The following is a 54935-nucleotide window of genomic DNA, read 5'->3' on the forward strand; positions in this document are numbered from 1 at the left end:
CCCCGGGGTTCTGAGCCTTGCGTGTTACAGAAGGATGACAGGCGCGGGCGAATGGCCGACCTTTCCCGCCCAACGAAAAAGGGCCCGGATTCCGGGCCCTTTTCCTGTGGTCCTATCGCGGACGGCGGAGTGGTCTACCGTCCGGCGCCAACGGCTCAGCCGTTGACGGCGTCCTTCAGGCCCTTGCCGGCCGAGAACTTCGGCACGTTGCGTGCCGGGATCTCGATCTCGGCGCCGGTCGACAGGTTGCGGCCCTTCGAGGCCTCGCGGCGCGATACGGAGAAATTGCCGAAACCGACCAGACGAACGTCGCCGCCGCTCTTCAACTCCGACTGGATCGTGTCGAAAACGGCGTCGACCGCAGAGGCCGCATCGGTCTTCGACAGGCCGGACTTCTCGGCGACTGAGGACACGAGTTCATTCTTGTTCATGTTTCCACCCCTTTCTAACGGTTCGAAACGACTCGGATTACAAGTCCGGGGCAGAATACGCATCGGCCCCGCGCTCGCAACTGGATTTCGGCTGTATCCCCTGAGAATCCGGGCTTTCCGCCGCATTATGTACAAAAAAGACCGGCGAAACCGCCGGTCTTCTGGATTTTGTAACATTTCGACGCGGATCGAACGATCCGGCAACCGTCAGTGGGCGACGGCCACGCCGGCATCCTCGCCCGATTCGACCGGCGCGACAGCGGCTGCCGCCGCGGCGGCAGCGCTGTCCCATTCGATCGGCTCGGGCTTGCGCAGAAGCGCGTGCTGGATGACCTCGCCCATGCGCGAGACCGGGATGATCTCCATGTTGTTCTTCACGTTGTCCGGAATGTCCGCCAGGTCCTTGGCATTCTCTTCCGGGATCAGCACCTTCTTGATGCCGCCGCGAAGCGCCGCCAGCAGCTTCTCCTTCAGGCCGCCGATCGGCAGAACCCGGCCGCGCAGCGTCACCTCGCCCGTCATCGCGATGTCCTTCGAAACCGCGATGCCGGTCATGATGGAGACGATGGCGGTCGCCATGGCGATGCCGGCCGACGGGCCGTCCTTCGGCGTCGCGCCCTCGGGCACGTGCACGTGGATGTCCGTCTTGTCGAACCGCGGCGGCTCGATGCCGAAATCGACGGCACGCGAGCGCACATAGGACGCCGCCGCCGAGATCGATTCCTTCATCACGTCCTTCAGGTTGCCGGTCACCGTCATGCGGCCCTTGCCACCCGGCAGGCTCACGCCCTCGATCGTCAGCAACTCGCCGCCGACTTCCGTCCAGGCGAGACCGGTGACGACGCCGACCTGATCCTCGCGCTCGGCTTCGCCGTGGCGGAAGCGCGGAACGCCGAGGAGATCGTGGATGTTCTCCGCCGTGACCTCGACCTTCTGCGACTTGCCCTTGATGATCTCGGTGACCGCCTTGCGGGCGAGCTTCATCAGTTCGCGCTCGAAATTGCGCACGCCCGCCTCGCGGGTGTACTGCTGGATGACCGCCATCAGCGCGCCGTCAGTGACCGAAAACTCCTTCGGCTGCAGCGCATGGTCGCGGATCGCCTTCGGCAGCAGGTGCCGCTTGGCGATTTCCAGCTTTTCCTCTTCCGTATAGCCGGCGATGCGGATCACTTCCATGCGGTCCATCAGGGGCGCGGGAATGTTCAGCGTGTTCGCCGTCGTCACGAACATGACGTTGGACAGGTCATATTCGACTTCCAGGTAGTGGTCCATGAAGGTCGAGTTCTGTTCCGGGTCCAGCACCTCGAGGAGCGCCGACGACGGGTCGCCGCGGAAGTCCATGCCCATCTTGTCGATCTCGTCGAGCAGGAAGAGCGGGTTGGACTTCTTCGCCTTCTTCATCGACTGGATGACCTTGCCGGGCATCGAACCGATATAGGTGCGGCGGTGGCCGCGGATCTCCGCCTCGTCACGCACGCCGCCGAGCGCCATGCGGACATATTCGCGGCCGGTCGCCTTGGCGATCGACTTGGCGAGCGAGGTCTTGCCGACGCCGGGCGGGCCGACGAGGCACAGGATCGGCCCCTTGATCTTGTTCGAGCGGGCCTGCACCGCGAGGTACTCGACGATGCGTTCCTTGACCTTCTCCAGGCCGAAATGATCCACTTCGAGAATCTTCTCGGCATTGTTGAGGTCTGTCTTGATCTTCGACTTCTTGTTCCACGGAATGCCGGTCAGCCAGTCGAGATAATTGCGCACGACGGTGGCTTCGGCCGACATCGGGCTCATCTGCCGGAGCTTCTTCAGCTCGGCATCGGCCTTTTCGCGGGCTTCCTTGGAGAGTTTCGCCTTGGCGATCTTCTCCTCCAGCTCGGCCATCTCGTCGCGGCCGTCCTCGCCGTCGCCGAGCTCCTTCTGGATCGCCTTCATCTGCTCGTTGAGGTAATACTCGCGCTGGGTCTTCTCCATCTGGCGCTTGACGCGCGAGCGGATGCGCTTTTCCACCTGCAGGACGGAGATCTCGCCCTCCATGAAGCCGAGCGCCTTTTCGAGACGCAGCTTGACGCTGGTGGTCTCCAGCATCTCCTGCTTCTCGGTGATCTTGATCGACAGATGCGAGGCGACCGTATCGGCGAGCTTCGAATAGTCCTCGATCTGGCTCGCCGCACCGACGACCTCGGGCGAGATCTTCTTGTTGAGCTTCACGTAATTCTCGAACTCGGAGACGACCGAGCGCGACAGCGCCTCGATCTCGACCGGGTCTTCCTCCGGCTCCGGCAGCACATGCGCAAGCGCCTCGTAGAAGTCGTCACGGTCGGTGTAGTCGGAGATTTCGGCGCGCGCCCTGCCCTCGACCAGCACCTTGACGGTGCCGTCGGGCAGCTTCAGCAACTGCAGCACGTTGGCGACGGTGCCGATCTTGTAGATCGCGTCGGTTTCCGGGTCGTCGTCGCCGGCATTGATCTGGGTCGCCAGCATGATCTGCTTGTCGGTTCCCATGACCTCTTCCAGCGCGCGGATCGACTTCTCGCGACCGACGAAGAGCGGGACGATCATATGGGGGAAGACCACGATGTCGCGCAGGGGCAGGACCGGGAAGGCCATATCCTCGGGTGTCGCGGACGTTTTCTTCGTCATGTCATTTCCTTTCAAACATCCCGTTGCCGGGAAGCGATGCCGAAACGCCATCGGCGTTTATCCGGCTATCCTTTTTCCACCCGTAAGTGGAGTTCTGTTAACCTCTTTTCAAGGCCGGAGAAAAGCCGCCCCGGCGCCTGCCCGCGAAGAGAGATACGTACCACGCCGCGCTGTCGCCGACCTTGCGGCGAACGGACCCACATACAGTACGCATTACAGAATCGTCGCATCATTGCGCCGGGCCGCCGGATTGGCAACCGCGCGGCACCGGCTCGCCACGGAAAACTCGCAGCCATGCAGGGCATGATGATCCTGTTGCGCCGGGCCGCCAATCGCGAACTATCGCTAGGGGATGCGGCCGGCACTCCCCGAAACGAAAAGACCCGCCGCCGGCGGGTCTGATCCTCTTGCGGGGACGGGCTCAGGCCGAGACGTTGGCCTTCTCCTCGCTCCGCTCCGAATAGATGTAGAGCGGGCGGGCCGTGCCCTTGACGACCTCGTCGGAAATCACGACCTCGCGCACGCCCTCGAGCGTCGGCAGCTCGAACATCGTGTCGAGCAGGATCTTCTCCATGATGGAGCGCAGGCCGCGGGCACCGGTCTTGCGGACGATCGCCTTCTTGGCGATCTCGCGCAGCGCGTCCTCGTGGAAGGTCAGTTCCACGTCCTCCATCTCGAACAGCCGCTGGTACTGCTTGACGAGCGCATTCTTCGGTTCGGACAGGATCTGGATCAGCGCATCCTCGTCGAGGTCCTCGAGCGTCGCCAGAACCGGCAGACGGCCGATGAATTCCGGGATCAGGCCGAACTTCACCAGATCCTCGGGCTCCAGCTCGCGCAGCACCTCGCCGACGCGGCGGTCTTCCGGCGAGCGCACCTGGGCGCCGAAGCCGATCGAGGTCTTCTCGCCGCGGGCGGAGATGATCTTGTCGAGGCCGGCGAAGGCGCCGCCGCAGATGAACAGGATGTTCGTCGTATCCACCTGCAGGAACTCCTGCTGCGGATGCTTGCGGCCGCCCTGCGGCGGAACGGAGGCGACCGTGCCCTCCATGATCTTCAGGAGCGCCTGCTGCACGCCTTCGCCCGAGACGTCGCGGGTGATCGACGGATTGTCCGACTTGCGCGAGATCTTGTCGACCTCGTCGATATAGACGATGCCGCGCTGGGCACGCTCGACATTATAGTCGGCCGCCTGCAGGAGCTTCAGGATGATGTTCTCGACGTCCTCGCCGACATAACCCGCCTCCGTGAGCGTCGTCGCGTCGGCCATGGTGAAGGGCACGTCGATGATGCGGGCGAGCGTCTGGGCGAGATAGGTCTTGCCGCAGCCGGTCGGGCCGACCAGCATGATGTTCGACTTCGCGAGCTCCACGTCCGAGCCCTTGGCGGCATGCGCCAGGCGCTTGTAGTGGTTGTGGACCGCGACCGAGAGAATGCGCTTGGCCTGCTGCTGGCCGATGACGTATTCGTCGAGAACCTTGATGATGTCCTGGGGCGTGGGAACGCCGTCGCGGGACTTGACCATCGAGGTCTTGTTCTCCTCGCGGATGATGTCCATGCACAATTCGACGCATTCATCGCAGATGAAAACCGTCGGTCCGGCGATCAGCTTGCGGACCTCGTGCTGGCTTTTGCCGCAGAAGGAGCAGTAAAGGGTATTCTTGGAGTCGCCGCCGTTGCTGCCGCTGACCTTGCTCATATCACTTTCCTTCCAGCACGCCGCACATTTCGACGGGAAATGCCCGGACACTCACACCGCCCGACGCGCCGATCACCAGAATCCGCCCGTCAAGGCTTTCGGGGGTACTGACCGCTCCAGACAATCACGTCTGCCAGCCGGTGGCAACGCTTCCCCCACCGAAACCGAATGCTAGATTGTGACAAATCAATTTAGCATTAACGGCCAATATTAACGGCTTTGCGGTGCGGATAAAGCCCCGGGACCATTACAAATGTGTCACAAAGGCCGCAATCCGCACACAAAACCTTGAGTTCACGCGCCCTGCGGCCCCTCGATCGCCTCGCGGCTCGTGATGACCTTGTCGACCAGGCCCCATGCCTGCGCCTCTTCCGCCGTCATGAAATGGTCGCGGTCAAGCGTCTGTTCCACTTCCTCGTAGCTGCGGCCGCAATGCTTGACGTAGACGTCGTTCAGCCGCCTCTTCATCTTGAGGATGTCGCGCGCGTGGCGCTCGATGTCCGATGCCTGGCCGGAGAAGCCGCCGGAGGGCTGGTGCACCATGATGCGGGCGTTCGGCGTCGCGAAACGCATGTCCTTGTGGCCGGCCGCCAGCAGCAGCGAGCCCATGGAGGCCGCCTGGCCGATGCACAGCGTCGACACGGCCGGCTTGATGAACTGCATCGTATCGTAGATCGCCATGCCGGAGGTCACGACGCCACCCGGCGAATTGATGTAGAGCGCGATCTCCTTCTTCGGGTTTTCCGCCTCGAGGAAGAGAAGCTGCGCGCAGACGAGGGTCGCGATCTGATCTTCCACCGGCCCCGTCAGGAAGATGATGCGTTCCTTGAGCAGGCGCGAATAGATGTCGTAGGACCGCTCGCCGCGGTTGGTCTGCTCGACGACCATCGGCACCAGAGCCATGGCGGTATCTACCGGATTTCTCATGTCAACCCTTCTTCAGTGTGGCCCGGAAACCCATCGCAAGCGCCGGGAATCAAGTCATTTCGTCTTCCCTACATAGAGTGTCCGGGTGTCGGACTTCAAGACAGACGGCGACTTTGGCCCCGTCCAATGGCACAACGCAGTTAATTGGGCACCCGGCGGCGACACTATCCACAAGCGCGGCGGCGCAAAGGGTGAACGAAGTGTCAAGCGGCACGCAGTTCCGGGCGCCGTCGCGCCATTGCCACCCGGCACGCTCGAGCCCATATTGGGCCGACCCGCCACCGGAGGCTCTACGAACATGCGGATCAGCCGGATCATCGCCACCATCCTCCTTCTTCCCGTCCTGGCCGCACTGCCCGCCGCGGCCCAACAGGCCTCCGACACGCTCGCGCCGGAACAGGCGACCGGCACGGCAACCGCCGGCACCGTCTTGGCCAAGGACCACATGGTGGCGGCCGCCAATCCGCTCGCGGCGAAGGCCGGCGCCGCGGTGCTCGCCAGGGGCGGCAGTGCAATCGACGCCATGGTGGCCGTCCAGACCGTGCTCGGCCTCGTCGAACCGCAGTCCTCCGGCCTCGGCGGCGGCGCCTTCCTCGTCTATTACGACGCGGCGGCCGGCCGGCTGACGACCCTCGACGGTCGCGAGACGGCGCCGATGGAGGCCACGCCGACCCTCTTCCTTGATGAGACGGGTCAGCCGCTCAAGTTCTTCGACGCGGTGGTCGGCGGACGCTCGGTCGGCACGCCCGGCACCGTCATGCTGCTCCAGGAGGCGCACAAGCGCTACGGCAAGCTGCCCTGGAAGGACCTTTTCGCGCCGGCGATCGGGCTCGCCGACCGGGGGTTCGAGATCTCGCCGCGTCTCGCCGCGCTGATCGCCGCCGACGCGGAGCGGCTGAAGACCTATGACGGCGCGCGTACCTATTTCTTCGACGCGGCCGGAACGCCGCTTGCGGCGGGAACCGTCCTCAAGAACCCGGCCTATTCAGAAACGCTGAAGGCGATCGCCGAGGGCGGCGCGGCAGCCTTCTATTCCGGTCCCATCGCCGAGGCGATCGTCGATACGGTCCGGCTGGCGGCGAAGAACCCCGGCGTGCTGTCGCTCGCCGATCTCGCGAACTACCGCGTCAGGCAGCGCAAGGCCGTCTGCCAGACCTACCGGGCGCTCGAGGTCTGCGGCATGGGGCCGCCCTCCTCCGGCGCCGTGGCGATCGGCCAGATGCTCGGCATGCTCGAGAACTTCGACCTCAAGGCGCTCGGCAAGGACAATGCCGAGAGCTGGCGGCTGATCGGCGACGCCCAGCGCCTCGCCTTTTCCGACCGCGAGCGCTATCTCGCCGACACCGATTTCGTGCCCGCCCCGATCAAGGGACTGCTGTCGAAGGACTATCTCGAAAAGCGCGCCGCCCTGCTCGACAGCGACAGGGCGCTGGGCGCGGAGGCGGTAACGGCGGGCGAGCCGGAATGGGACCATGCCCTGCTCTTCGGCCGGGACCGGTCGATCGAGCTTCCCTCCACCAGCCATGTGGTGATCGTCGACAGGGACGGCAATGTCGTCTCGCTCACCACGACGATCGAGAACGGTTTTGGCGCGCGGCTGATGACCGGCGGCTTCCTGCTGAACAACGAGCTCACCGACTTCTCCTTCGAGACGCATGACGAAGGCCTGCCGGTCGCCAACCGCGTCGAGCCGGGCAAGCGGCCGCGCTCGTCGATGTCGCCGACCATCGTCCTCAAGGACGGCAAACCGCTCCTCGCCATCGGATCGCCCGGTGGCAGCCAGATCATCGGCTATGTCGCCCAGGCGCTCGTCGCCTATGTCGACTGGGGCATGGATGTCGGCCAGATCGTCGCGATGCCGCATCTCGTCAACCGCTTCGGCCCGTACGAGCTCGAGGCCGGCACCGCCGCGGAGACGATGGCCGGGCCGCTGAAGGCGCTCGGCTACGAGGTGAAGGCCGGCGAAATGAACTCCGGCCTGCATGCGATCGAGATCACCGCCGACAGCCTGAAGGGGGCAGCCGATCCGCGCCGCGAGGGCATCGCGGTCGGGCAATAGCTACGCCTCGCCGCCGCCGTAGACGAGGGCCGTCTTCGTCGTCCCGCGCGGCGCGACCCAGCCGGATCCGTAGAGCGCCGTCATCGCGTCCCAGGCACTCGTCGCCACCGCCGCTTCGACTTCGCCTTTGGCAAGCGCGAAACGAAAGCTGAATTCGGCGGCGATCGGCGATGTCGCCTCGCCCTTTCGCCACCACAGGATGAGCGCGCATTCGGCCTCGACATCGTCCGACAGCGACAGAGCGCCGCCCCCATGCACGTGCTCGACGACCGCGAGGCCGCCGACCGGCGTGACCGGCGCGCCGACCGGCGGCATCGACACGCTTGGAAGGCGCGAAAAGGGTCGCAGGCAGTCGCCGATCGTGGCGATTCGAGCGCGGTCGTCGACGCCCGCATCGACCGAACGGCTGAAGAGCGCCCAGAAACCCGGCCCCTCCCCGCGCGGCACCGCCTTGATGTCCTCCTCCAGCTTGCCCCTGCCGCCCTTCCCGCCACCGCGGCGGCGATAGTCCTTCGCGGCCGACAGCAGACGGTCGCCATGGCGGAACTTCAGCGTCGCCTGCCATTCGCCGTCCGAACCGGTCCGGCGGCGCATCCGGTAGACGAAACCTGCCCGGCGGAAGAGCGCCTTGTCGACCGTATCGAGGAAGAGCAGGTCGCGCTGCTTGTCGGGCTCGGCGCGCTCGGGCGACTGCAGCGCCGCGATACCCGCAGCCGTCAGCCGTCTGCCTGCGTCCGCCCAGAACGCCCGCATGGCCGCGCGGCAGGTCGCGTGATCGCCGGCAAAACGATCGGCATGGAGCGTGAGCTTGTATTCCCGCGACGTGAGTTTCATCGACTTCCTCCCGACCGGCCGGTTGCTTGCGGGACAGGCTGCGCGCAATCTCTAATTGCGTCAATCCTCTTCGCTTTCCTGCTCCGTCGAAATCCGCTACCCATCACGGAATGACGACCTCATTTTCCTTCATGACCATCGACGCCGCCGCCCGCCGCGTCTCGCTCGACGCCCGCGATCCCGCCTTCTACGGCGATCCGAACCCGGTCTATGCCGCCCTCCACGCGCATTGTCCGACCTTCTTCTGGGAAGAGCAGAAGCTCTGGTACGTCAGCGGCTACGACCAGGTGAACGCGCTCCTGCGCGACCGGCGTTTCGGCCGGCAGATCCTGCATGTGGCAAGCCGCGAGGCGCTCGGCATGGCGCCGCCGCTGCCGCATCTCCGGCATTTCGACGCCGCCGAGGCATGGTCGCTGCTGGAGCTCGAGCCGCCGGAGCACACGCGGCTGCGCACGCTGGTCAACCGCGCCTTCGTGTCGCGCCAGATCGAGCGGCTGACGCCGGAGATCACGGCACTCGCCAACCGGCTGATCGACGGCTTCGTGAAGGACGGCCGTGTCGAGCTGCTGTCGGCCTTCGCCGATGTGCTGCCCGTGACCATGATCGCCCGTATGATCGGCATTCCCGACGAGATGGGGCCGCAGCTTCTCAAATGGTCGCATGCCTATGTGCGCATGTACATGTTCGGCCGCACAGAGACCGACGAGCATGCGGCGGACCGGGCGGCGGCCGAGTTCGCCGACTATGTGCGGACGGTCATCGCCGAACGGCGCGCGAGACCCGGGGACGACCTGCTCACCCACATGATCCACACGGAGCACAAGGGCCAGTTCCTTAGCGAGGACGAGCTGATCTCGACCACGATCGTGCTGCTCAATGCCGGCCACGAGGCGACGGTGCACCAGATCGGCAACGCCGTGCGCTCCATTCTCGACAGCGGCCTGCCGGTCGGGCCGATGTTTGCGGACGGCAGGGCGACGGAGCGGACGGTGGAGGAATGCCTGCGCATTTCCGCGCCCGTCCACATCTTCCAGCGCTACGCCCTGGAGGAGGTCGAGCTGGACGGCATCCGGTTCCGGCGCGGCGACAAGGTCGCCCTGATCCTTGCCGCCGCCAATCTCGATCCGAAGAAGTTTTCCGATCCGCTGACCTTCCGGCCGGCGCGCGACGAGGGCCCCAACCTCTCCTTCGGCGCCGGCATTCATTTCTGCATCGGCGCGCCGCTCGCCCGGCTGGAGCTCGCCATCGCGCTGCCCCTGCTCTTCAAGCGACTGCCGAAGATGCGGCTCGCGGCGAAACCGGCCGTGAAGGACGTCTACCATTTTCACGGCCTGGAGCGGCTGGACCTGGCGTGGTAGACCTCAGAGACCGCTTTGAAATGCGTCAGGGCGAGTCGAAAATGGCTTTTTTCGAGCACCGAAGCGGAGCGTATACCAAGTACGAGAGCATCGGAGCGCAGAAAAACGCCATTTGCAGACAGCCGTCACGCAGTTTCAAACGGTCTCTCAGGCCGCCTGCGGCGCGCCCACCCCGTACCGTTCCGCCGGGCGGCTTCTGGACAGGTTCGGCCGCAGCGCCATCCGCGCGCCGTCGAAGGTCTCCCAGTCGGTCTTTTGCGGCAGGGAGGGGATGGTGATCAGTTCGCCCTGGTCGAAGCCGGCGAGCGCCGCGTCGACCATGTCCGTCACCTCCATCACCATGTTCGGGTCCAGCCGGTCGATCGATCCGCCCGCGCGCTCGAAAATCTCCGTGCGGGTGAGGCCGGGCAGCACGGCCTGCAGGCGCACGCCCTTGCCGTCCAGTTCCGGGGCGAGCCCCTGCGTCAGGGCCAGCACGAAGCCCTTGCTCGCGCCGTAGGTGCCGCTGAAGAATTCCGGAACGATGGCGACGACGGAGGCGATGTTGATGATGGCACCCGTGCCCCGCGCCGCAAAGGCCTGCGCGGCAGCGACGGCCAGCCGGTTGACCGCCGTCACGTTGATGTCGATCATCGCATCCAGATAGTCGATGTCCTCGCCAAGCAGCGGGCCGCGCGGGCCGATACCGGCATTGTTGACCAGCAGCGTGATCGCCGCGTCGTCCCGAAGCCGGCGCTCGACCCTCCGCAGATCGTCCCTCGCCGCAAGGTCCGCGGGCAGGATTTCAGCCGAAATGCCCCGCTCCCTCTCAAGACGCTCGGCCAGCGCCGAAAGCCGCGCGGCGTCGCGGGCGACCAGCAGCAGGTCGTAGCCGCGCCCGGCAAGGCGATCCGCATAGGTCGCGCCGATGCCGGACGATGCGCCCGTGACGAGCGCCGTTCCGCGTTTCGAAGTCTTCGTCATCGTTGTCTCCATCTGAAATTAGTGGTATATGCCACTATATTGCTCCAAAGCTGAAAAAGCGCAAGGGTTCCGACAGAAATCTTTCGCCGCGCCGGCCGGGCACAAAGCGCATCGCGATCCTCCGGCTTCGTGCGCCGCGCTTTAGGTCGTTGATTTTGTGCATGCCGTTATCGCAAAACCGCTGCGCACTTTTGCGTGGCATGCTTTAGAAGGGCGCGACGGACGTGCGGCAGTCGGGCACGCGCAGGCAGCGAAGGACGCGGCATGAAGGAGGACAACGGCGTGTGGATGCATTGCACCAACAGCGCGATCCGGCGGGCCGCCCGCCAGCTCGGCCAGCTCTATGACGACGTCATCGAACCGAGCGGCCTGCGCGGCACGCAATTTTCGCTGCTGAGCCAGATCGCCCTTGCCAGTGACGATGGTGCGCCGCTGAAACTCCTCGCGGAAGCGCTCGTCATGGACCTCTCGGCGCTCGGGCACACGCTGAAGCCGCTGGCGCGGGACGGCCTGGTGGAGCTCGTTGCGGATACGCACGACAAGCGGGTCAAGCGGGCGCGCCTGACGGCGGAAGGACGGTCGAGGCTTTCGCAGGCCCGCCTGCTCTGGCAGGATGCCCAGGAACGTTTCGACGCGGCCTTCGGCAAGGCGCGTTCGGCCGAGATGCGGGCGCTCCTCGGCGCGGTTTCCACGCCCGACTTCGCCCGGGCGTTCCGGGCGGCGAAGCCCGCGGCGGGCGGCTGACGGGCCTCAGAGCCGGATCACATAGTCCTTGCGAGTCGTTTCAATCACTTGCCAGGTGCCCTTGAAGCCCGGCCTGAGGATCAGCCTGTCGCCGGGCCTGAGGTCGTAGACGGCGCCGTCGTCCGAGGTGACGATCGAGTGGCCTTCGAGAATGTGGAAATATTCCCACTCGTCGTACTCGATCCGCCAGGTTCCGGGCGTCGATTCCCAGATGCCGGCATAGAGCGATCCGTCGACCTCCTCGAGGTTCCAGGTGCGGAACCGCGGATCGCCGTCGACAAGGCGGCCCGCCGCCGGCTCGCCGGGTTCGGGTTCGACGGTGACCGGGTCGAAACGCAGCGCCTTGATGTCCATGTGCGGCCTCGCGATAAGGGGGGGCCGCCGCGCCGGGCGGCCCGGGTGGGTTCAAGCCTTGGCGAGCGCCTGCTCGACGTCGGCGATGATGTCGGCGACATCCTCGATGCCGATCGACAGGCGCACGACGTCCGGCCCGGCGCCGGCAGCCACCTGCTGCTCTTCCGTCAGCTGCCGGTGGGTCGTGGAGGCCGGATGGATCACGAGCGAGCGGGTGTCGCCGATATTGGCGAGATGCGACAGCATCTCGAGCCCCTCGACGAAGCGCTTGCCCGACTCGTAGCCGTCCTTGAGGCCGAAGGTGAAAACGGCGCCGGCGCCCCTGGGCGAATAACGCTGCTGCAGCGCGTGGTTCGGATCGTCGTCGAGGCCGGCATAGTTGACCCAGGAGACCTTGCCGTGGCCCTTCAGCCATCGGGCGACGGCTGCCGCATTGTCGCAGTGGCGCTGCATCCTCAGCGGCAGGGTCTCGATGCCCGTCAGGATCTGGAAGGCGTTGAACGGCGAGATCGCCGGACCGAAGTCGCGCAGGCCGAGCACGCGGCAGGCGATGGCAAAGGCGAAATTGCCGAAGGTCGCATGCAGCACCATGCCGGCATATTCCGGCCGCGGCTCGGAGAGCGCCGGATATTTGCCGGAGGCCGACCAGTCGAAGGTGCCGCCGTCGACGATGACGCCGCCCATCGAATTGCCGTGACCGCCCATGAACTTGGTCAGCGAATGCACGACGATGTCGGCGCCGTGCTCCAGCGGCCGCAGGAGATAGGGCGTTGCCATGGTGTTGTCGACGATCAGCGGCAGGCCGTGGCGGTGCGCGATCTCGGCGATCGCCGCAACGTCGACGAAGGTGCCGCCCGGATTGGCGAGGCTCTCGATGAAGACCGCCTTGGTCCTGTCGTCGATCTGGCTCTCGAAGGAGGCCGGGTCGGCGGTATCGGCCCAGCGCACGTGCCAGTCGAAGGTCTTGAAGGATTGGCCGAACTGGTTGATCGAGCCGCCGTAGAGCCGGCGTGCCGAGACGAAATTGTCGCCGGGGCGCATGATCGTGTGGAACACGATGAACTGGGCGGCATGGCCGGAGGCGACGGCGAGTGCCGCCGTGCCGCCCTCGAGGGCCGCGACGCGCTCCTCGAGCACGGCCTGCGTCGGGTTCATGATGCGGGTGTAGATGTTGCCGAAGGTCTGCAGGCCGAACAGCGAGGCGGCGTGGTCCGTGTCGTTGAAGACGAAGCTCGTCGTCTGGTAGATCGGCGTCGCCCGCGCGCCGGTCGTCGGGTCGGGATGCGCCCCGGCATGAATCGCCAGTGTCGAAAAACCCGGTTTCCTGGTGCCCATTGTTCTTCCTCCCGTCCTGTTTGCGGCACTATTCCAGAGCCTCCGAGCAGGGTCAAAGGAAGATTTTTCGTGTTTTCGCAGCATGTTGGAACACGCCCGAAGCGCGCTCAGGCGACGAGGCGCGGATATTCGATCGCCGGGCAGCGGTCCATGACGACCTTGATCCCCTCGGCTTCCAGGCGGGCGGCCGCGAGATCGTCGCGCACCGAAAGCTGCCCCCAGACGACCTTCGGCAAGGTCTTCAGCTGCAGGATCTCGTCGAAGAGGGCCGGCAGCGTGTTCGAGGCGCGGAAGACGTCGACCATGTCGATCGGCTCGGCGATGTCGGCAAGCCGGCCGACGACCGCCTGCCCCTGGATTTCCTTGCCGGCCTGGCCGGGATTGACGGGGATGACGCGGTAGCCCTTGCGCAGCAGGAAGGCCATGACCCGATGGCTCGGGCGCTCCGGATTGGGCGAGGCGCCGACGAGCGCGATGACCTTCGTCGATCGCAGGATGTCCGCGATGTAGCTGTCCGTATAGCTGTCGTGATTCATGTCGTCTCCCCGCCTTCTGGTGACAACATGGCGGGCCGCCGCCGTAAGTCAAGGCGGCGCGACGCTCGATCAGGACCGGCGTCGTTCAGGACGCGCGCCGCATCAGTTGCGGGAATTCCGTGACCGGGCAGCGGTCCATGACGACCTGGATGCCGGCCGCTTCGGCGCGCGCCGCCGCGGCATCGTCGCGCACGCTGAACTGGCCCCAGATCGCCGCGGGCAGCGGCCGGAGCGCCAGCACCTCGTCCACCACGCTGCCGAACTGGCTTGCCGCGCGGAAGACGTCGACCATGTCGATCGGCTCCTCGATGTCGGCGAGACGCGCATAGACCCGCTGGCCGAGGATCGTCCTGCCGGCATGGCCGGGATTGACCGGAATGACACGGTAGCCCTTGCCGAGCAGGAAGCCCATGACGCCGTGGCTCGGCCGGGAGTCATTGGGCGACGCGCCGACGACGGCGATCGTGTGAACCGTCCTCAGGATATTGCAGATATAGTCGCTGGAATAATGATCGTGGTTCATCGAAGCCTCCTCCGGCTGTCGTGAAATCGTCATAAGCACCGGCCGGGCCGGCTTCCTCCGTTCGGCATTGTATCCCTGAATCCTAACGATTGCGACTGCTCCGTGCGGCAGTTCGGCCCGCGCAAGCCACGCGGTTGTGCCGCGATGGCACAGAATGCGGGTTCCTTGCGAAAGATGCAGCTTGCAATGCAGGGCGGAAGGGTGGAAACAGGCGCGACCGTTCCCGACCCGCCGTCTCCCGAGGTTCGTCTTGCCGCTTGATGTGATCGCCCTGGTGCTGCTCGGCGCGGCGCTGCATGCGACCTGGAACGCCATCGTCAAGGCCGGCAGCGACAAGACGCTGGACGCGGCGATGATCGCCCTCGGCGCCGGTGCCTTCGGCCTCGCCTTCCTGCCCTTCGTGCCGCTGCCGCACGCCGCGTCCTGGCCCTTCGTCTTGGTGTCGGCGGTGCTCCAGTTCGCCTATTTCCAGCTCGTCGGCGCGGCCTACCGGGCCGGCGACATCGGCCTCGTCTATCCGCTGATGCGGGGCGCGGCGCCGCTCATCGTCGCGGCGACGAGCGGCATCGTGCTCGGCGAGCACCTGACGGCCGGCGCGCTCGCCGGCATCCTCGTCATCTCGGCGGGCGTGCTGACGCTCGCCTTCGAGGCGCGCCACGGCGGCCGGCACGCCATGCTGCTGGCGCTTGCCAATGCCGCGGTCATCGCGAGCTACACCTTCGTCGACGGCATCGGTGCGCGGCTGTCGGGAAACGCGGCCTCCTACACGCTCTGGATGGCGCTGCTGCCGCCGGTGCTGCTGTTTTCCTGGGCGATCCACCGCCGCGGCCTGCCGGCGGTCACGACCCACATCCGCCGCAACTGGCGGCGCGGCCTCATCGGCGGCGGCGGTTCGCTCGCCTCCTACGGCCTGGCGCTCTGGGCGATGACCAAAGCGCCGGTCGCCACCGTCGCCGCCCTGCGCGAGACCGCCATCCTCTTCGCACTCGTCATCTCGGTCGTCGTGCTGAAGGAGAAGGCCGGCGTCTGGCGCTATGTCGCCGGCGCGACCATTGCCGCCGGCGTGCTCGTCTTGCGGCTGGGATAGATTGTCTTCATTTGAAGCCGAAGTCCCGCTTCAGAACGTGAAAAAGTTGATGGGCGGCCTCTTGATCCAATTGAAAAGTTTGGCTGAGTTTTCCGACCTCCTGCCTTGTTGGTCGACCGAATGTCGATATTTGGAGTAGCTTACGCCCGTCGTACTCGTGCACGTACAATTTGGCGTCAACTTCGTCATGAAGTTGAAATCTATCCATCTGAGCTTCATTAAATCGATTGATGCGAGCCATCACGTTTTCTCCCACGTCGGCATGCGCTTGGCGAGGAAGGCGCCGATGCCCTCCTTCGCGTCGTCGCGCAGCATGTTGTCGACCATGACGGCAACGGCCTTGTCATAGGCCTCCGGCAGCGGCAGGCCGGCCTGCGCGCGATGGGCCGCCTTGCCGATGCGCAAGGCCTCGGGCGATTTCGAGGCGATGACGGCGGCATATTTGTCGACGACCTGCCGCAGGTACTGCTTCGGAACGATGCGGTTGACGAGGCCGAAGTCCTTCGCCGTCGCGGCGTCGATCGTCTCGCCGGTGAGCAACATCTCCATCGCCTGTTTCGGATGGGCGGCGCGCGTGACGGCGACCATCGGCGTCGAGCAGAAAAGCCCGATATTGACACCCGGCGTGCAGAAGGTCGACGTGTCGGTGCAGACTGCGAGGTCGCAGGTCGCGACGAGCTGGCAGCCGGCCGCCGTCGCCAGCCCGTCGACCTCGGCGATCACCGGCTGGGGCAGCGCGGCGATCTTCAGCATGAGGTCGGCGGCAAGCCGCATCGTCTTCTCGAAGAAACCCCGGCCGTCGTCCGGATCGGCACGGTGCGCCGTCATTTCCTTGAGGTCGTGGCCGGCGGAAAAGACAGCGCCGGTCGAGGCCAGCACCACGACATGCACTCCGGCCATGGCCGCCGCCGTGTCGAGCCGCCCGCAGAGCGCCTCCATCACGGCGATCGACAGCGCATTGGCCGGCGGGTTCGCGAGCGTCAGCCGCAGCACGGCGCCGCTGCGCTCCATGCCGACCGGCCCGAAATCCTCCCGGCGCAGGGGCACCACATCCGCCATCTCGTCCTCCTTCTGGTCGCGCCGCCGTCGTACGCCTGCGGCGCCGCGGTTTCAAGCATGCGCCGCAGGCTCGGACCTTCCGGCAGCGGACAGGACAGGCCGTTTGCCGCGGCATGGCGGCCAGGATCGGAGAAAACCATGCCCGGAGCCGTGCAGATGCGGCTCGCCCCGAACGAACGGCACCTGCGTCCCGGCGGCACCATCTCCGGGCCGACGCTCTTCGCGCTCGCCAATGTCGCGGCCTACTGCGCCGTGCTCGCCCATATCGGCCCGGTGGCGCTTGCCGCCGCCACCAGCCTCACCATCAATTTCCTGCGCAGGCCCGCGCCCGGCCCCCTCTCCTGCCGCTGCCGCCTCCGGAAGCGCGGCAAGCGGCTGGCCGTCGTCGGGGCCTCGATCTTCGACGGCGCGGCCGAAAATCTGGTGGCGCATGCGACCGCGCCTGCTCGATTCCATCCCACCAAAGTGCGGTATTGAAATACCACACGCCTAATCATCTGTTTTTGCTTGCTATTTTTGACGGCGCACGAAATTCATCCTCTTGACGTGCCGTGCGCCTTTGCCTATAAGCCCCCACAGATCGCGGTCCCTCGGGGGCCGCTTTCGTTTTGGCGTCGTGAATGCGCGCCGAGCCAAGCAACAAGAAACGCCCGGACCGGAACGGCTTCGGGTCCAGAGAAAGAGCTTTACCATGGCAACCTTCGTTCAGAAGCCCGCCGAGGTGGAAAAGAAGTGGGTCCTCATCGACGCCGAAGGCCTCGTTGTCGGACGCCTCGCGACCATCATCGCAAACCATCTGCGCGGCAAGCACAAAGCAACCTATACCCCCCATGTCGACGACGGTGACAACGTCATCGTCATCAATGCCGAGAAGGTCGTCCTGACCGGCAAGAAGTATGCCGACAAGACCTACTACTGGCACACCGGCTACCCGGGCGGCATCAAGGAGCGCACCGCGCGCCAGATCATCGAAGGCCGCTTCCCGGAGCGCGTCCTCGAGAAGGCCGTCGAGCGCATGATCCCGCGCGGCCCGCTCGGCCGCCGCCAGATGAAGAACCTGCGCGTCTATGCCGGCACCAACCATCCGCATGAAGCCCAGCAGCCCGTCGTGCTCGACGTTGCCAAGCTGAACAGCAAGAACACAAGGAGCGCCTGACAATGGCCGACCTTTCCTCCCTCAAGGACCTCGGCACCGTTGCCGCTGCTCCGGCTTCCGCGCCCGTGCACGTCAAGAAGATCGACGCCCAGGGCCGCGCCTATGCCACCGGCAAGCGCAAGGACGCCGTCGCCCGCGTCTGGGTCAAGCCGGGCTCTGGCAAGATCACGATCAACGGCAAGGCCTACAACGCCTATTTCGCCCGTCCGGTCCTGCAGATGATCCTGCAGCAGCCGATCATCGCGGCGGCCCGCGACGGCCAGTTCGACATCGACGCCACCGTTGCCGGCGGCGGTCTCTCCGGCCAGGCCGGCGCGGTCCGTCACGGCATCTCCAAGGCGCTGACCTACTATGAGCCGGCGCTGCGCGCCATTCTCAAGAAGGGCGGCTTCCTGACGCGCGACTCGCGCGTCGTCGAGCGCAAGAAGTACGGCCGCGCCAAGGCACGCCGTTCGTTCCAGTTCTCGAAGCGCTGATCGCATCCGGAGCATCCGGTTTCGAAGGGGCCGTCTCGCACGGCCCCTTTTCGTTTGTCGGCTTCGCCACGCCCCTTGCGACGGCCTGGCGAAAGCTTGCCCCGCCAGGATGTCCCCTTAGCAAAAACAAGGGATTCGTTTCGTGCAGGCAGACGACGTCAAGGTGATCCTCATCCTCTCCTCCTGGAGTTCCGGCTCGACATCGGTCGCCGGCTTCCTGGACAAGTGCGGCTGCTGGACCTGCCCGCCGCATCTGCGCACCGTCGACGACAGGACGCCGAACGCCTACGAGCCGCAGGCCTATCGCAAGGCGCTGCTGCAGATGATCGACGAGAACACGCTGAAGCCGGTCGGCCAGGCGGACGCCTTCGTCCGCTTCTTTGCCGACTGGGTCGCGGAAGAGAAGCGCAAGGCCGCCAGGGCCGGCGCCCCCGCCGTGGTGCTGAAACATCCGCTGCAGGCCTTCCTGCTGCCGGCCATCCGGCAGGTCACCCCCGTCGACGCCGTCGTCGTCTCGCGGCCCTTCGCGGCGATCGAGGCGACGCGCGCGCGGCGCAACTGGGGCGCCGCCTTCGGCGAGGCCGGCGCCAACGTCATCTACGGCACGATCTACAACCACCTGCATGAAAGCGGCACGCCCTATATCGCCGTCCCCTACGACGCCTTCCGGGCCGATCCCGCCGTGCGGACGCGCCTGCTCGCCTATCTCGGCCTGTCGCCGGGCGCAGAGGCGGTGCTGGCCGCCGAGGCCTGGCTTCGCTAGATCGGCAGTTCCGTCGACGATTTCAGCTCCCGCAGCACGAAGCTCGACACCACGTTGCGCACATGCGGATTGCGCAGCAGATGCCGCGTCATGAAGGTCTCGTAGCTCTCGACGTCCGACGCCCGGATCTTCAGCATGTAGTCGAAGGCGCCGGAGAGCGCGTAGCATTCCATGATCTCCGGATGGTTGCGCACGACCGCGGAGAAGGATTCGATCGCCTCCTCGTGATGGTCGTCGAGCGTCACATGGGCAATCACGCAGAGCTTGAGGTCGAGTTGCCGGGCGTCGAGCAGCGCCACGCGCTGGCGGATCACGCCGTCGGCCTCCAGCTCCTGCACCTTGCGCCAGGCGGTGCTCTGCGACAGGCCGGCACGCTCGGCGACGTCGGAAAGAGCGAGGCTGCAATCGTGCTGCAGAACGCGCAGCAGCCGACGGGTGGCCTGATCATTTTCTTTCATGAAATCTACCAATCCCGTGAATTTCTCCCAAAATAGCAGCATCAACCCTGAAGAATGAAAAGTCCATCCGCCGTCGTCGACTATAATTTCCCGATCTGACGATGACCGGCGGGGGGCCGGTCCGGATGCCTGGAGGAGACGATGGCGAAGGAAAACAGCTACACCGCGAAACTGCCGGACGAGACGGGGATCTATCCCTACACCGCCGAGGAGGACGCCATCTGGGGCGAACTCTATGCGCGCCAGATGGCGCTGCTCGCCGACAAGGCCTGCGACGACTATCTCGACGGCGTCGGGACGCTCGGCCTCAACGCATCGAAGGTGCCGCAGCTGAGGGACGTCAACGACAGGCTCGCCCGCGCCACCGGCTTCGGCGTCGAGGGCGTGCCGGCGCTCATCGCCCCGTCGCGCTTCTTCCAGCTGCTCTCCGAGGGCAAGTTCCCGCTCGCCACCTTCATCCGGCGGCGCGAGCATATCGACTATATCGAGGAGCCGGACATCTTCCACGAGGTCTTCGGCCACTGCCCGCTGCTCACCAATCCGAGCTACGCCCGGTTCGTCCGGCGCTTCGGCGAAAACGCGGTGGCGCTCGGCAAGGACTATTCCTGGCACCTCTTCCGGATCTTCTGGTTCACCGTGGAGTTCGGCCTGATCAACACGGCGAAGGGACGCCGCTGCTACGGCGCCGGCATCGTGTCCTCGCCGAACGAAACGCGGGCGGCGATGGTGGAACAGGCCTGCGAGTTCCGGCCCTTCGACCTGATGACCGTGCTGCGTACGCCCTACCGCATCGACATCGTGCAGCCGATCTACTACGTCATCGACAGCTTTGCCGAACTCGACGCGATCAATGACCGCGACATCGGCGCCGCCATCCGCGAGGCCAAGGCCCTCGGCGATTTCCCGCCCGCCTTCGCCGCGAAGGCGTCGTAAATCCGGACGAACCTTTACGACGGCGCGGCGGCCCTCACGAAACCACGGGGCTCGCCGCCGTGCCATCGCCGGCGGCTGCGAGCCTGACGGCCGGCGGCCTTTGCCGGCCGAACAGGCGGATCGCCACGGTGACGCCGACGAGTTGCAGCGCCGCGCCGAGCCACTCGGCGGCGACCGGCCACCGTGCCTCGAACAGGAAGCCGTAGGCGAGCCCGAAGACCGTCTCGGCGACGATGAGCTGGGCGGCGAGCGCGAGCGGCAGCCGCGCGGAGGCGAGCGCCCAGCAGGCGGTGGCGAGCCAGGATCCCGCAAGCCCCATCACGAGCGCCCAGACCGCGAATGGCACGATGTCGGGCAATCCCGCGGGATGCGGCGACGCGAGCGACGTCAGTGGCAGCAGCGCGATGCTTCCGATTGCCGCGCCGATGCCCTGCACACCCGTCCAGTGCAGGCCGTCGGGTGCCGAAGCGGTCCGCATGACGGCGGCGTTGGCGAGTCCGTAGGTCACCCAGATCGCGAGCGCCGCCACGGCGGACACCAGACCGAGGGCGATCGCCTCGCCGCCGTCCGGCCCGACCGAGACGAGCGCAGAGGCGTTGACGACCGCCACGCCGCCGGCGATCAGCGCAAGCGGCGGGACGAGCGGGCGCCACGGGACGGTCCGCTCCCGCCGGTTGGCGATGATCGCCAGCACCACCGGCATGGTGCCGATCACCAGCGGCGGGATCGCCGCGCCGGCGAACCGGACCGCGCTGGCGGCGGCGACGAAATAGCCGACATAGCCCGCTCCACCGAGCAGAAGCCCAACCGCCCATTGGCGACGGCTCAGTCCGCGGGGCCGGAACCGCGGGTGCAGCATCAACAGCAGCGAGGCTGCGCCGAAGGTGCCGTAGCGCGCGACCGTCAGGTCCCAGGCGGAGAACGGCTCGACGGCGCGGGGCGCGACGAAGGTGAGGCCCCAGAGGGCGCAGGTGAGAAGTCCGCAGAAAATACCGATGGGCATGGATCGCTCCTGTGATCTTCGATCATCGCGGGAGCTCCGGCCGTTTTCCATGGATTTTCGAAAGTGAACCGGCTATTCTCTTTCGATGTCTTCGCCAAGAAATCGACCTGACCTTCAGAATGGAAATCCGGCCATCGACGCGACGGATTCCCGCATTCTCGCGGCGCTGGACGCCGATTCCCGGCTGTCGATGAGCGAGCTTGCCCGTATCGTCGGCATGTCGGCGCCGGGCGTTTCGGAGCGCGTGCGCCGGCTGGAATCCGCCGGCGTCATCCGCGGCTTCGCGCTCGACGTCGATGCGCGCGCCCTCGGCTACGCGATCCGCGCCCTGGTGCGCATCCGGCCGCTGCCGGGCAAGCTGCACCTCGTCGAGCGGCTGATCCAGCAGACGCCGCAGTTCATCGAATGCGACAAAATCACCGGCGACGACCCCTTTCTCGCCCGGCTCGTCGTGCGCTCGATCGAGGAGATGGACGACGTGCTGGAGGCGCTCTCGGACCACGCCGTCACCAGCACCGCCGTCATAAAGGGAACGTCCGTGGCGCGGCGCCTGCCGCCGCTGTAGCACACGGGCGCGGCTTCAGGCGGCGGCTTGCCGGCGGCCGCGCATTCTGCTGAAACAGCGGAAACGCGATTGGAGGAACCGCCCCGTGGCCAACAGGACCATCGACCATGCAATCACGGCAAGGACGCTGAAGAGCGCCGCCTCGGACCCGACCCATGCGGGTATCCTCTCCTTCATGCGGCGGCGCCTCACGAAGAACCTCAAGGATGTCGATGCCGTCGTCTGGGGCATTCCCTTCGACGCGGCGACGTCGAACCGGCCGGGCGCGCGCTTCGGGCCGCAGGCGATCCGCCGCGCCTCGGCGATCATGGACAACGACCCGCAATATCCCTTCGAGCGCGATCTCTTCGCCGACATGGCGGTCATCGACTACGGCGACTGCCTGCTCGACTACGGCAACCACCGGAAGACGCCGGCGACGATCGAGCGCGAGACCGCGAAGATCCTGAAGTCCGGTGCCTATCTGCTGACGCTCGGCGGCGACCATTTCGTCACCTGGCCGATCCTGAAGGCCCATGCGGCGGTCCACGGGCCGCTGGCGCTCGTGCAGTTCGACGCGCACCAGGATACCTGGGCGGACGAGAAGGGCCGCATCGACCATGGCTCCTTCGTCGGCCGCGCCGTCCGCGACGGGGTGATCGATCCCGAATGCTCGATCCAGGTGGGCATCCGGACGCATGCGCCGGAGGACTGCGACATCCGCATCCTCTACGGCTACGAGGTCGAGGAGATGAGCGCGGCCGCCATCGCCGACACGATCATCCGCCATGTCGGTGATCGCCCCTGTTATCTCACCTTCGACATCGACTGCCTGGACCCGGCCTATGCGCCCGGCACGGGAACGCCCGTCGCCGGCGGTCCCTCGAGCGCCAGGATCCTCTCCGTGCTGCGCCATCTCGGCGCTCTCCAGATCGTCGGCTCCGACGTCGTCGAGGTGGCGCCCGCCTACGACCATGCCGACATCACGGCCATCGCCGCCTCGACCATTGCCATGTACATGCTCGGGCTGCGCGCGGAACGGCTCGCCGAACGCCGCTGAGCGGCGGTTTTCCCGGCCGGCGCGATTGCCAGTGTCACAGACGGGGTCTATATGCGCAGACGACGGCGGCCGGACGGATCGGGTCCGTTGACAATCCGATTCCGCGCCCGGCGCGAAGCACCTGACGGAGCAGGACAATCATGAGACCGAAGATCTTCATCGATGGCGAACACGGCACGACCGGACTGCAGATCCGCACCCGCATGGCCGGCCGCACCGATGTCGAACTGCTGTCGATCCCCGAAGCCGAGCGGCGCAACGCGGCGCTGCGCGAGGACATGCTGAACGGCGCCGACGTCGCCATCCTCTGCCTGCCGGACGATGCGGCGAAGGAAGCCGTCGCCATGGTCGCCGGCAACAATTCGGTGCGCCTGATCGATACCTCCACCGCCCACCGCGTGCACCCCGACTGGGCCTACGGTTTCGCGGAGATGGATCCGGAGCAGCGCGGCAGGATCGCCGGCGCGCGCTGCGTCGCCAATCCGGGCTGCTATCCGACCGGCGCCATCGGCCTCATCCGGCCACTGCGCATGGCTGGCCTTCTGCCGGAAGACTATCCGGTGACGGTCAACGCCGTCTCCGGCTATACGGGCGGCGGCAAGCAGATGATCGCGCAGATGGAGGACGCCGCCCATCCCGAGCATATCGACGCGCCGCACTTCCTCTACGGGCTGACGCTCAAGCACAAGCACGTGCCGGAGATGCAGACGCACGGCCTCCTTTCGCGCACGCCCCTCTTCTCGCCCTCCGTCGGACGGTTCCCGCAGGGCATGATCGTGCAGGTGCCGCTCCATCTCGCCGACCTCTCCGGCAATGCCTCGCTCGGCACGATCCATGCGGCGCTGGCCGACCACTATGCCGGCCAGGACGTCGTCGAGGTCGTCGCCCTCAAGGACAGCGCCCAGCTCGCCCGCATCGATGCCGTCGAGCTTGCCGACACCGACCGCATGAAGCTCTTCGTCTTCGGCACGGCAGGCGCCGCCCACGTCAACCTCGTGGCCCTGCTCGACAATCTCGGCAAGGGCGCCTCGGGTGCCGCCGTCCAGAACATGGACCTGATGCTGAACGGCTGAGGCCGTTCGGGACCCGGAGGGCGCGCGATATGGCTGCTGGCGGAACGATTGCCGACGCGCTCGCGCTGGTCGCCGCCGCGCTGCCGCAAAGCGGCCTGCCGCTTCTCATCGCCGCCGGTTTCGTCGCCGGGCTCGCCCGCGGGTTTTCCGGCTTCGGCGCGGCGCTCATCTTCATCCCGATCGCCGCCGCGACGGTCGGGCCGAAGGCCGCCTCGCCCGTGCTGCTCGTCATGGATTTCGTGATGACGGCGGGCATGGTGCCGCCGGCCTTCCGGCTCGCGAACCGGCAGGAGGTCGGCGCGATGACGCTCGGCGCGCTCATCGGCGTACCGCTCGGCACGCTGGCGCTCGCCGTCGCCGATCCGGTGGCACTGCGCTGGGCGATCACCGCCGTCGCGGCCGCGCTCCTCGTCCTGCTTGCCTCCGGCTGGCGCTATCACGGCGCGCCGGTCAGGCCGCTCACCGTCGCGGTCGGCTGGATCGCCGGTCTCTTCAGCGGCGCCGCGCAGCTCGGCGGCCCGCCGGTCGTCGCCTACTGGCTCGGCGGGCAGAACGGCGCCGTCACCGTGCGGGCGAATGTCGTGCTCTATTTCGCGCTGTCGTCGATCCTGAGCGGCGTCAGCTATCTCGCCGGCGGCCTCTTTTCGGGACCGGTCTTCGCGCTGACGCTCGTGGCGGCGCCGCTCTATGCCGCCGGCCTCTATGCCGGCAGCCGCCTCTTCGGCCACGCCTCCGACCGCACCTTCCGCCGCATCTGCCTCGCGCTCATCGCCGCCTCCGCCGTCCTCGGCATGCCGCTGCTCGATCCCCTGCTGCGCTAAGCTACGCGCTCGCCTCGATGCGCACCGGCTTCGGATATTCGCCGGTGAAGCCGCGCCAGTGGGCGACGGCGAAGCCGAGCACGACGAGTGCGCCGCCCTGGTGCGCCAGCGCCCAGGAGAGCGGCATCTGGAGGACGAGCGTCATGATGCCGATCGCCGCCTGCAGACAGACGAGGCCGAAGAGCAGCACGGTGCGGCGTGCATGGGTCGTCTCGGGTGCGGCGCGGAGCGCGGCGACCATGTGGGCGAGCACCAGCGCGAAGAGCAGGTAGGCGCCGAGCCGGTGCACGAACTGCACGGTCTTCGGGTTCTCGAAGAGGTTGATCCACCAGGGCTGCTGCACGAAGAGCCCGCCCGGCACGACGGCACCGTCCATCAGCGGCCAGGTGTTGTAGGAAAGCCCGGCGTCGAGGCCGGCGACGAGCGCGCCGAGATAGATCTGGAACACCGCCATCGCCGCGATGATGCCCGCCATGCGGCGCGAACCTTCGGTCGGCGCCGCATCGCTGCTGTGCGGCGACAGGCCGCGCATGATCCACACCGTGCCGGCGAAGATGAGGCAGGCGATGGTCAGATGCGTCGCCAGCCGGTACTGGCTGACCGAGACGCGGTCGGCCAGGCCGGAGGACACCATCCACCAGCCGATGAAGCCCTGGAAGCCGCCGAGCGCCAGCAGTCCGGCGAGCGGCCAGCGGATGCGCCGCTCGATGCGTCCCGTCAGCCAGAAGACGGCGAGCGGCAGCGCGAAGACGATGCCGATCGAGCGGGCAATCAGCCGGTGCGCCCATTCCCACCAGAAGATCGTCTTGAACGCCTCGACCGTCATGCCGCTGTTCAATTGCTCGTATTGCGGAATGCGCCGGTAAAGCGCGAATTCCTCGTCCCATTCCGCTGCCGTCAGCGGCGGGATGACGCCGTGGATCGGCTTCCACTCGGTGATGGAGAGGCCGGATTCGGTCAGCCGCGTCGCGCCGCCGACGAGCACCAGCGCGAAAAGCACGAAAAGCACCACCGCGAGCCAGCCGCGCACCAGACGCCGATTGGCGTCGATCCGGCCGATGTCGGATTGCAGGCGGTGCTCGATCAGGGTCGTCCGGGCGGCTGTCATGGCGGTTCCTCGATGCTCGGCGTTGATTTGCCCCAGCAGCCTGTGCAAAACAAGGGCAGATCCTTTGCGGCATGCGGTCGCGCCTTCGCGCGCCGCCGCCGTTCCACCGAAAGACCGCTGATGCCCCCTCGCCTCAGAAAGCTGATCGGCACCGTGCTGATCATCGTCCTCGTCCTCGTCTACGCGCTGGTGGCGACCACCATTGCCTCGGCCTATCTCGGCGCCTCGCCCTGGTGGGTGCATCTCCTCTATTTCCTCTTCAGCGGCCTTCTCTGGATCCTGCCGGCCATGCTGCTCATCAAATGGATGGAAGGCCCGCCGCGGCCGAAGGACGAATAGGACCGCCATGCAGATCGCCGTCATCGCCGACATCCACGGAAACGACCTCGCGCTCGAGGCGGTGCTCGCCGACATCGACCGGCGCGGCATCCGCGACATCGTCAATCTCGGCGACAACCTCAGCGGTCCGCTCAATGCGGCGCGCACCGCCGACCTGCTGATGGCGCGCGGCATTCCGGGCGTCCGGGGCAACCATGACCGCTACCTGATCGAACAGGCGCCCGAGACGATGGGGCTGTCGGATCGCTGCGCCCATGACCAGTTGTCCGACCGGCACAGGACCTGGCTCGAAAGCCTGCCCGGAACCCGGGTCGTCGGCGACCTCTTCCTCTGCCATGCGACGCCCACCGACGACGCGACCTACTGGCTGGAGGCGCTGTCCGCCGACGGCCGGATCACGCTCGGGCGTCCCGACCTGATCGAACGGCACGCCGAAGGGCTGGAGCATCCCGTCCTGCTGTGCGGGCACAGCCACGTCCCCCGCGCCCTTCGCCTCGGCGACGGCAGGCTGCTGGTCAATCCGGGCAGCGTCGGCTGCCCCGGCTACACGGACGACGAACCCGTCTTCCACGCCGTCGAGACCGGCTCGCCGGATGCGCGCTACGCCATCATCGACAAGGGCGGGGCCGGCTGGACCGTCGCGCTCATCTCCGTGGCCTACGATCACCGCGCCATGGCCCGGCTCGCGGCGGAACGCGGCCGTGACGAATGGGCACGTGCGCTTGCGACGGGCTGGATCTGACCGCGCCGCGCTCCTTGCGGCGTGGTCGGCGGCATTTCGCGCCGTTCGTTATGGAATTGCTAACCGCGCCGCCGATTATTTGCGGGGCCGGACGGGCCCGCTACTGGATTTAAACCATTTCTGCAAGCCAACTCCCTAGTCTTGGAACACGCGGCAATCCGGCCGCCCGCAAGAATTCGGAGATCGTATCATGGGTGCGATGCAGCTCGACTTTCAGATCATGCCCGCGGACCGCGACGTGATCCAGAAACTGACACGCGACGTGGTGCTCGACACCCGGCGCCCCGTCTCCGTCGTGCCGCTGTCGATCCGCCTTCACGACAGGCTGGATGCGCTCGAACAGGACTGGCGGGCGCTCGAGGCCGGCAACGACCTGTCGCTCCATCAGAGCTTCGACTGGTGCCGCGCCTGGGCGGAAAGCCACGACTGCAAGCTGCTGATCGTCGAGGGCGTCTCGGCGGGCGGCACCGAGCTCATCCTTCCGCTGGAGATCAAGCGCCAGGGGCCGGTGCGCGTCGCGCGCTTCCTCGCCGCGCCGTTCTCCAACATCAATACCGGCCTTTATTCGGAAAACTTTCGTTCGCTCGCCGAGCCGCCGCGCCTGCGTGAGGCGTTCGACCGCTCGCGGCGCGACTTCGCACGCTATTTCGACCTGTTCATGCTGGAAAACGTGCCGCTCGACTGGCGCGGCGCGGCGCATCCCTTCCGGGACCTGCCCTCCGTCGTCAACCAGAACGCCTCGTTCCAGCTGCCTCTCTTCGAGGATTTCGAGCGCACGCTGGCGCAGATCAACGCCAAGCGCCGGCGCAAGAAGTTCCGCTCCTCCGAACGGCGCCTCGAGGCACTCGGCGGCTACGAACACGTCGTCGCCACGGGACCGGGCGAGATCGAGGCCGTGCTCGCGCAGTTCTTCCGCCAGAAGGCGGTGCGCTTTGACGCGATGGGTCTGCCGAACGTCTTCCGCGGCGCCGATACCCAGGCCTTCTTCCGCACCCTCGCGCTGACGCCGCCGGCAGCCGCACAGTACCCGCTGGCGCTGCACGCCATCCGCCTCAAGGGCGAACATGACGGCCGCATCATCGCGATCGCCGGCATCTCGCGCAAGGGCGACCACGTCATCTGCCAGTTCGGTTCGATCGACGAGAGCATCGCCGCGGATGCGAGCCCGGGCGAGTTCCTTTTCCACCTCGCCATCCAGAAGCTGTGCGCCGAGGGTGTGCGGCTCTTCGACTTCGGCATCGGCGACCAGGCCTACAAGCGGTCCTGGTGCACCGTCGAGACGGTGCAGCACGACCTGCTCTGGCCGGCAACGCTTGCCGGCAGCGCGGCCGCAGCCCTGCACCGCGCCAAGGCCGGCGCCAAGCGGGCGATCAAGCAGAATCCGCAGCTTTATTCCCTGCTGCAGCGGCTGCGCTCGGGCAAGACGGAATTCGTCATGGCCGAGGACGGCGAAAAGGCCTGAGGGTTCAGGCAGCGCGCCGTCCCGGTGCCGGCCGCGACTTCTCGCGATCGGCGGTCATCAGCACGATTTCCGAGTACCCCGCCGCGCCGAAGGCGATCAGCAGATCGACGACCTCCTGTTCGTCCGCGCCCGGCAGCGACAGGATGATCTCCGTACCGCGCGCGCGTGTCAGCCGGCGCACCCCGTCGATGTCCGCAGGCCCGCATTCGAGGATCACCGCGTCATAGGCGTCCGACAGCGCCTCGACGATCATCGCCAGCCGGTCGATGCCGCGCATGGCGCGCTTGATGTTGGCATTGCCGCGCGGGATGATATGGGCGTCTGAATGCTGGTCGCCGTGGATGATGTCGGCAAAGGCCACGTCGCCGACGAGCAGGTCCGTGATGCCCGGCAGGCGCAGGGATTCCGCCATCAGCCGCGTCGGGCAGGCCGAACCGGTCAGGTCGATCAGCACGGTCCGGCGGCCCTCGGCCGCGACCATCCGGGCAAGCGCCACCGTCGCCGTCGATCCGGCATCGCCGGACGGCGAGACGGCGAGCGAAACGGACACATTGTCCTCGACGATATGCTCGGCCACGGCCGCGACCGAGAAGCCGTCGTCTTCGTCGGCCGGCGGCGGCGCGTCGACGGCCTGTTCGTCCGGATCGTCCTCCAGGTGGCTGAGCAGCGAGGCGGAGCGCGCCGGCCTGGCGCGCACGAGGCCGTGCAGGGTCTCCATCGGCTGCCGCGCGTGCGCCGGCACCGCCATCTCGTCGTCGCGGCGGCGCACGGACGGTGCCGCGGCCTGATGCCCGACCGGTGTCAGCGCCCGCCCGGTGAAGAGTTCGGCGAGCAGGATGGTGATGACGGACAGAAGGAAGCCCGCCGCGCCGCCGACCAGCGTGATCGGCAGAACCTTCGGGAAGGCCACCTCCGTCGGCTCGACGGCGGCGGAAATGACGCGGGCGTCGGCCGGCGTCGAGCCGCTGTCGGTGCGCGAGGTCGCCTCGCGGTAGCGCGCGAGATAGGTTTCAAGGAGCTGGCGCTGGGCCGTCGCCTCCCGTTCGAGCGCCTTCAGGCCGACCTCGTCCTCGCCGGCGCGCGCCGAATCCGCCTTGACGGTGTTCAATTGCTGCACGAGCTGCTGCTCCCGCAGGCGCGCGATATCGGCCTCGCTCTCGAGGCTTGACAGGATCTTCGACGTCTCGGCACGGATCTGTTCGCGGATGCCCGTGAGCTGGGACCGCAGGCCCTTCAGCCGCGGATGTCCCTCGAGCATGCTGGTGGAAAGGTCGGAGATCTGCCCCTGGATCTGCGATTCGCTCTCTTTCAGCCGCTGGATCATCGTCGAGCCGACCACCGAGGACAATGCGTCGACGGCGCTGCCGCTCTTGAGCGCCGTGCGGACATTTTCGGCGCGCGCCTCGGCGGCCGCCTTCTCGGCGCGCACGCGGGCGAGCTCGGTGGAAATGTCGTTCAGCTGCTTGACCGCGAAGGTCGCGTTCTCGCCCGTCGGCAGCAGGTCGGAGGAGGCCCGGTACTGGGCGACCTTCTCTTCCGCCTCCCGCACCTTCTCGCGCAGGTTGGCGATCTCGGGCTCCAGCCAGCGGCTCGCTTCCGAATTGCTGTCGAGCTTGGCACCCGACTGCAGCGACAGGTAGACCTTCGCCATCTCGTTCGGAATCTCGGCGGCGAGTTTCGGGTCTTCCGAGGTAAACTCGATGCCGACGACGCGCGACTTCTCCACCTGGTAGACGGCGAGCTTTTCCAGGAACTCCTTGAGCACCCTCTCCTCCGGAGCGAGCTCAAGCGGATTGCTGCGCAGGCCGAGGAGAACGAGCAGATCGGAGAGAGCCGAGGGCTTCGACGTCGGGTCGAACTCCTCGAGCTCGTGCAGCTTGAGGTTCTTCGCGACCTGCTTGATGAGGTCGGCCGACTTCAGGAGCTGCACCTGGCTGACGATGCCGAGTTCGTCGAAGACCGGGCGCGGCTCCATGGTCGTGTTGCGGTCGGAGACGGTGAAGGTCGGTTCGCGCGTTTCGATCAGCAGGCGCGTCTCGCTCTTGTAGGTGGGCGCGATGATGCTCGCAGCGGCAAAGGCGATGCCGGCGCCGGCAACGGTCGCAAGAAGCACCCGCAGGCGCTTCCGCCAGATCGCACGGAAGAGCCCGCCGAGATCTATATCGACATCCTGCTGCCCGCGATAACCGTCCGACATACTCGCAACTCCAGCGCCACCATCTCCATCGAACCTAAACAAACATGGTAACCCAAGCGTTAACCGCGCGGCGATTGCACGGATGGGGCGACGGCGACAATCCGCATTGTCGCCGACGTATTTTTACCAGCCATTAACCCTAACGGACCGATAACAGGACAAACAATCTGAGCTTCCAGGAACGGAAACCGCGGATGTCCTTCGCATCGCTCAAGTCGACAACCATCATCGCGATGGCCGCCCTCTTGCCCCTTGTCGCCGGCTGCACCAGCTACCGGCCGGCACCGCGCGCCTTTCACGAGGCGACGATCCAGCCCTACCGCCTGGACAGCGGCGACCGGCTGCGCATCACCGTCTTCGAGCAGGCGAGCCTCAGCAACACCTATTCGGTCGACCAGGCCGGCTACATCGCCTTCCCGCTGATCGGCGCCGTGCCGGCACGCGGGCAGACCATCCAGGAACTCGAAAGCATCGTCGCCGGCAAGCTGCGCCAGGGCTACCTGCGTGATCCGGACGTATCGATCGAGGTCGATCGCTACCGCTCGGTCTTCATCATGGGCGAGGTCGGCCAGGCGGGGCAGTACAGCTACGTCGCCGGCATGACCGTCCAGAACGCGATTGCCAGCGCCGGCGGCTTCTCGCCGCGGGCCAACCAGGCCAATGTGGACGTGACGCGCAAGATCAACGGCAAGATCATAACCGGGCGCGTCTCGATCTCCGATCCGATCATGGCGGGCGACACGATCTACGTGCGCGAACGCTTCTTCTGATCCCATGGCCGATGACCAGCCGCTGCGCATCCTTCATTGTTTCAGATCGCCGATCGGGGGCATCTTCCGCCATGTGCGGGATCTCGCCGAATTCCATGCTCGTCTCGGCCACGAGGTCGGCATTCTTTGTGACAGTTCCACGGGAGGAACCTATGAGGACAGGCTGTTCGACGAGATCAGGCCCTATCTGTCGCTCGGGCTCCACCGCCTGCCCATCCAGCGCTCCGTAAGCCCGCGTGATCTTCGGGCCTTCCGGGAAAGTTTTCGTGAAATCAGGAGTTTGCAGCCGGATGTCCTGCACGGCCACGGCGCCAAGGGTGGCGCCATCGCCCGCATCATCGGCTCAGCCCTGCGGGTCAACAGGTATCGCGTAGCCCGCCTCTATTCTCCGCATGGCGGCAGCCTGCACTACGAGCGGGCGACCGTCGCCGGCCAGGCGGTGTTCCGCGCCGAGCGCCTGCTCGAGCGGTTCACCGATGCGCTGGTCTTCGTCTGCGACTTCGAGCGCCAGACCTATGCGCGCAAGATCGGCATCCCGCGCATCCGCAGCGAGCGCATCTACAACGGCATCCATGACGGCGAGTTCGAGGCCGTGCACGCCCGCCCGGATGCCGTCGACTTCCTCTATATCGGCATGCTGCGCGACCTCAAGGGACCGGACCTGTTCATCGATGCCTTCGCGCGCGCCGAGCGCAAGATCGGCCGGCCGCTCTCCGCCCTGATGATCGGCGACGGACCGGACAAGGACAAATACGAGCGCATGATGCTGGAACGCGGGCTCGGCCGGCGCATCGGCATGCTGCCGGCGCTGAAGGCGCGCGACGCCTTCGCCATGACGCGCGCCGTCGTCGTCCCCTCGCGGGCGGAGTCGATGCCCTATGTCGTGCTCGAGGCGCTCGCCGCGCGCAAGCCGCTGATCGCCAGCCGCGTCGGCGGCATTCCCGAAGTGCTCGGCAAGGACAATGTGTCGCTCGCCGAACCCGGCGACGCGGAATCGATCGCCGCCATCATGGCGGCGGCGGTGACCGAGGACGACTGGCACCGGCGCGTGCTGCCGGACAAGGACGTTTTCAAGGCGAATTTCTCGGCCACGGCGATGGCCGGGCGCATGCTCGCGCTCTACCGCGACCTGCTGCCGCCCGCCCCGGATCGGCACGGCGCGGCGCACGCCCTTCACGCCACGTAAGGCATTTCTTAGGGGCTTTGTGCTACCGATCGTCGAAACGCGGAAGCACGCCATGAACCACATCGACAAGCCCGACGCCTTCGACGCCGATGCCATCCGCCGGGAGGTCTCCCGGATCCGGACCATCGACGCGGCAGGCACGCAGGACGAGGAGGACGGCGCAAAACTGGGAGAACTCAACCCGCTCGCCCAGCAGATCGCGCTTCAGTTCCGCCAGGACACCTATTCCCCCACGATGATCATCGGCCTCTTGCGGCTTCTGGAATTCGCGGCGCTGTTCGCGGTCGGCTACGGCATCTGCAGCCTCTATGTGGAGCCGTCGCTCGACGTCGTCGCCTTCTACATCAGCGTCACGGCGGGCGGCTCGGCCATCGGCGTGCTGCTGCTGCAGCTCGCGGATGCCTACCAGGTGCCGGCGCTGCGCTCCGCCTGGCACTCGACGCCGCGCATTCTCGCCGCCTGGTCGATCGCCTTCGCGCTGATGGCCCTCGTGATCTTCTTCGTGAAGACGGGGGAAGTCTATTCGCGCGTCTGGTTCGCCTCGTGGTATCTCGTCGGCATGTTCTACCTGCTGGTCGAACGGCAGTTCATCGCCGTCGCGATCCGCTTCTGGGCGCGCAACGGCACGATGGAGCGCCGCGCCGTCATCGTCGGCGGCGGCGAGGCCGCCAAGGAGCTGATCCGCGCACTCGAGCGCCAGCCGGAAAACGACATCCGCATCTGCGGCATCTTCGACGACCGCGACGAGCGCCGCTCGCCCTCCATCGTCGCCGGCTACCCGAAGCTCGGCACCATTCCGGAACTCGTGGAATTCGCCCGCCTCGCCCGCATCGACATGCTGATCATCTCGCTGCCGCTTTCGGCCGAAGCGCGCATCCTGCAGCTCCTGAAGAAGCTCTGGGTGCTGCCCGTCGACATCCGGCTCGCCGCCCATGCCAAGGGCCTCAAGTTCCGCCCGCGCAGCTATTCGCTGGTCGGCAACGTGCCGCTGCTCGCGATCTTCGACAAGCCGATCGCCGACTGGGACTCGGTCGCCAAGCGCGCCTTCGACATCACCTTCAGCCTCATCGCGCTCGCGCTGCTCTGGCCGGTTTTCATCGGGGCGGCGCTCGCGGTCAAGGTCACCTCGCCGGGCCCGGTCATCTTCCGGCAGAAGCGCCACGGCTTCAACAACGAGATCATCGACGTCTACAAGTTCCGCTCGATGTACACGCACATGTCGGACCCGACGGCCAAGGCGGCGGTGACGAAGCGCGATCCGCGCGTGACGCCGGTCGGCCGTTTCCTGCGCAAGTCCTCGATCGACGAACTGCCGCAGATCTTCAACGTGCTGAAGGGCGAGCTGTCGCTCGTCGGACCGCGGCCGCACGCCATCCAGGCGCAGTCGCACAATCGCAAATATGTCGATGTCGTCGAGGGCTACTTCGCCCGCCACCGGGTCAAGCCGGGCGTCACCGGCTGGGCGCAGATCAACGGCTGGCGTGGCGAGATCGACCATGACGACAAGATCCGCTTCCGCACCGAATTCGACCTCTACTACATCGAGAACTGGTCGCTCTGGCTGGACCTGAAGATCCTGTTCCTGACGCCCTTCCGGCTGCTCAACACGGAAAACGCCTATTGACCGACGCGGCCTTTCCCGAAAGCGCAGCACCGCCCTTCCGGCCGACGCTCGCCACCTTCCGTATCCTGGGCTCCGCCCTCGTCACGGCCGGTGTGTTCCTGTCGGGATTCGTCATCAGCGAGCCGGCACCCTACGAACTCTTCATGGCGGGGCTGATCGCTCTCTGGGCGGTCTTCGCCCTTCGCATCTCGCGCAATGTCGCGCCGCTGCTCGTGCTGTTCCTGCTCTTCAACATCGGCGGCATGCTGTCGCTCACCGTCATGGCGGATCTCAGCGACGGCCCGATGTATGTCGCGGTCTCGCTGTTCCTGGCGCTTTCCTCGGTTTTCTTCGCGGCGATCATCGAGGATCGGCCGCAGCGCCTCGGCCTGATCTTCCGCGCCTGGGTGGCCGGCGCGCTCATCACCGGCATGCTCGGCATTCTCGGCTATTTCCATGCTTTTCCAGGCAGCGAGGTCTTCACGCTCTACGACCGCGCCAAGGGCGCCTTCCAGGACCCGAACGTCTTCGGCCCGTACCTGATCGCGCCGGCGCTCTACCTCATGCACGGCCTGCTCGCCGGTCGCCTGCTCGGCGCGCCGCTGAGGGTCGCGGGCGTGCTCGTCCTGTCGCTCGCGATCCTGCTCTCCTTTTCGCGTGCGGCCTGGGCACTCTATCTGTTTTCCGTCGTCGCCCTCGTCTTCGTGATGCTGCTCAAGGAGCGCACCGGCGCCTTCCGGCTGAAGATCCTCACCCTCAGCATCGCCGCCGCCGGCCTGATGGTGGTGGCCGTGGTGGTGGCGCTGCAGTTCGACAAGGTGGCGGACCTCTTCAGCGCCCGCACGCAGCTCGTGCAGGACTATGACGGCGGCCATCTCGGCCGTTTCGACCGGCACCGCATCGGCTTCCTCATGTCGATGGAGAAGCCGCTCGGCATCGGCCCGATGGTGTTCAGCTCGATGTTTCCCGAGGACGAACACAATATCTGGCTGAAGTCGCTCACCTCCTATGGCTGGCTCGGCTTCGTCACCTACCTGATCTTCGTCTTCCTCACCCTGAAATACGGCGTCGCCTATCTGCTGCGCGACCGGCCGTGGCAGCCGTTCCTGATGATTGCGTTCATCGTCTTCGTCGGCCACTGCGCGATCGGCTTCGTCATCGACACCGACCACTGGCGGCATTTCTACCTGCTCGCCGGCGTGCTCTGGGGCTGTTTCGCGCTGGAACACCGCCACGGCGCGGCCTACCGCGCCGAACAGGCGGCACGGCCATGAACCTCCATTCGAGCGCATCCCAGACCAGCCTGCGCCTCCTGCAGGTGCTCGAGCCGAGCGGCGGCGGGTCGGGACGGCACTTTCTCGATCTCTGCCGCGGTCTCACCGGGCGTGGCCATCAGGTGCACGCCGTCTACTCGCCGGTCCGCGCCGAGCAGTCCTTCCTCGACGAGCTGATGGCGATCGGCCTTGCCGCCGTGCATGCGGTGCCCATGGCGCGCGCGCCCGGCCCGTCGGACTTCGCCGCCCATGCGGCGCTCGCCCGCCTCGCCCGCCAGCACGGTCCCTTCGACGTCATTCACGGCCACAGCTCCAAGGCCGGCGCGCTGACGCGCCTCCGGCTCCCCGGCCGCCACGTTCCGCGGATCTATACGCCGCATGCCTTCCGCACCATGGATCCGACCCTCTCTAGGGTCGGGCACATTGTCTACGGCGGCATCGAGCGATTCCTGGCCCGCTTTCTCACCGACCAGATCATCTGCGTCTCGGCCGACGAATATGCCCATGCCCGGGGGCTCTCCATGCCGCGCAACCGCCTGTCGATCGTCGTCAACGGGGTGACGCCGCCGCCGACCGGCAGCCGGCACGCATTGCGCGAGCGGCTCGGCATTCCCGACGATGCGCTCGTCTTCGGCTTCGTCGGCCGCCTGTCGCACCAGAAGGCGCCCGAGCGCCTCGTGCGCGCCTTCTCGCTCGCCGCGGCCAAGCTGCCGCAGGCCTATCTGTTGATGGTCGGACGCGGCGAACTGGAAGCGATGGTGCGCGGCGAAATCGCCCGTTCCGCCGCGCCGGACCGCATCCGCCTGACGGGCGAGGTGCCGGGTCCGCTCGCGATGGATGCCATTGATGCGGTCGTGCTGCCGAGCCGCTACGAGGCGATGTCCTATGTGATGCTCGAGGCCGCGGCGGCCGGTAAGCCGCTGATCCTGACGGAGGTCGGCGGCGCTGCGACGGTGCTGAAGGACGGCCGCAACGGCGTGCTGGTCGCCAATGTCGACGACCCGCGCCAGCTCGCAGCCGGCATGTTGCGCGTCAGCGACGCCGCCCGCCTCGCCCGCTACACCGAGGCCGCCCTCGCGCAGAGCGGCGATTTCGGAATCGCCCGCATGGTCCTGGAGACCGAAGCGGTCTACCGGAGCGTGCTGCGCGAGCGGCACTACGTCGGCGCCTGAGACTGGCGGCCGCATTCCGGGTCGGTCCGGCCACCATGCGGCGAAGCTGCAAAACGGCGGGTCACGCCATCCCGGCGGGATCGCCGATCGGCAGCAGGGCCGGATCCAGCGCCGGGTCGTTCGGATTCTTGTTGTCGTCCGGCTTCCTGACCGGCGGCTCGGGCGGCTTCTCCCGGCCGCGATCCGGCACGCCCGGCGTCGCCGGCGGACCGCGCGGCGTTTCGGTGGAGCTCTTGTCCTGAAGGTTCGCCGGCATATCGATCTCCCGTTTCTCGGACAGTGTCGAAGGGAGAACGGGCGCCTGCGGCGATGGTTCCGGAGGCGGCGGCAGCGCGGCGCCCATGCCCGGGCAGGGCCACGGCCACACCGCGACAAGATGTTGGGGAAAAGGGAAAAATGGTCGGAGCGGCGGGATTCGAACCCACGACCCCTTGACCCCCAGTCAAGTGCGCTACCGGGCTGCGCTACGCTCCGAACCGGAAAAAGCCCTATAGTCTCGACGGTTGCGATGCAAGCGGGAAATTGCGGCGCGAACTGAAAAAGGAACGAGCGGCGCGCAGATGCAGCGACGGTCGCCTGTCACCCCTTCCCGGCACTCCGCCGGGGCGCCCTCACCGCACCTGGTCGAGCAGCCGCTTGCATTCCAGCAGATCGTAGAGCGCCTCCTGCAGCAGCGCGCGGTCTTCCTTGCCGACGCTGCTCCTGCCGACGGAGATTTCCGGCGTGTCGTCGGTGCCGCCGACAAACGAGAAGAAGCGGCGGCTGACGGGCGGCTTGGGCCGGCCGACGATCTGGTCGTCGTCCGCCGTCTTCGGCGCCTGCGGCTCCTCGTGGCTCGCCGCCGCCAAGGCCTCGACGGTCGCGAGGTCGCCGCTCGCGATCGCCGCGACGAACTTGTTGCCGTTGTTCTTCAGGAGCTTCTGCACGCCCTTGATCGTGTAGCCGTGATCGTAGAGCAGGTGGCGGATTCCCTTCAGGAGATCCACGTCCTCCGGCCGGTAGTAGCGCCGGCCGCCGCCGCGCTTCATCGGCTTGATCTGCGAGAATCGAGTCTCCCAGAAGCGCAGCACGTGCTGCGGCAGGTCGAGATCGTCAGCGACCTCGCTGATCGTGCGGAACGCGTCGGGACTTTTGTCCATGAACCTCACCGATACGCAGGTGCCCATCCGGGGATGGGACGAATCGCATGTATTTCAGCGGGTTGTCGGCGCCGGTTCAAGTTCTAAAGCGCGGGCTGGCCGATTCATGAACCGTTTTCGCTCAAGATGCGGGCGATTGCGGCTTCAGCTTCGCCCTGCGGGCGAGATGGGCCTTCAGCACACGCTGTTTCAAGACGTTCGAAGCCTTGAAGGTCATGACGCGGCGCGGCGAGATCGGAACCTCCTCGCCGGTCTTCGGATTGCGGCCGATGCGCTCGTTCTTGTCGCGCACCTGGAATGTCGCGAAGGAGGACAGCTTGACGCTTTCGCCCCGGACGATGGCATTGCAGATCTCGTCGATGACGGTCTCCACAAGCTCGGCCGATTCGGTGCGGGAAAGCCCGACCTTGCGAAAAACGGATTCGGCCAAGTCTGCGCGTGTCACTGTCTTGCCGCTCATCTTCTTCCACCGTTTTCTTATTGAAAGCGTTTGCTTATCGGCGAAGAGTATTGCCCTTGAGGGCGGGGGTCAAGCGGCCCGCTCACCTCTTGCGTCCGCCACGCTCACCAGCGCAGCAGGACCGCGCCCCAGGTGAAGCCGCCGCCCATCGCCTCGAGCAGCACGAGGTCGCCCTCCTTGATGCGTCCGTCCGCGGCCGCAGCCGCGAGTGCCAGCGGAATGGAGGCGGCCGAGGTGTTGCCGTGCAGGTCGACCGTGACGACGACCTTGTCGAGCGGAATGCCGAGCTTCCTCGCGGAGCCGTCGATGATGCGCTTGTTGGCCTGGTGCGGCACCATCCAGTCGATGTCGTCCGCCGTCATGCCGGTCGCGCCGAAGGTCGCCTCGATGACGTCGGTGATCATGCCGACCGCGTGCTTGAAGACCTCGCGGCCCTCCATGCGCAGGTGGCCGACCGTTCCCGTCGAGGACGGTCCGCCGTCGACATAGAGCTTGTCGCGGTGCGCGCCGTCGGAACGGAGTTGCGCCGTCAGCACGCCGCGGTCGGCCGTCGTGCCGGCCCCTTCCACGCCCTCCAGAACGACGGCGCCGGCGCCGTCGCCGAACAGCACGCAGGTCGTGCGGTCGGTCCAGTCGAGAATGCGCGAGAAGGTCTCCGCGCCGATCACCAGCACCCGACGCGCGATGCCGCCGCGGATATAGGCATCCGCCGTCGCCACCGCATAGACGAAGCCGGAACAGACGGCCTGCACGTCGAAGGCGAAGCCGTGGTGCATGCCGATGCGGTTCTGGATGTCGACGGCAACGGCCGGAAACGTGTTGTCCGGCGTCGAGGTCGCGACGATGATGAGGTCGATGTCGGCGGCGGTCAGGCCGGCCCTGTCGAGCGCGGCGCGTGCCGCCGCCTCGCCGAGCGATGCGGTCGTCTCGCCCTCGCCGGCGATGTGGCGCTGGCGGATGCCGGTGCGCTGCACGATCCACTCGTCGGACGTGTCGACCATGCTTTCGAGTTCGCCATTGGTGAGCACCCGTTTCGGGAGAGACGCCCCGAAACCCCGGACAACAGAACGGATCATTGACTTACACCCCGTCGCTCACGCTCTTCACCACGTTCTGGACGGGGCTCTCGGCATGATACTTCTTAAGATCGTTTTCGATTTTTTGCTTGAGGCCGTTGCGGACCATGTCGTAGCCGACGTCGACCGCCGCGGCGAAGCCCTCGGCGTCGGTTCCGCCGTGGCTCTTGATGACGACGCCGTTCAGGCCGAGGAAGACGCCGCCGTTCACCTTGCGCGGATCCATCTTCTCGCGCACCCGGTCGAAGGCGCTTTTCGCCAGGATATAGCCGAGCCTGGCGAGCCAGGTGCGCGACATGGCGGCACGCAGATATTCGGCGATCTGCCGGGCGGTGCCCTCGGCGGCCTTGAGCGCGATATTGCCCGAAAAGCCTTCCGTCACCACCACGTCGGCCGTGCCGCGGCCGATGTCGTCGCCCTCGACGAAGCCGATATAGTCGATCGTGTCGACATTGGCCTCGCGGATGAGCTGGCCGGCGGCCTTGACCTCTTCCTGCCCCTTGATCTCCTCGACGCCGACATTGAGCAGGCCGACCGTCGGACGGTCGATCTCGAAGAGGGCGCGCGCCATGGCGCCGCCCATCAGCGCGAAGTCGAAGAGCTGGTTGGCGTCGGCGCCGATCGTCGCGCCGATGTCGAGCACGATGCTTTCCCCCTTGAGGGTCGGCCAGATGCCGGCGATCGCCGGACGTTCGATATTGGCCATCATGCGCAGGCAGAATTTCGCCATGGCCATCAGCGCGCCGGTATTGCCGGCCGAGACCGCGACATCCGCCTCGCCCTTGGCGACCGCGTCGATCGCCAGCCACATGGAGGATTTGCCGCGCCCGCGGCGCAGGGCCTGGCTCGGCTTCTCGTCCATGCCGACCGCGACGTCGCAATGACGGAACGTGCTGGCGGCCTTGAGCTTCGGATATTTCTCCAGAAGCGGCGCGCAGTCCTGTTCTATGCCGAAAAGCACGAAGCGGGTGTCTGGATGACGTTCGAGCGCCTTGGCGGCACCCGGGATGACGACTTTCGGGCCGAAGTCGCCACCCATCACATCAATGGAAATTCTGACCACGCGTGTCTTGTCCTTGTTTTCCGGCCCGGGGGCGGAATTTGCGTCAAAATACCGCTTTTCGTCGGGGTGACAACTGGTTTGTCGTGCGGCCCCGCTGCGGTTCAGTCCTTTTTGAAATCCTTCAGCACGGCGAAGGGCGACGGCCTGCGATCCTCGGCCGCCGTGCTTTCCACATGCGCCTCGAAGGCGACGCCGTCCCTGCGCGGATAGGGATCGATGGCAAGCGCCGCGTGTTCGGCGGCCGCAGCGCCGGCGTCGATCGTATCGCCGGAAAAGATCTCGGGGGCGTCCGGCCCGTCGGGATCGAGCAGCATCTCGCCGCCCTCGCCGGTCGCCATGCGGGCGAGCTTGGAGCCTTCCGGAACGAAGATCGCGTCGATCGACTCGTCGATCACCGCCTCCACCGGCTCGAGAGTGACGACGCAGGCCTGTACGATGCGGGCCTGCACGCTGCCCTTGAGCCGCACGCCGTCCTTCTTCCAGCGGCGGATCTCGAGCTCGGCGGAGAAGGCCTGCACCGCCAGCACGTCCCAGAGCCGCGCCAGGCCGGCGCGTTCCCTCTCGTCGGCCGAGAGGCGGACCTGAACCGGATTGGGGGAAATATGCCCCACCTTGACCGGGTAGGAAAACGGCGCGTCTGCGACGGACATTGAAAACTCCTCAAAGGTTGGTTCAGCCGGCGGAGGCCGGCGGCAGGCGGAGCCGCCCGACCTCGACCACATCCTCGCCGACGGCGGCAAGCGCCGCTTCCGCGTCGAAGAGATAGGACGCCAGCCCATCCAGCGACGGCGCATCCGCCGCCTGCGGATAGCAGTTGCGCCGCAGCGCTGCCGCGAGGGCCGTCCGGTCCGCCGCGTCGAGCGCCGCGGCGTAGGATTCCAGCCTGCCGTAGAACATGCCGGCGAACTTCTTCATGCGCTTCGGCACGCTGACATCGCCGACGCCGAGCTCGCGAATCGAGTGGTCGACATCCTCGAAGAAGGCGTCGACGATCTCCTGGGCAATCTCCTGACCGGACGTCGCGGACCGGCGCGTGCGGCGGAAATAGAGGATGAGCACGGCCGACAGCATCTCGAAACGCCCCATCACGGTGTCCGGCACGCCGAGATCGGCATAGAGCGCCGGCTGGCGCGCGGCGGCGGTCAGCAGGGCATACTGGGCTTCGACGATCCGCCGGTTGGTGTTTTTTTTCCTGAACAGACCGAAAATCATCATTAAGCCCAGTTTTGGCTGATTCAAGGGATGCGCGTCGGCGCTGTCTTGTTGCATGACAAGGGAAGCTGGTTTACCGAAGCATGCACGAATTGCAATGGCTGCCGGGCCTACATAATCTCTGGGGGGATGTCGTTGAAGAGACGGTATTTCAGGACTGACATGAATCTGTTGCGTAACGCCGCCATCGCCATCACCCTTTCCTCCGCCGTCCTTGCCGGCTGCCAGACCGGCGAAGTCCTCAACCAGGGTTACGTCGTCGACCAGCAGACGCTGGCGCTCGCGCCGGTCGGCTCGTCGCGCGAGCAGGTGCTCCTGTCGCTCGGCTCGCCGTCGACGACCGCCACCTTCGACAACGAGGTCTTCTACTACATCTCGCAGAAGCGCACGCGGCCCGTCGCCTTCATGAAGCCGCGGCTCGTCGAACAGAACATCCTCGCCGTCTATTTCGATGCGGACGGCAATGTCGGCCGACTGGCGAACTACCAGCTGAAGGACGGCATCGTCTTCGACATGATCTCGCGCACCACGCCGACCGGCGGCGTCGAGCTCACCTTCCTCGGCCAGCTGCTGCGCGGCGGGGCGAACCCGAACCAGCTCATCCAGAACGCCTTCGGCAGCGGCCCGCGCTGATCGCGGCAGGCACCGGAACGGAAGAACCCGCGGGATCGCTCCCGCGGGTTCTTCGTTTCAGGGCCTCGCCAGGTCAGGCGAGCACGGCCAGCAGCAGCAGCGCAACGATGTTGGTGATCTTGATCGCCGGGTTGACGGCCGGACCGGCCGTGTCCTTGTAGGGATCGCCGACCGTGTCGCCGGTCACCGACGCCTTGTGCGCTTCCGAGCCCTTGAGGTGCCGGGTGCCGTCCTTGTCGACGAAACCGTCCTCGAAGCTCTTCTTCGCATTGTCCCAGGCGCCGCCGCCCGAGGTCATCGAGATCGCCACGAACAGGCCGTTGACGATGACGCCGAGGAGCGACGCTCCGAGCGCTGCGAAGGCCGAGGCTTTCGAACCGGAGAGCAGCAGCACGCCGAAATAGACGACGAGCGGCGCCAGCACCGGCAGCAGCGACGGCACGATCATCTCGCGGATTGCCGCCTTGGTCAGGAGGTCCACCGCACGGCCGTAGTCCGGCCGCTCCGTGCCTGCCATGATGCCGGGCTTCTCGCGGAACTGCCGGCGCACCTCCTCGACGATGGAACCGGCCGCGCGGCCGACGGCGGTCATCGCGATGCCGCCGAAGAGATAGGGGATGAGGCCGCCGAAGATCAGCCCGGCAACCACATAGGGGTTGGAGAGGTCGAAGGAGATCGCGCCGACATCGGCGAAATAGGGATATTTGTCGCCGTTCGCCGCGAAATAGGCGAGGTCGTTCGAATAGGCGGCGAAGAGCACCAGCGCGCCGAGGCCGGCCGAGCCGATGGCATAGCCCTTCGTCACCGCCTTCGTCGTGTTGCCGACGGCGTCGAGCGCGTCGGTCGACTTGCGGACCTCCGGCGGCAGGTGGGACATCTCGGCAATGCCGCCCGCATTGTCGGTCACCGGCCCGAAGGCGTCGAGCGCCACGATCATGCCGGCGATGCCGAGCATGGCGGTGACGGCGATGCCGGTGCCGAAGAGGCCGGCGAGCTGGTAGGTGGCGATGATGCCGCCGACGATGACGATCGCCGGCAGCGCCGTCGATTCCAGCGACACGGCGAGGCCCTGGATGACGTTGGTGCCGTGGCCGGTCACCGAGGCCTGGGCGATCGAGTTCACCGGCCGCTTGTTGGTGCCGGTATAATATTCCGTGATGACGACGATCAGCGCCGTCACGACGAGGCCGAGAATGCCGCAGATGAAGAGATTGGTGCCGGTGATCTCCTGCCCGGCCACCGTGCCGATCGCCCCCCAGCCGATGGTGAGCGACGTCGCGGCGCCGAGGCCGAGGATCGACAGGATGCCGGTCACGATGAGGCCCTTGTAGAGCGCGCCCATGATCGAACCGTTCGCGCCGAGCTTGACGAAGAACGCGCCGACGATCGAGGTGATGATGCAGGCGCCGCAGATCGCCAGCGGATAGCTCATGGCGTCGCCGAGCACCGGCGTGCCGGCGAAGAAGATCGCCGCGAGCACCATCGTGGCGACGATCGTCACCGCATAGGTCTCGAAGAGGTCGGCCGCCATGCCGGCGCAGTCGCCGACATTGTCGCCGACATTGTCGGCGATGGTCGCCGGGTTGCGCGGGTCGTCCTCGGGAATGCCGGCCTCCACCTTGCCGACGAGGTCGCCGCCGACGTCCGCGCCCTTGGTGAAGATGCCGCCGCCGAGACGGGCGAAGATGGAGATGAGCGAGGCGCCGAAGCCGAGCGCCACCAGCGCGTCGATGACCTCGCGCGAGGCCGGGTCCTGGCCGAGCGCGGCGGTGAGGTACCAGTAGTAGATCGACACCCCGAGCAGCGCGAGACCGGCGACGAGCATGCCGGTGATGGCGCCCGACTTGAAGGCGATGTCGAGACCGGACGACAGGCTCACCGAGGCGGCCTGGGCGGTGCGGACATTGGCGCGGACCGAGACATGCATGCCGATGAAGCCGGCCGCGCCCGAAAGCACGGCACCGATCAGGAAGCCGAAGGCAGCGGTCGCCGACAGAAGGAGCCAGGCGCCGACGAAGACGACGGCCCCGACGATGGCGATGGTCTTGTATTGCCGGGTCAGATAGGCCTGCGCCCCTTCCCGGATATAGCCTGCTATTTCTTGCATGCGGGCGTTCCCCTGGTCGGCGGCAAGCACCGACCGCGTCGCCCAGATGGCATAGACCACCGAAAGCAACCCGCATGCGATAACGCCCAACAAAATGGTCATTTCGCTCTTTCCTCCAAAGAGGCCGCGGGTCCTCTCCCGCAGCCGGACCGCGCAGTTCCCGATTGCCTCCTCACAGCCGGGAGCGGCGCGCGGCCAGAGTGCGTTTGCGAATCGCTCGCGTCAAGTCGCCGCAGTGCGGCAAGTGACGGCCAGACACGGATTTTTCGGGCAGGTCAGGCGCGTTTCGCCGCGCTGCGGTAGAGGAGCAGGAGAACCAGCAGAAGGCTGATGCCGGTGACCGGCCAGAAGACGAGATTGATCGTCTGCCAGCCATAGGCGTTGAACACCTTGCCGGAGGAGAAGGAGGAGAGCGCCACCGTGCCGAAGAGCACGATGTCGTGGAATCCCTGCACCTTGTCGGCCTCGTGCGGGCGGTAGCTTGCGGCCACGATCGCCGTCGAACCGATGAAGCCGAAGTTCCAGCCGACGCCGAGCAGGATGAGCGCGCCCCAGAAGTTCCAGAGCGCGATGCCCATATGCGCCACCGCCGCGCAGGCCATCAGGATGACGAGGCCGGCCGCCACGATCCGTTCCGCGCCGTGACGCTGGATCAGCATGCCGGTAAAGAAGCTCGGCGCGAACATCGCGAGCACGTGCCACTGGATGCCGAGCGTCGCCAGGTCCGGAGAGAAGCCGCAGCCGATGACCATGGCGAGCGGCGCGCCCGTCATCATGAAGGTCATCAGCGCATAGGAGGAGATACCGGCCACCATGCCGGTGAGAAAGCGCTGGGTCAGCACGATTTCGCCGAGCGGACGAACGGGCAGGGCGGCGGCGCCCGTCCCGCTCGCCGCGGTCTCCGGCAGCCGCAGCAGCGCGAAGAGGCCGACGGCCAGGAGGCAGAGCGGCAGCAGGGCGACGAAGGGGCCGGCAAAGAGCACCGGCTCGAACAGGTCCCTGGCCAGGATGACGAGCTGGGGGCCGAGCACGGCCGAGATCACGCCGCCGGCGAGGATCCAGGAGATCGCCTTTGCCTTGTAGACGGACGGCGAGGCGTCGGCGGCGGCGAAACGGATCTTCTGCGCAAAGCCGCCCGAGATGCCGATCAGCAGAAAGGCCGTCGCAAGCAGCCAGAACGACGACCGGAAAAGGGCGATCGTCGCGAGCGCGCTGCCGGCCGCGCCGATGATCGCGCCCACCATGAAGCCGTGGCGTCGCCCCGCGAGCCGCGCCACGACGGCGACCAGCATGGCGCCGAGGGCGATGCCGATGTTGAAGCCGGTGAGCGGCGCGGTGGCGAGCGACTTGTCGTCGCCCAGCATCTGGTAGCCGACGATGCCGCCGACCGAGAAGACGATCGGGCCTGCGGAGGCGAGCAGCGCCTGCGCCGCCGTCAGCAGGAGGACATTGTAGCGGGCGGTCGAGAGCGCGTGTTCGAGGCCTCCGGTCGTATCCGCCCTGGTGTCCATCGCAACCTGCCTATTTCTTCGTCTCGCCGCGGACCTGCCTGGCGATGCGGTCGAGGACGGCGTTGACGAGCTTCGGCTCGTCGTCCTCGAAGAAGGCCTTGGCGATCTCGACATATTCCGTGACGATGACCGGGATCGGCACGTCCTTGCGCTCCACCAGCTCGAAGGTGCCGGCGCGCAGGATGGCGCGCACCGTGGAATCGAGCCGCGACAGGGCCCAGTCGTCCTGCAGCGCCGAGCCGATCAGCGGATCGAGCGCGCGCTGTTCGCGCACGACGCCCGACACGATGGAGCGGAACCAGGCGGCGTCGGCCTTCAGGTAGGTGTCGCCGTCGAGCTCGCGGCCGAGCCGGTGCTCCTCGTATTCGGCGACGATCTCCAGCACGCCGGTGCCGCCGATGTCCATCTGGTAGAGGGCCTGCACGGCGGCAAGCCGCGCCGCGCCGCGCTGGTTGACCGGCTTGACCGGATGATCGGGATTGTCCTTCGTCACAGGTCGCTCCCGAGCTTCTGCTTCAGCGCGATCATGGTAAGGGCCGCGCGGGCCGCGAAGCCGCCCTTGTCGCCTTCCGTGCGGCGCGCCCTGGCCCAGCCCTGCGCATCGTTCTCCACCGTCAGGATGCCATTGCCGATCGGCAGGCTCTCGCTGACGGCGAGGTCCATCAGGGCGCGGGAGGATTCGTTCGCGACGATGTCGAAATGATAGGTTTCGCCGCGAATGACCATGCCGAGCGCCACGAAGCCGTCATAGAAGATGCCGCCGTTCTCCGCGCCGTCGAGCGCCATGGAGATCGCGGCCGGAATCTCGAGCGCGCCGGGCACGGTGACGATGTCGTAGCTGGCGCCGGCCGCATCCAGCGCCGCTTTCGCGCCGTCGAGCATGGCGTCCGCCATGTCGTCGTAGAAGCGGGCCTCGACGATGAGGAGATGAGGAGTTTCGCTGCTGGCCATGGGTCACCCGGAATCCGATCGGCGCGGTTTCGCGCCAGAGGCGGCGGTCAAACCACGACACGCGGGCGATGGCAAGCGAATTTCGCCGGCAACGCGACGCAAATCCGGGGCATGGCCGCGTCCATGACAGGACACCGGTGGCGTCAGACCACGAGACGCAGGCCGTCGGTGGCGAGCGACACGCGGTTGCGCCCGCCGCGCTTGGAGGCATAAAGCGCCTTGTCCGCGCCGTTCAGCACGGTGTCGAAGGGCGCGCCGCCTTCCCGTCCGAAGGCGATGCCGGCGCTGACGGTGCAGTGGATCGAACCGCCGTCGAACTGGATGATGCTCGTCTCGAAGGTCTTGCGGATCCGTTCGGCGATCGCGGTGGCGCGGTCGGCAACCGTGCGATCGAGCACGACGGCGAACTCCTCGCCGCCGAGGCGGGCGATCGTATCCGTGTGGCGGCAGGCATCCGAAAGCACCGAGGCGAAGACGCGCAGCACCCGGTCGCCGACCGCGTGGCCGTGGCGGTCGTTGATCGCCTTGAACCCGTCGAGATCGAAGGCGAGGACAGCGGTGTGCGGGCCGACGGGCTGGGCGCCGTAGCGGTCGAACAGGGCGCGGCGGTTGAGAAGCCCCGTCAGCGCGTCCGTCATGGCATCGCGCCGGTGCCGGCTGGCGATCCGCCACTGGTTGAGCGCAAGCGACATCGCGCCGATGCCGGTGATGCCGATGACGGACATGACGAGGTTGACGTTCTCCGCCCAGTTCTGCGGCGCGTGGCCGAGCACCCAGCGGCGCTCCGAGAGCAGCACGGCCGCGCAGAGCGCGAAAGACACCGCGGTCAGCGCATAGAGCACGACGATCCCGACGGTCGGCAGCGGCGCCTCGGCGCGGCATCGCCAGTATTCGCTCGCCGTCAGTGCAAGCAGGGTCGCTGCGCAGAGGTTGAGCGCGATGAAACCGACGCCGTCCAGGCCGAAGATCAGCGGCGCGACCGTCACGGTGCAGCCGACCGCCGCCGCGCGCACCGTCGTCACGCGCCCGGGACGGTCCGTGCGATAGCGGTAGGCCGCGCCCCAGATGAAGGAAAAACCTGTCAGCAGCGCGACGAACCAGCAGCCGGCAAGGATCGCGCTCGGCGCCTTCACATAGACCGAATAGAAGACGACGGCCGCCACCACCGCCCACATGCCGACCGACCAGGACAGCATGAAGCGCTCGACACGCGCGGCAAGCCAGGCGGCAAAGAGCGTGCCGGCGAGGCAGAATGCGGACAGGCCGATCGCCAGCAGCAATGTCCAGTAGTCCAGCACCATCATCGGTTCGCTCCGGTCGCTGAGGGCATCCGGCCGCAACCTAGCGCCAGGTGGTATCTATATCGTTACGTTACGTGAGTCGGAAAGCGGCCGATCCGGCCTCGAAATGCGGCGGCATGCCGCAGACAGGACACGAATCTGTGGAAACTGGGCGAGCGCTTGGATAAATTCAACTGTAAGCAGCGCGAGGAAACATTCGAGATGACGGAACAACAAAGACCGCCGATCGTCCGGCTGAAGGACCTGAACTTGGAGCACTGGACGCAAGGAACGCTCTACGAATCACGCGACGCCTCGTTCGGCGCCACGCTCGGCCTCGTCGGCCTTGGCGTCAGCTACGGCGAGGTGCCGCCCGGCAAGTCGGGCTGCCCCTTCCACAACCATCATGTCGAGGACGAGCTTTTCGTCATCCTGGAGGGAAGCGGCACGTACCGCTTCGGCGACGACCGTTACGATCTGGCGGCCGGCGATGTGCTCGGCGCGCCGGCGGGCGGGCCGGAAACGGCGCACCAGATCGTCAACACCGGTACGACACCGCTCAGATACCTTTCGATCTCGACGATGGCGGCGACGGAGATCTGCGAATATCCGGACAGCGGCAAGTTCCTGGCCAAGACACGGTCGGCCACAGGCGGCAGGCCGGCATTCCGCCATATCGGGCGCCCGGCCGCGTCCGTCGACTACTGGGACGGCGAGCCCGGCGCATGAGCAGCACATCGGCGATTTCAATCGTGAACAAGCATTACCTCCGGACAGTCCCGACACTCGAGACGCGGCGCCTGATCCTGCGGTCGCACCGCATCGAGGATTTCGACAGCTATGCCGCGTTGTGGGCCGACGAGGGCGTCGTGCGTCATATCGGTTCCACGCCGGCCAACCGCGAGGAGGCCTGGGCGCGCATGCTGCGCATGGGCGGCCTCTGGCACCATATGGGCTTCGGCTTCCTGACCCTGATCGAAAGGGAGACCGGAACGCTGATCGGCGAAGCCGGCTTCCTCGACCTGCATCGCGACATGCAGCCCTCGACCGAGGGCACGCTGGAGGCGGGCTGGATCGTCGCCCCCGCCTGGCAGCGCCGCGGCTACGCCTTCGAGGCCGTCTCCGCTCTGATCGAATGGGCAGGTCCGCGCTTTCCGTGCCGGCCGATGACCTGCATCATCGATCCCGACAACGAACCGTCGCTGCGCCTGGCTTTCAGGCTCGGCTTTGCGGAAAAGACCCGCACGGCCTATCAGGGATCGGAGGTCATTCTGCTCGAGCGACCGGAAACTCCGCCAGCCGCGCCGCGTAGCGCGCCATAGTGTCGACTTCGAAATTCACGAAGTCGCCCGCCTTGCGCTCGCCCCAGGTCGTGACCTCGAGCGTGTGGCGGATGAGCAGCACGTCGAAGTCCCGGCCGTTCACGGCATTGACGGTCAGCGACGTGCCGTCGAGCGCCACCGAGCCCTTCGGTGCGACGAACCGTTCGAGCCCCTCGGGCGCGCGGATGCGGAAGCGCGTGGCGTCGCCCTCGGCCTCGACGGCAAGGATCTCCGCCTTGCCGTCCACGTGGCCGGAGACGATATGGCCGCCGAGTTCGTCGCCGATCTTCAGCGAACGTTCGAGGTTGACGCGCGTGCCCGTTTCCCAGCCGGCAATCGTCGTCAGGCGCAGCGCCTCCTCCCAGGCCTCGACCTCGAACCAGCGCTCGTTGGCGCCGGCTTCGGGCAGTGCCGTGACGGTGAGGCAGGTGCCGGAATGGGCGATCGAGGCGCCCATGTCGATGGTCGCGGGGTCGTAGCTGGTCCGGACGCGCAGGCGCACGCCCTCGTTCATGGGTGTGACGCTGTCGATCGTGCCGATGTCGGTGACAATGCCGGTGAACATCAATCGTCTCTTTCGTAGTCTTCGAATGTATCGGCGCCGTAGCGGGCGCTGCCGCGCAGCAAAAACCCGTCCGGCGCCTCGCCCGGTACACATGGGGATCGGACCCCGCCCCTGCCAATGGGCGCCGGGCCGGCAAAGAGCAGAATCCGGTCGACCAGGCCGGCGGCCAGGAAGGACTGCGCCGTGCGGGCGCCGCCCTCGACCAGCAGCGAGGAGATGCCGCGTGTGGCGAGCGCTTCGAGCAGCACCTCGAGCCGGCGCGGATCGCACCGCAGCACCTCGACGCCCTCCGCCTCGAGCGCGGCACGGCGTATGTCGTGCGCATCCTCTTCCCCGCGGTCCGCCACCGCGATCACCGGCACGGAGGCCGCGGTTCGCACAAGCTTCGAGGTGAGCGGCAGCTCCAGACGCGGATCGAGCACGATGCGCACGGGGGACCGCGGCTGCATCCCCGGCAGGCGGCAGGTGAGTTCCGGATCGTCGGCGCGCGCAGTGCCGATGCCGACAAGGATCGCGTCCGACTCGGCGCGCAGCACATGCACCTGGCCGCGCGACACCGGTCCGGTGATCGCCACCTGCCCCTCGCCCGGCCGGCCGAGCATGCCATCGGCCGATACGGCGAGTTTCAGAGTCACATGCGGCCGCTTCTTCGTCTGGCGCATCAGGTAGCCGGCAAGCGCCCGCCTGCCCTCGCCCTCCAGCACCCGCGTTTCCACCGCGATGCCCGCCGCGCGGAGCCGCTCGAAGCCTTGACCCGCGACGCGCGCGTCCGGATCGTCGACCGAGACGACGACGCGCGCCACGCCGGCGGCGATCAGCGCGTCGGCGCAGGGCGGCGTCCGGCCGTGATGCGCGCAGGGTTCGAGCGTCACATAGGCCGTCGCGCCGCGCGCCGCCTCGCCGGCCTCGGCGAGCGCCTGCGTCTCCGCATGCGGCCGGCCGCCAGGCGCCGTGACGGCCGAGCCGAGCACGATGCCGTCCCTGACGATGAGGCAGGCGACGGAGGGATTGGTCGCGGTCAGGCCGAGGTTTCGGCGTGCGAGCCGGATCGCCGCGGCCATGAAGCGTTCGTCCTCGGCGGCCGCCGCCATCGGTCAGGCGCCCGGGTCGCGGGCGATCTTGGCCGCCACCTCGGCGAGGATCTTCTCGAAATCGTCGACATGCGAGAAGTCGCGATAGACCGAGGCGTAGCGCACGAAGGCCACGTCATCGAGCGCCTTCAGGGCTTCCAGCACCTGCAGGCCGATCTGTTCGGAGGAGATTTCCGTCTCGCCGGAGCTTTCGAGCCGGCGCACGATGCCGGAAACGGCGCGTTCGATGCGATCCCGGTCGACCGGCCGCTTGCGCAGCGCGATCTCGAAGGAGCGCATCAGCTTCTCGCGGTCGAAGGGGGCCTTGCGGCCCGTCTTCTTCAGGACCATCAGCTCGCGCAGCTGCACCCGCTCGAAGGTCGTGAACCGCCCGCCGCAATCCGGGCAGATCCGCCGGCGGCGGATGGCGGTCCCGTCCTCTGCCGGACGGGAATCCTTCACCTGCGTATCCTCGGAGGCACAGAACGGGCAGCGCATGATGGTCCTTACATATAGGCGTACATCGGGAAGCGGTCGGTGAGCTTGACCACCTTGTCGCGCACGCTGGCCTCGACGGCGGCATTTCCCTCGTCGGAATTGGCGACCTTCAGGCCGTCGAGAACCTCGACGATCAGGTTGCCGATCTCCTTGAATTCCGCTTCCTTGAAGCCGCGTGTCGTGCCGGCCGGCGCGCCGAGGCGCACGCCCGAGGTGACGAAGGGCTTTTCGGGATCGAAGGGGATGCCGTTCTTGTTGCAGGTGATGTAGGCGCGGCCCAGCGCCGCTTCCGCCCGCTTGCCGGTCGCGTTCTTCTTGCGCAGGTCGACGAGCATCAGGTGGTTGTCGGTGCCGCCGGACACGACGTCGAGGCCGCCCTCGACCAGCGTCGCGGCCAGCGTCTGCGCATTCTTGACGACCTGGGCCGCGTAATCCTTGAAGGAGGGCTCCAGCGCCTCGCCGAGCGCCACGGCCTTGGCGGCGATGACATGCATCAGCGGGCCGCCCTGCAGGCCGGGGAAGACGGCGGAGTTGAACTTCTTCGCCAGATCCTCGTCATTGGTGAGGATCATGCCGCCGCGCGGACCGCGCAGCGACTTGTGCGTCGTCGTCGTGGCGACGTGGCAATGCGGGAACGGCGACGGATGCACGCCGCCGGCGACGAGACCGGCGATATGCGCCATGTCGACCATCAGCCAGGCGCCCACTTCGTCGGCGATCTCGCGGAAGCGCTTCCAGTCCCAGATGCGCGAATAGGCCGTGCCGCCGGCGATGATGAGCTTCGGCTTGTGGGTGCGGGCCTTCTCGGCGACGGCGTCCATGTCGAGCAGGTTGTCGCCTTCGCGCACGCCGTAGGAGACCACGTTGAACCACTTGCCGGACATGTTGACCGGCGAGCCGTGCGTCAGATGACCGCCCGAATTGAGGTCGAGGCCCATGAAGGTGTCGCCCGGCTGGAGCAGCGCGAGGAACACCGCCTGGTTCATCTGCGAGCCGGAATTCGGCTGGACGTTGGCGAAGTTGACGCCGAACAGCTTCTTGGCGCGCTCGATCGCCAGCTCTTCCGCGATGTCGACGAACTGGCAGCCGCCGTAGTAGCGCTTGCCCGGATAGCCCTCGGCATATTTGTTCGTCATGATCGAGCCCTGCGCTTCGAGCACGGCGCGCGACACGATGTTCTCCGAGGCGATCAGCTCGATCTCATGGCGCTGGCGACCGAGTTCCTTTTCGATGGCGCCGAAGATCTCCGGATCGGAGTCGGCCAGCGAACGGGTGAAGAAGACGTCGGTTGCGGAAGAATGGCTCATCCTCGGGGCTCCTGAAGGGTGGGTGGCACGGTGTTTATCGTCCTCGCATGGCAAGGGCAATATCCGCTGTGCGGTTTGCGCCATTTCGCCCTGCATTGCCGAAATAAATGCGCGGGCGGCGCGGCCGGCGCCGAAAGCGAAAGGGCCGCGCCCCCTGATGGGAGACGCGGCCCGATCCCGTGACGCCGGACGGAGCTATTGCGGCAGCAGATCCTGGTCGATCGCGCCCGCCGGCTGCTCGACGCCGTAATTGGTCTGCAGCGCCAGCTCGGCGACGCCGTCCTTCTGGTAGATGTCGTCGCGGAACTGTACGACGCGGTCCTTGGCCGACCAGGCCGTGATATAGACGAAATAGACTGGCACTTCCTCGGCAAGCCGGATCGGCGTGTTCTGCCCGGCGCGGATCGTCGCCTCCATCTGCTGGCGCGACCAGCCGGGCGTCTCCTTGAGCAGCCACGTCGACAGGTCGCGCACGTTCTGCACGCGCACGCAGCCGGAGGATTCGAAGCGCATCAGCTTGTTGAACAGGCCCTGCTGCGGCGTGTCGTGCATGTAGACGGCATGCTCGTTGTGGAAGTTGATCTTCGTCGACGACATGGCGTTGATCTTGCCGGGGTCCTGGCGGAACATCAGGTCCGGCGCCTTCTCGGCGTTCCAGTCGATCGTCTCGGGCGCCACCTCGTTGCCCTTGCCGTCGATCAGGCGGATGGCGTTGCGCTCCAGATAGGTCGGGTCCTTGCGCATCAGCGGCATGATGTCCTTCTGGACGATCGAGCGCGGCGCGGTCCAGTAGGGGTTGAGGATGACCTCGTAGATCTTCGAGTTCAGCACCGGTGACTGGCGGTCGATCTTGCCGACGATGGCCGTGTGGCGCGAGACGACGCGGCCGTTCTCGACGGCCTCGATATAGGCGGCCGGAATGTTGACCATCACGTAGCGGCGGCCGAGGTCGCCCGACATCGCCTGGATGCGGATGAGGTTCGTCTGGAGCTGGCCGAGGCGGGTGTCGGCCGGCACGTTGACGGCCTTCAGCGTGTATTCGCCGATCACGCCGTCGGACGGCAGGCCGTGGCGGGCCTGGAAGCGCTTGACGGCGCCGTCGACATAGGAATCGAAGGCATCCGACAGGCCCGCCGAGCGCGGCAGGTCGCCGGAAATGATGAGGCGCTGGCGAAGCTGCTGCACGGACGGATCCGAGACGCCGAGTTCCAGCTTGATCGAGGTGTTGACCGTCGGCCAGCCGCCGCTCGCGACGATGTTCTGGTAGTCCATGATCGCCTGCTGGATGGAGCCGGCGGCACCGGGGCCGAAGATCGGGTTGTTCGACACGACGGCGGTCGCGGTGCGCGACGCCTTGGCGTCGAACTGGTCGTCCCAGGAGCCGCGGCGCGGTGCGTTGATGATGTCGTCGAGCGCCGACTGGGCGGCGGCGGTGCCGGCCAGCGCCGTCGCGCCGAAGGTCGCGGCGGAGCGCAGGAATGCGCGGCGGGAGAACACATCACTTGCGATTTTTCGAGACATCGAACCTACCATTTCCTGAGAGACCGTCGACACGGCTTCATCCGCGCCGACCCGCCCGAAGCGGCGAACCAAGCACCGGACCTATCATAAACAGGGTTAACAAACGGAAACGCGCGACCAATTCAAGACCCCGGTCAAGCCTTCCGCAAAAGCCTGCAGCCCATGCGCTCGGTCTCACACCAATATGGCCAATTCGTGTCCCGGCCAAGCGCCGGGAACGGAGCCCTCACGCCAACGTGCCGCAACGCGACAAGCCGCATGCGCGTCCGCGCATGCGGCTTTTTCGGATGGAGGTCCGGGCCGGAAGGATCAAAGGCGGTAGAGGATCGAGTCGTTCCAGAAACGGTCGAGGCGCTGCAGCAGCTTGTTCATCTCGTTGAACTCGCCCTCGCCGATGCCGCCGACCTTCTGGATCGAGCCGATGTGGCGCTCGTAGAGCCTGGCGACCGTCTCGGCGATCTCCTGGCCGGTCGGCGTCAGGCTGATGCGGACCGAGCGGCGGTCGATGCGCGAGCGCTGGTGGTTGATGAAGCC

Annotated in this window: 57 protein-coding genes, 1 tRNA gene and 1 pseudogene (1 of these 59 running past the window's edge); 24 read left to right on the forward strand and 35 right to left on the reverse strand. The window is 66.7% G+C overall.

Features of this window, described 5'->3' with window-relative positions:
• Positions 1-155: 155 nt before the first annotated feature.
• From hupB to clpP, 4 genes are all read right to left on the reverse strand, one after another.
• Positions 156-431, reverse strand: a complete 276-nt coding sequence (gene hupB, locus LXM94_RS05715; protein ID WP_235770197.1) for a DNA-binding protein HupB — start codon at positions 429-431, stop codon at positions 156-158.
• A gap of 207 nt (positions 432-638) precedes the next feature.
• On the reverse strand, positions 639-3068 hold the full coding sequence (lon, locus tag LXM94_RS05720) for an endopeptidase La (protein ID WP_235770198.1): 2430 nt from the start codon (positions 3066-3068) through the stop codon (positions 639-641).
• A gap of 421 nt (positions 3069-3489) precedes the next feature.
• On the reverse strand, positions 3490-4767 hold the full coding sequence (clpX, locus tag LXM94_RS05725) for an ATP-dependent Clp protease ATP-binding subunit ClpX (RefSeq protein WP_235770199.1): 1278 nt from the start codon (positions 4765-4767) through the stop codon (positions 3490-3492).
• 294 nt (positions 4768-5061) lie between these two features.
• Positions 5062-5694 (reverse strand): ATP-dependent Clp endopeptidase proteolytic subunit ClpP, encoded by a 633-nt coding sequence (gene clpP, locus LXM94_RS05730; protein ID WP_235770200.1) that lies wholly within the window; start codon positions 5692-5694, stop codon positions 5062-5064.
• A 298-nt stretch (positions 5695-5992) separates the two neighbouring features.
• On the opposite strand from clpP, the gene ggt reads away from it, so the two are divergent.
• Complete coding sequence (gene ggt / locus LXM94_RS05735; protein ID WP_235770201.1) at positions 5993-7753, forward strand: gamma-glutamyltransferase; 1761 nt, start codon at positions 5993-5995, stop codon at positions 7751-7753.
• Here ggt and LXM94_RS05740 read toward each other — a convergent pair whose 3' ends face one another.
• Positions 7754-8587, reverse strand: a complete 834-nt coding sequence (locus tag LXM94_RS05740) for a hypothetical protein (protein ID WP_235770202.1) — start codon at positions 8585-8587, stop codon at positions 7754-7756.
• 110 nt (positions 8588-8697) lie between these two features.
• Here LXM94_RS05740 and LXM94_RS05745 point away from each other — a divergent pair, with 110 nt between their 5' ends.
• Positions 8698-9945: a cytochrome P450 gene (locus LXM94_RS05745; protein WP_235770203.1), complete on the forward strand. Its 1248-nt coding sequence runs from the start codon at positions 8698-8700 to the stop codon at positions 9943-9945.
• A gap of 147 nt (positions 9946-10092) precedes the next feature.
• Here LXM94_RS05745 and LXM94_RS05750 read toward each other — a convergent pair whose 3' ends face one another.
• A complete protein-coding gene (locus tag LXM94_RS05750) occupies positions 10093-10908 on the reverse strand; it encodes an SDR family NAD(P)-dependent oxidoreductase (RefSeq protein WP_235770204.1) in 816 nt (271 codons plus the stop codon).
• 264 nt (positions 10909-11172) lie between these two features.
• On the opposite strand from LXM94_RS05750, the gene LXM94_RS05755 reads away from it, so the two are divergent.
• The gene (locus tag LXM94_RS05755; RefSeq protein WP_235770205.1) at positions 11173-11652 is read left to right on the forward strand and encodes a MarR family winged helix-turn-helix transcriptional regulator; all 480 of its coding nucleotides are present in this window, start codon (positions 11173-11175) and stop codon (positions 11650-11652) included.
• Between the two features lie 6 nt (positions 11653-11658).
• On the opposite strand, the gene LXM94_RS05760 is transcribed toward LXM94_RS05755, so the two are convergent.
• The 4 genes from LXM94_RS05760 to LXM94_RS05775 form a co-directional block, all read right to left on the reverse strand.
• Positions 11659-12006 (reverse strand): cupin domain-containing protein, encoded by a 348-nt coding sequence (locus LXM94_RS05760; RefSeq protein ID WP_235770206.1) that lies wholly within the window; start codon positions 12004-12006, stop codon positions 11659-11661.
• 51 nt (positions 12007-12057) lie between these two features.
• Positions 12058-13341, reverse strand: a complete 1284-nt coding sequence (locus tag LXM94_RS05765) for an O-acetylhomoserine aminocarboxypropyltransferase (protein ID WP_235770207.1) — start codon at positions 13339-13341, stop codon at positions 12058-12060.
• Positions 13342-13448: 107 nt separating this feature from the next.
• Positions 13449-13877: a CoA-binding protein gene (locus tag LXM94_RS05770; protein ID WP_235770208.1), complete on the reverse strand. Its 429-nt coding sequence runs from the start codon at positions 13875-13877 to the stop codon at positions 13449-13451.
• Between the two features lie 85 nt (positions 13878-13962).
• The gene (locus tag LXM94_RS05775) at positions 13963-14400 is read right to left on the reverse strand and encodes a CoA-binding protein (RefSeq protein WP_235770209.1); all 438 of its coding nucleotides are present in this window, start codon (positions 14398-14400) and stop codon (positions 13963-13965) included.
• A gap of 250 nt (positions 14401-14650) precedes the next feature.
• Here LXM94_RS05775 and LXM94_RS05780 point away from each other — a divergent pair, with 250 nt between their 5' ends.
• A complete protein-coding gene (locus LXM94_RS05780) occupies positions 14651-15487 on the forward strand; it encodes an EamA family transporter (protein WP_235770210.1) in 837 nt (278 codons plus the stop codon).
• A 7-nt stretch (positions 15488-15494) separates the two neighbouring features.
• On the opposite strand, the gene LXM94_RS05785 is transcribed toward LXM94_RS05780, so the two are convergent.
• The gene (locus tag LXM94_RS05785; RefSeq protein WP_235770211.1) at positions 15495-15728 is read right to left on the reverse strand and encodes a methionyl-tRNA formyltransferase; all 234 of its coding nucleotides are present in this window, start codon (positions 15726-15728) and stop codon (positions 15495-15497) included.
• Positions 15728-16546, reverse strand: coding sequence for an enoyl-CoA hydratase (locus tag LXM94_RS05790; RefSeq protein WP_235770212.1), 819 nt, complete (start codon positions 16544-16546; stop codon positions 15728-15730). Before LXM94_RS05790 ends, LXM94_RS05785 begins: the two co-directional genes overlap by 1 nt.
• 144 nt (positions 16547-16690) lie before the next feature.
• On the opposite strand from LXM94_RS05790, the pseudogene LXM94_RS05795 reads away from it, so the two are divergent.
• From LXM94_RS05795 to LXM94_RS05810, 4 genes and pseudogenes are all read left to right on the forward strand, one after another.
• Positions 16691-17023: pseudogene (locus tag LXM94_RS05795) on the forward strand (PaaI family thioesterase); the annotation flags it as partial.
• 214 nt (positions 17024-17237) lie between these two features.
• Positions 17238-17702, forward strand: a complete 465-nt coding sequence (gene rplM / locus LXM94_RS05800; RefSeq protein ID WP_235770213.1) for a 50S ribosomal protein L13 — start codon at positions 17238-17240, stop codon at positions 17700-17702.
• A 2-nt stretch (positions 17703-17704) separates the two neighbouring features.
• Complete coding sequence (rpsI, locus tag LXM94_RS05805; RefSeq protein ID WP_235770214.1) at positions 17705-18178, forward strand: 30S ribosomal protein S9; 474 nt, start codon at positions 17705-17707, stop codon at positions 18176-18178.
• 142 nt (positions 18179-18320) lie between these two features.
• On the forward strand, positions 18321-18941 hold the full coding sequence (locus LXM94_RS05810; RefSeq protein ID WP_235770215.1) for a hypothetical protein: 621 nt from the start codon (positions 18321-18323) through the stop codon (positions 18939-18941).
• Here LXM94_RS05810 and LXM94_RS05815 read toward each other — a convergent pair.
• The gene (locus LXM94_RS05815; protein ID WP_235770216.1) at positions 18938-19399 is read right to left on the reverse strand and encodes an Lrp/AsnC family transcriptional regulator; all 462 of its coding nucleotides are present in this window, start codon (positions 19397-19399) and stop codon (positions 18938-18940) included. The two genes, LXM94_RS05810 and LXM94_RS05815, sit on opposite strands and share 4 nt — an antisense overlap.
• A 141-nt stretch (positions 19400-19540) precedes the next feature.
• On the opposite strand from LXM94_RS05815, the gene LXM94_RS05820 reads away from it, so the two are divergent.
• Entirely contained in the window at positions 19541-20332 is a 792-nt protein-coding gene (locus LXM94_RS05820; RefSeq protein WP_235770217.1) for a phenylalanine 4-monooxygenase, read from the forward strand.
• 34 nt (positions 20333-20366) lie between these two features.
• Here LXM94_RS05820 and LXM94_RS05825 read toward each other — a convergent pair whose 3' ends face one another.
• On the reverse strand, positions 20367-21335 hold the full coding sequence (locus tag LXM94_RS05825) for a DMT family transporter (protein ID WP_235770218.1): 969 nt from the start codon (positions 21333-21335) through the stop codon (positions 20367-20369).
• 85 nt (positions 21336-21420) lie between these two features.
• On the opposite strand from LXM94_RS05825, the gene LXM94_RS05830 reads away from it, so the two are divergent.
• The 4 genes from LXM94_RS05830 to LXM94_RS05845 all read left to right on the forward strand — a co-directional run bounded on the left by LXM94_RS05830 (position 21421) and on the right by LXM94_RS05845 (position 24833).
• Complete coding sequence (locus LXM94_RS05830) at positions 21421-21900, forward strand: Lrp/AsnC family transcriptional regulator (RefSeq protein WP_235770219.1); 480 nt, start codon at positions 21421-21423, stop codon at positions 21898-21900.
• An 85-nt stretch (positions 21901-21985) separates the two neighbouring features.
• A complete protein-coding gene (gene speB, locus LXM94_RS05835; protein ID WP_235770220.1) occupies positions 21986-22939 on the forward strand; it encodes an agmatinase in 954 nt (317 codons plus the stop codon).
• Between the two features lie 140 nt (positions 22940-23079).
• A complete protein-coding gene (gene argC, locus LXM94_RS05840) occupies positions 23080-24012 on the forward strand; it encodes an N-acetyl-gamma-glutamyl-phosphate reductase (protein ID WP_235770221.1) in 933 nt (310 codons plus the stop codon).
• Positions 24013-24041: 29 nt separating this feature from the next.
• Complete coding sequence (locus tag LXM94_RS05845; protein WP_235770222.1) at positions 24042-24833, forward strand: sulfite exporter TauE/SafE family protein; 792 nt, start codon at positions 24042-24044, stop codon at positions 24831-24833.
• Position 24834: 1 nt separating this feature from the next.
• On the opposite strand, the gene LXM94_RS05850 is transcribed toward LXM94_RS05845, so the two are convergent.
• On the reverse strand, positions 24835-25941 hold the full coding sequence (locus tag LXM94_RS05850) for a COX15/CtaA family protein (protein WP_235770223.1): 1107 nt from the start codon (positions 25939-25941) through the stop codon (positions 24835-24837).
• Positions 25942-26061: 120 nt separating this feature from the next.
• Here LXM94_RS05850 and LXM94_RS05855 point away from each other — a divergent pair, with 120 nt between their 5' ends.
• The 3 genes from LXM94_RS05855 (at position 26062) to LXM94_RS05865 (ending at position 28484) form a co-directional block, all read left to right on the forward strand.
• Positions 26062-26280: a DUF2842 domain-containing protein gene (locus LXM94_RS05855; protein ID WP_235770224.1), complete on the forward strand. Its 219-nt coding sequence runs from the start codon at positions 26062-26064 to the stop codon at positions 26278-26280.
• A 7-nt stretch (positions 26281-26287) separates the two neighbouring features.
• Positions 26288-27022: a metallophosphoesterase family protein gene (locus LXM94_RS05860; protein WP_235770225.1), complete on the forward strand. Its 735-nt coding sequence runs from the start codon at positions 26288-26290 to the stop codon at positions 27020-27022.
• 190 nt (positions 27023-27212) lie between these two features.
• A complete protein-coding gene (locus LXM94_RS05865; RefSeq protein ID WP_235770226.1) occupies positions 27213-28484 on the forward strand; it encodes a GNAT family N-acetyltransferase in 1272 nt (423 codons plus the stop codon).
• 4 nt (positions 28485-28488) lie between these two features.
• On the opposite strand, the gene LXM94_RS05870 is transcribed toward LXM94_RS05865, so the two are convergent.
• Entirely contained in the window at positions 28489-30681 is a 2193-nt protein-coding gene (locus LXM94_RS05870) for a GumC family protein (RefSeq protein WP_235770227.1), read from the reverse strand.
• 194 nt (positions 30682-30875) lie between these two features.
• Here LXM94_RS05870 and LXM94_RS05875 point away from each other — a divergent pair, with 194 nt between their 5' ends.
• The 5 genes from LXM94_RS05875 to LXM94_RS05895 are packed head-to-tail and all read left to right on the forward strand — an operon-like array spanning position 30876 to position 36686.
• Positions 30876-31451, forward strand: a complete 576-nt coding sequence (locus tag LXM94_RS05875) for a polysaccharide biosynthesis/export family protein (protein WP_235770228.1) — start codon at positions 30876-30878, stop codon at positions 31449-31451.
• Between the two features lie 4 nt (positions 31452-31455).
• Positions 31456-32637, forward strand: coding sequence for a glycosyltransferase family 4 protein (locus LXM94_RS05880; RefSeq protein WP_235770229.1), 1182 nt, complete (start codon positions 31456-31458; stop codon positions 32635-32637).
• A 52-nt stretch (positions 32638-32689) separates the two neighbouring features.
• Complete coding sequence (locus LXM94_RS05885) at positions 32690-34261, forward strand: undecaprenyl-phosphate glucose phosphotransferase (RefSeq protein WP_235770230.1); 1572 nt, start codon at positions 32690-32692, stop codon at positions 34259-34261.
• Positions 34258-35514, forward strand: coding sequence for an O-antigen ligase family protein (locus LXM94_RS05890; RefSeq protein ID WP_235770231.1), 1257 nt, complete (start codon positions 34258-34260; stop codon positions 35512-35514). Before LXM94_RS05885 ends, LXM94_RS05890 begins: the two co-directional genes overlap by 4 nt.
• On the forward strand, positions 35511-36686 hold the full coding sequence (locus LXM94_RS05895) for a glycosyltransferase family 4 protein (protein WP_235770232.1): 1176 nt from the start codon (positions 35511-35513) through the stop codon (positions 36684-36686). The genes LXM94_RS05890 and LXM94_RS05895 overlap by 4 nt, the downstream gene beginning before the upstream one ends.
• A gap of 61 nt (positions 36687-36747) precedes the next feature.
• Here the strand turns inward: LXM94_RS05895 and LXM94_RS05900 are convergent, their stop codons facing one another.
• The 8 genes from LXM94_RS05900 to LXM94_RS05935 all read right to left on the reverse strand — a co-directional run bounded on the left by LXM94_RS05900 (position 36748) and on the right by LXM94_RS05935 (position 41636).
• Positions 36748-36942: a hypothetical protein gene (locus tag LXM94_RS05900; protein WP_235770233.1), complete on the reverse strand. Its 195-nt coding sequence runs from the start codon at positions 36940-36942 to the stop codon at positions 36748-36750.
• Positions 36943-37083: 141 nt separating this feature from the next.
• Positions 37084-37160 (reverse strand) — tRNA-Pro (locus LXM94_RS05905).
• A gap of 137 nt (positions 37161-37297) precedes the next feature.
• Complete coding sequence (locus LXM94_RS05910) at positions 37298-37825, reverse strand: MerR family transcriptional regulator (RefSeq protein ID WP_235770234.1); 528 nt, start codon at positions 37823-37825, stop codon at positions 37298-37300.
• Between the two features lie 121 nt (positions 37826-37946).
• Positions 37947-38285 (reverse strand): integration host factor subunit alpha, encoded by a 339-nt coding sequence (locus LXM94_RS05915; RefSeq protein ID WP_235770235.1) that lies wholly within the window; start codon positions 38283-38285, stop codon positions 37947-37949.
• 104 nt (positions 38286-38389) lie between these two features.
• The gene (locus LXM94_RS05920; protein WP_235770236.1) at positions 38390-39361 is read right to left on the reverse strand and encodes a beta-ketoacyl-ACP synthase III; all 972 of its coding nucleotides are present in this window, start codon (positions 39359-39361) and stop codon (positions 38390-38392) included.
• A gap of 4 nt (positions 39362-39365) precedes the next feature.
• Positions 39366-40424: a phosphate acyltransferase PlsX gene (gene plsX / locus LXM94_RS05925; RefSeq protein WP_235770237.1), complete on the reverse strand. Its 1059-nt coding sequence runs from the start codon at positions 40422-40424 to the stop codon at positions 39366-39368.
• 101 nt (positions 40425-40525) lie between these two features.
• Positions 40526-41074 (reverse strand): YceD family protein, encoded by a 549-nt coding sequence (locus LXM94_RS05930; protein WP_235770238.1) that lies wholly within the window; start codon positions 41072-41074, stop codon positions 40526-40528.
• Between the two features lie 22 nt (positions 41075-41096).
• On the reverse strand, positions 41097-41636 hold the full coding sequence (locus LXM94_RS05935) for a ubiquinol-cytochrome C chaperone family protein (protein WP_235770254.1): 540 nt from the start codon (positions 41634-41636) through the stop codon (positions 41097-41099).
• Positions 41637-41765: 129 nt separating this feature from the next.
• Between LXM94_RS05935 and LXM94_RS05940 the strand changes: the two genes are divergently transcribed.
• On the forward strand, positions 41766-42269 hold the full coding sequence (locus LXM94_RS05940; protein ID WP_235770239.1) for an outer membrane protein assembly factor BamE: 504 nt from the start codon (positions 41766-41768) through the stop codon (positions 42267-42269).
• Positions 42270-42342: 73 nt separating this feature from the next.
• Here LXM94_RS05940 and LXM94_RS05945 read toward each other — a convergent pair whose 3' ends face one another.
• The 5 genes from LXM94_RS05945 to LXM94_RS05965 form a co-directional block, all read right to left on the reverse strand.
• Positions 42343-44478: a sodium-translocating pyrophosphatase gene (locus tag LXM94_RS05945; RefSeq protein WP_235770240.1), complete on the reverse strand. Its 2136-nt coding sequence runs from the start codon at positions 44476-44478 to the stop codon at positions 42343-42345.
• A gap of 173 nt (positions 44479-44651) precedes the next feature.
• On the reverse strand, positions 44652-45887 hold the full coding sequence (locus tag LXM94_RS05950) for an MFS transporter (RefSeq protein ID WP_235770241.1): 1236 nt from the start codon (positions 45885-45887) through the stop codon (positions 44652-44654).
• Positions 45888-45897: 10 nt separating this feature from the next.
• Positions 45898-46380, reverse strand: a complete 483-nt coding sequence (gene nusB / locus LXM94_RS05955; protein WP_235770242.1) for a transcription antitermination factor NusB — start codon at positions 46378-46380, stop codon at positions 45898-45900.
• Positions 46377-46838 carry a 6,7-dimethyl-8-ribityllumazine synthase gene (gene ribH, locus LXM94_RS05960; protein ID WP_235770243.1) on the reverse strand — a complete coding sequence of 154 codons (462 nt, stop codon included), beginning with the start codon at positions 46836-46838 and terminating at the stop codon, positions 46377-46379. Before ribH ends, nusB begins: the two co-directional genes overlap by 4 nt.
• Before the next feature lie 143 nt (positions 46839-46981).
• A complete protein-coding gene (locus tag LXM94_RS05965) occupies positions 46982-48139 on the reverse strand; it encodes a GGDEF domain-containing protein (RefSeq protein ID WP_235770255.1) in 1158 nt (385 codons plus the stop codon).
• Positions 48140-48340: 201 nt separating this feature from the next.
• Between LXM94_RS05965 and LXM94_RS05970 the strand changes: the two genes are divergently transcribed.
• Both LXM94_RS05970 and LXM94_RS05975 read left to right on the forward strand, forming a co-directional pair.
• Positions 48341-48847, forward strand: a complete 507-nt coding sequence (locus LXM94_RS05970; RefSeq protein WP_235770244.1) for a cupin domain-containing protein — start codon at positions 48341-48343, stop codon at positions 48845-48847.
• Between the two features lie 23 nt (positions 48848-48870).
• Positions 48871-49440 carry a GNAT family N-acetyltransferase gene (locus LXM94_RS05975; RefSeq protein ID WP_235770245.1) on the forward strand — a complete coding sequence of 190 codons (570 nt, stop codon included), beginning with the start codon at positions 48871-48873 and terminating at the stop codon, positions 49438-49440.
• Here the strand turns inward: LXM94_RS05975 and LXM94_RS05980 are convergent.
• The 6 genes from LXM94_RS05980 to ldtR form a co-directional block, all read right to left on the reverse strand.
• Entirely contained in the window at positions 49385-50005 is a 621-nt protein-coding gene (locus tag LXM94_RS05980) for a riboflavin synthase (protein WP_235770246.1), read from the reverse strand. The genes LXM94_RS05975 and LXM94_RS05980 overlap by 56 nt on opposite strands.
• A complete protein-coding gene (gene ribD / locus LXM94_RS05985; RefSeq protein WP_235770247.1) occupies positions 50005-51096 on the reverse strand; it encodes a bifunctional diaminohydroxyphosphoribosylaminopyrimidine deaminase/5-amino-6-(5-phosphoribosylamino)uracil reductase RibD in 1092 nt (363 codons plus the stop codon). Before ribD ends, LXM94_RS05980 begins: the two co-directional genes overlap by 1 nt.
• Before the next feature lie 3 nt (positions 51097-51099).
• Positions 51100-51573, reverse strand: a complete 474-nt coding sequence (nrdR, locus tag LXM94_RS05990; protein WP_235770248.1) for a transcriptional regulator NrdR — start codon at positions 51571-51573, stop codon at positions 51100-51102.
• Positions 51574-51581: 8 nt separating this feature from the next.
• Complete coding sequence (glyA, locus tag LXM94_RS05995; protein WP_235770249.1) at positions 51582-52880, reverse strand: serine hydroxymethyltransferase; 1299 nt, start codon at positions 52878-52880, stop codon at positions 51582-51584.
• A 195-nt stretch (positions 52881-53075) separates the two neighbouring features.
• Entirely contained in the window at positions 53076-54401 is a 1326-nt protein-coding gene (locus LXM94_RS06000; RefSeq protein ID WP_235770250.1) for a L,D-transpeptidase family protein, read from the reverse strand.
• A gap of 309 nt (positions 54402-54710) precedes the next feature.
• On the reverse strand, positions 54711-54935 hold the end of the coding sequence (gene ldtR, locus LXM94_RS06005; protein ID WP_235770251.1) for a transcriptional regulator LdtR. 285 nt of this gene lie beyond the right edge of the window; only the last 225 of its 510 coding nucleotides appear in the window; its start codon lies off the right edge, out of view; the stop codon is at positions 54711-54713.

It is taken from the genome of Rhizobium alarense (assembly GCF_021555155.1).
In the GTDB taxonomy this organism is placed as follows: domain Bacteria; phylum Pseudomonadota; class Alphaproteobacteria; order Rhizobiales; family Rhizobiaceae; genus Rhizobium_D; species Rhizobium_D alarense.

Bases quoted from the DNA above. Each gene is read 5' to 3' on its own strand.
- hupB (WP_235770197.1), bottom strand. From the start codon at position 431: ATGAACAAGAATGAACTCGTGTCCTCAGTCGCCGAGAAGTCCGGCCTG.
- lon (WP_235770198.1), bottom strand. From the start codon at position 3,068: ATGACGAAGAAAACGTCCGCGACACCCGAGGATATGGCCTTCCCGGTC.
- clpX (WP_235770199.1), bottom strand. From the start codon at position 4,767: ATGAGCAAGGTCAGCGGCAGCAACGGCGGCGACTCCAAGAATACCCTT.
- clpP (WP_235770200.1), bottom strand. From the start codon at position 5,694: ATGAGAAATCCGGTAGATACCGCCATGGCTCTGGTGCCGATGGTCGTC.
- ggt (WP_235770201.1), top strand. From the start codon at position 5,993: ATGCGGATCAGCCGGATCATCGCCACCATCCTCCTTCTTCCCGTCCTG.
- LXM94_RS05740 (WP_235770202.1), bottom strand. From the start codon at position 8,587: ATGAAACTCACGTCGCGGGAATACAAGCTCACGCTCCATGCCGATCGT.
- LXM94_RS05745 (WP_235770203.1), top strand. From the start codon at position 8,698: ATGACGACCTCATTTTCCTTCATGACCATCGACGCCGCCGCCCGCCGC.
- LXM94_RS05750 (WP_235770204.1), bottom strand. From the start codon at position 10,908: ATGACGAAGACTTCGAAACGCGGAACGGCGCTCGTCACGGGCGCATCG.
- LXM94_RS05755 (WP_235770205.1), top strand. From the start codon at position 11,173: ATGAAGGAGGACAACGGCGTGTGGATGCATTGCACCAACAGCGCGATC.
- LXM94_RS05760 (WP_235770206.1), bottom strand. From the start codon at position 12,006: ATGGACATCAAGGCGCTGCGTTTCGACCCGGTCACCGTCGAACCCGAA.
- LXM94_RS05765 (WP_235770207.1), bottom strand. From the start codon at position 13,341: ATGGGCACCAGGAAACCGGGTTTTTCGACACTGGCGATTCATGCCGGG.
- LXM94_RS05770 (WP_235770208.1), bottom strand. From the start codon at position 13,877: ATGAATCACGACAGCTATACGGACAGCTACATCGCGGACATCCTGCGA.
- LXM94_RS05775 (WP_235770209.1), bottom strand. From the start codon at position 14,400: ATGAACCACGATCATTATTCCAGCGACTATATCTGCAATATCCTGAGG.
- LXM94_RS05785 (WP_235770211.1), bottom strand. From the start codon at position 15,728: ATGGCTCGCATCAATCGATTTAATGAAGCTCAGATGGATAGATTTCAA.
- LXM94_RS05790 (WP_235770212.1), bottom strand. From the start codon at position 16,546: ATGGCGGATGTGGTGCCCCTGCGCCGGGAGGATTTCGGGCCGGTCGGC.
- rplM (WP_235770213.1), top strand. From the start codon at position 17,238: ATGGCAACCTTCGTTCAGAAGCCCGCCGAGGTGGAAAAGAAGTGGGTC.
- rpsI (WP_235770214.1), top strand. From the start codon at position 17,705: ATGGCCGACCTTTCCTCCCTCAAGGACCTCGGCACCGTTGCCGCTGCT.
- LXM94_RS05815 (WP_235770216.1), bottom strand. From the start codon at position 19,399: ATGAAAGAAAATGATCAGGCCACCCGTCGGCTGCTGCGCGTTCTGCAG.
- LXM94_RS05820 (WP_235770217.1), top strand. From the start codon at position 19,541: ATGGCGAAGGAAAACAGCTACACCGCGAAACTGCCGGACGAGACGGGG.
- LXM94_RS05825 (WP_235770218.1), bottom strand. From the start codon at position 21,335: ATGCCCATCGGTATTTTCTGCGGACTTCTCACCTGCGCCCTCTGGGGC.
- LXM94_RS05830 (WP_235770219.1), top strand. From the start codon at position 21,421: ATGTCTTCGCCAAGAAATCGACCTGACCTTCAGAATGGAAATCCGGCC.
- argC (WP_235770221.1), top strand. From the start codon at position 23,080: ATGAGACCGAAGATCTTCATCGATGGCGAACACGGCACGACCGGACTG.
- LXM94_RS05845 (WP_235770222.1), top strand. From the start codon at position 24,042: ATGGCTGCTGGCGGAACGATTGCCGACGCGCTCGCGCTGGTCGCCGCC.
- LXM94_RS05850 (WP_235770223.1), bottom strand. From the start codon at position 25,941: ATGACAGCCGCCCGGACGACCCTGATCGAGCACCGCCTGCAATCCGAC.
- LXM94_RS05855 (WP_235770224.1), top strand. From the start codon at position 26,062: ATGCCCCCTCGCCTCAGAAAGCTGATCGGCACCGTGCTGATCATCGTC.
- LXM94_RS05860 (WP_235770225.1), top strand. From the start codon at position 26,288: ATGCAGATCGCCGTCATCGCCGACATCCACGGAAACGACCTCGCGCTC.
- LXM94_RS05865 (WP_235770226.1), top strand. From the start codon at position 27,213: ATGGGTGCGATGCAGCTCGACTTTCAGATCATGCCCGCGGACCGCGAC.
- LXM94_RS05870 (WP_235770227.1), bottom strand. From the start codon at position 30,681: ATGTCGGACGGTTATCGCGGGCAGCAGGATGTCGATATAGATCTCGGC.
- LXM94_RS05875 (WP_235770228.1), top strand. From the start codon at position 30,876: ATGTCCTTCGCATCGCTCAAGTCGACAACCATCATCGCGATGGCCGCC.
- LXM94_RS05880 (WP_235770229.1), top strand. From the start codon at position 31,456: ATGGCCGATGACCAGCCGCTGCGCATCCTTCATTGTTTCAGATCGCCG.
- LXM94_RS05885 (WP_235770230.1), top strand. From the start codon at position 32,690: ATGAACCACATCGACAAGCCCGACGCCTTCGACGCCGATGCCATCCGC.
- LXM94_RS05895 (WP_235770232.1), top strand. From the start codon at position 35,511: ATGAACCTCCATTCGAGCGCATCCCAGACCAGCCTGCGCCTCCTGCAG.
- LXM94_RS05900 (WP_235770233.1), bottom strand. From the start codon at position 36,942: ATGCCGGCGAACCTTCAGGACAAGAGCTCCACCGAAACGCCGCGCGGT.
- LXM94_RS05910 (WP_235770234.1), bottom strand. From the start codon at position 37,825: ATGGACAAAAGTCCCGACGCGTTCCGCACGATCAGCGAGGTCGCTGAC.
- LXM94_RS05915 (WP_235770235.1), bottom strand. From the start codon at position 38,285: ATGAGCGGCAAGACAGTGACACGCGCAGACTTGGCCGAATCCGTTTTT.
- LXM94_RS05920 (WP_235770236.1), bottom strand. From the start codon at position 39,361: ATGATCCGTTCTGTTGTCCGGGGTTTCGGGGCGTCTCTCCCGAAACGG.
- LXM94_RS05930 (WP_235770238.1), bottom strand. From the start codon at position 41,074: ATGTCCGTCGCAGACGCGCCGTTTTCCTACCCGGTCAAGGTGGGGCAT.
- LXM94_RS05935 (WP_235770254.1), bottom strand. From the start codon at position 41,636: ATGATTTTCGGTCTGTTCAGGAAAAAAAACACCAACCGGCGGATCGTC.
- LXM94_RS05940 (WP_235770239.1), top strand. From the start codon at position 41,766: ATGTCGTTGAAGAGACGGTATTTCAGGACTGACATGAATCTGTTGCGT.
- LXM94_RS05945 (WP_235770240.1), bottom strand. From the start codon at position 44,478: ATGACCATTTTGTTGGGCGTTATCGCATGCGGGTTGCTTTCGGTGGTC.
- LXM94_RS05950 (WP_235770241.1), bottom strand. From the start codon at position 45,887: ATGGACACCAGGGCGGATACGACCGGAGGCCTCGAACACGCGCTCTCG.
- ribH (WP_235770243.1), bottom strand. From the start codon at position 46,838: ATGGCCAGCAGCGAAACTCCTCATCTCCTCATCGTCGAGGCCCGCTTC.
- LXM94_RS05965 (WP_235770255.1), bottom strand. From the start codon at position 48,139: ATGGTGCTGGACTACTGGACATTGCTGCTGGCGATCGGCCTGTCCGCA.
- LXM94_RS05970 (WP_235770244.1), top strand. From the start codon at position 48,341: ATGACGGAACAACAAAGACCGCCGATCGTCCGGCTGAAGGACCTGAAC.
- LXM94_RS05980 (WP_235770246.1), bottom strand. From the start codon at position 50,005: ATGTTCACCGGCATTGTCACCGACATCGGCACGATCGACAGCGTCACA.
- ribD (WP_235770247.1), bottom strand. From the start codon at position 51,096: ATGGCGGCGGCCGCCGAGGACGAACGCTTCATGGCCGCGGCGATCCGG.
- nrdR (WP_235770248.1), bottom strand. From the start codon at position 51,573: ATGCGCTGCCCGTTCTGTGCCTCCGAGGATACGCAGGTGAAGGATTCC.
- glyA (WP_235770249.1), bottom strand. From the start codon at position 52,880: ATGAGCCATTCTTCCGCAACCGACGTCTTCTTCACCCGTTCGCTGGCC.
- LXM94_RS06000 (WP_235770250.1), bottom strand. From the start codon at position 54,401: ATGTCTCGAAAAATCGCAAGTGATGTGTTCTCCCGCCGCGCATTCCTG.